The 54,574-nt window shown below is 56.8% G+C and carries 63 protein-coding genes, 1 tRNA gene and 1 pseudogene (1 of these 65 only partly in view); 26 read left to right on the top strand and 39 right to left on the bottom strand.

What is annotated here, in order from left to right:
• A protein-coding gene (locus tag ASE80_RS01365; protein ID WP_056857324.1) for a helix-turn-helix domain-containing protein crosses the window boundary here: on the top strand, window positions 1–74 show its end. Its footprint begins 802 nt before the window's first position; only the last 74 of its 876 coding nucleotides appear in the window; the start codon falls outside the window, past its left edge; it ends in the stop codon at window positions 72–74.
• A gap of 78 nt (window positions 75–152) precedes the next feature.
• Here the strand turns inward: ASE80_RS01365 and ASE80_RS31060 are convergent, their stop codons facing one another.
• Together ASE80_RS31060 and ASE80_RS01370 are read right to left on the bottom strand one after the other, a co-directional pair.
• Window positions 153–329, bottom strand: a complete 177-nt coding sequence (locus ASE80_RS31060) for a hypothetical protein (RefSeq protein ID WP_017137373.1) — start codon at window positions 327–329, stop codon at window positions 153–155.
• Between the two features lie 99 nt (window positions 330–428).
• Window positions 429–1,334, bottom strand: a complete 906-nt coding sequence (locus tag ASE80_RS01370; RefSeq protein WP_056857325.1) for a LysR family transcriptional regulator — start codon at window positions 1,332–1,334, stop codon at window positions 429–431.
• 104 nt (window positions 1,335–1,438) lie between these two features.
• Between ASE80_RS01370 and ASE80_RS01375 the strand changes: the two genes are divergently transcribed.
• Together ASE80_RS01375 and ASE80_RS01380 are read left to right on the top strand one after the other, a co-directional pair.
• Window positions 1,439–2,305 carry an MBL fold metallo-hydrolase gene (locus tag ASE80_RS01375; protein WP_056857326.1) on the top strand — a complete coding sequence of 289 codons (867 nt, stop codon included), beginning with the start codon at window positions 1,439–1,441 and terminating at the stop codon, window positions 2,303–2,305.
• A 34-nt stretch (window positions 2,306–2,339) separates the two neighbouring features.
• Window positions 2,340–2,954 (top strand): NAD(P)-dependent oxidoreductase, encoded by a 615-nt coding sequence (locus ASE80_RS01380; RefSeq protein WP_056857327.1) that lies wholly within the window; start codon window positions 2,340–2,342, stop codon window positions 2,952–2,954.
• A 114-nt stretch (window positions 2,955–3,068) separates the two neighbouring features.
• Here the strand turns inward: ASE80_RS01380 and ASE80_RS01385 are convergent, their stop codons facing one another.
• Window positions 3,069–3,938, bottom strand: a complete 870-nt coding sequence (locus ASE80_RS01385; protein WP_056857328.1) for a LysR substrate-binding domain-containing protein — start codon at window positions 3,936–3,938, stop codon at window positions 3,069–3,071.
• 110 nt (window positions 3,939–4,048) lie between these two features.
• Here ASE80_RS01385 and ASE80_RS01390 point away from each other — a divergent pair, with 110 nt between their 5' ends.
• From ASE80_RS01390 to ASE80_RS01400, 3 genes are all read left to right on the top strand, one after another.
• Window positions 4,049–5,674 (top strand): 5-guanidino-2-oxopentanoate decarboxylase, encoded by a 1,626-nt coding sequence (locus ASE80_RS01390; protein ID WP_056857329.1) that lies wholly within the window; start codon window positions 4,049–4,051, stop codon window positions 5,672–5,674.
• Window positions 5,671–7,113, top strand: a complete 1,443-nt coding sequence (locus ASE80_RS01395; RefSeq protein ID WP_056857330.1) for an aldehyde dehydrogenase family protein — start codon at window positions 5,671–5,673, stop codon at window positions 7,111–7,113. The genes ASE80_RS01390 and ASE80_RS01395 overlap by 4 nt, the downstream gene beginning before the upstream one ends.
• A gap of 373 nt (window positions 7,114–7,486) precedes the next feature.
• Entirely contained in the window at window positions 7,487–8,422 is a 936-nt protein-coding gene (locus tag ASE80_RS01400; protein WP_056857331.1) for a LysR family transcriptional regulator, read from the top strand.
• 3 nt (window positions 8,423–8,425) lie between these two features.
• On the opposite strand, the gene ASE80_RS01405 is transcribed toward ASE80_RS01400, so the two are convergent.
• Both ASE80_RS01405 and ASE80_RS01410 read right to left on the bottom strand, forming a co-directional pair.
• On the bottom strand, window positions 8,426–8,788 hold the full coding sequence (locus ASE80_RS01405; protein ID WP_056857332.1) for a 5-carboxymethyl-2-hydroxymuconate Delta-isomerase: 363 nt from the start codon (window positions 8,786–8,788) through the stop codon (window positions 8,426–8,428).
• A gap of 163 nt (window positions 8,789–8,951) precedes the next feature.
• Complete coding sequence (locus ASE80_RS01410; RefSeq protein WP_056857333.1) at window positions 8,952–9,887, bottom strand: LysR substrate-binding domain-containing protein; 936 nt, start codon at window positions 9,885–9,887, stop codon at window positions 8,952–8,954.
• 129 nt (window positions 9,888–10,016) lie between these two features.
• Between ASE80_RS01410 and ASE80_RS31065 the strand changes: the two genes are divergently transcribed.
• Window positions 10,017–10,193, top strand: coding sequence for a hypothetical protein (locus tag ASE80_RS31065; RefSeq protein ID WP_164488390.1), 177 nt, complete (start codon window positions 10,017–10,019; stop codon window positions 10,191–10,193).
• A gap of 34 nt (window positions 10,194–10,227) precedes the next feature.
• Entirely contained in the window at window positions 10,228–10,620 is a 393-nt protein-coding gene (locus ASE80_RS01415; RefSeq protein ID WP_056857334.1) for a VOC family protein, read from the top strand.
• Window positions 10,621–10,745: 125 nt separating this feature from the next.
• Here ASE80_RS01415 and ASE80_RS31070 read toward each other — a convergent pair whose 3' ends face one another.
• On the bottom strand, window positions 10,746–10,892 hold the full coding sequence (locus tag ASE80_RS31070) for a hypothetical protein (RefSeq protein ID WP_017137360.1): 147 nt from the start codon (window positions 10,890–10,892) through the stop codon (window positions 10,746–10,748).
• Between the two features lie 197 nt (window positions 10,893–11,089).
• Here ASE80_RS31070 and ASE80_RS01420 point away from each other — a divergent pair, with 197 nt between their 5' ends.
• Window positions 11,090–12,394 carry an MFS transporter gene (locus ASE80_RS01420; protein ID WP_056857335.1) on the top strand — a complete coding sequence of 435 codons (1,305 nt, stop codon included), beginning with the start codon at window positions 11,090–11,092 and terminating at the stop codon, window positions 12,392–12,394.
• Window positions 12,394–13,152, top strand: coding sequence for a substrate-binding domain-containing protein (locus ASE80_RS01425; RefSeq protein WP_056857336.1), 759 nt, complete (start codon window positions 12,394–12,396; stop codon window positions 13,150–13,152). The genes ASE80_RS01420 and ASE80_RS01425 overlap by 1 nt, the downstream gene beginning before the upstream one ends.
• Here the strand turns inward: ASE80_RS01425 and ASE80_RS01430 are convergent.
• Complete coding sequence (locus tag ASE80_RS01430) at window positions 13,144–14,046, bottom strand: LysR family transcriptional regulator (protein WP_056857645.1); 903 nt, start codon at window positions 14,044–14,046, stop codon at window positions 13,144–13,146. The genes ASE80_RS01425 and ASE80_RS01430 overlap by 9 nt on opposite strands.
• A 203-nt stretch (window positions 14,047–14,249) precedes the next feature.
• Here ASE80_RS01430 and ASE80_RS01435 point away from each other — a divergent pair, with 203 nt between their 5' ends.
• The 5 genes from ASE80_RS01435 to ASE80_RS01455 all read left to right on the top strand — a co-directional run bounded on the left by ASE80_RS01435 (window position 14,250) and on the right by ASE80_RS01455 (window position 16,568).
• Complete coding sequence (locus ASE80_RS01435; RefSeq protein ID WP_235593052.1) at window positions 14,250–14,672, top strand: ribbon-helix-helix domain-containing protein; 423 nt, start codon at window positions 14,250–14,252, stop codon at window positions 14,670–14,672.
• Window positions 14,669–14,995 (top strand): type II toxin-antitoxin system RelE/ParE family toxin, encoded by a 327-nt coding sequence (locus ASE80_RS01440; RefSeq protein WP_056857337.1) that lies wholly within the window; start codon window positions 14,669–14,671, stop codon window positions 14,993–14,995. The genes ASE80_RS01435 and ASE80_RS01440 overlap by 4 nt, the downstream gene beginning before the upstream one ends.
• Before the next feature lie 18 nt (window positions 14,996–15,013).
• The gene (locus tag ASE80_RS01445; protein WP_056857338.1) at window positions 15,014–15,886 is read left to right on the top strand and encodes a hypothetical protein; all 873 of its coding nucleotides are present in this window, start codon (window positions 15,014–15,016) and stop codon (window positions 15,884–15,886) included.
• A 175-nt stretch (window positions 15,887–16,061) separates the two neighbouring features.
• Window positions 16,062–16,274: a cold-shock protein gene (locus ASE80_RS01450; protein ID WP_056857339.1), complete on the top strand. Its 213-nt coding sequence runs from the start codon at window positions 16,062–16,064 to the stop codon at window positions 16,272–16,274.
• A 69-nt stretch (window positions 16,275–16,343) separates the two neighbouring features.
• Window positions 16,344–16,568, top strand: coding sequence for a cold-shock protein (locus ASE80_RS01455; RefSeq protein ID WP_056857340.1), 225 nt, complete (start codon window positions 16,344–16,346; stop codon window positions 16,566–16,568).
• A 24-nt stretch (window positions 16,569–16,592) separates the two neighbouring features.
• Here the strand turns inward: ASE80_RS01455 and ASE80_RS31275 are convergent.
• The 6 genes and pseudogenes from ASE80_RS31275 to ASE80_RS01480 form a co-directional block, all read right to left on the bottom strand.
• Window positions 16,593–16,888: pseudogene (locus ASE80_RS31275) on the bottom strand (histone deacetylase family protein); the annotation flags it as partial.
• Window positions 16,870–17,637: an anti-sigma factor family protein gene (locus ASE80_RS01460; RefSeq protein ID WP_056857341.1), complete on the bottom strand. Its 768-nt coding sequence runs from the start codon at window positions 17,635–17,637 to the stop codon at window positions 16,870–16,872. The pseudogene ASE80_RS31275 and the gene ASE80_RS01460, both read right to left, overlap by 19 nt.
• Window positions 17,634–18,131, bottom strand: coding sequence for an RNA polymerase sigma factor (locus ASE80_RS01465; RefSeq protein ID WP_056857342.1), 498 nt, complete (start codon window positions 18,129–18,131; stop codon window positions 17,634–17,636). Before ASE80_RS01465 ends, ASE80_RS01460 begins: the two co-directional genes overlap by 4 nt.
• A 60-nt stretch (window positions 18,132–18,191) precedes the next feature.
• Complete coding sequence (locus ASE80_RS01470; protein ID WP_056857343.1) at window positions 18,192–18,743, bottom strand: tetratricopeptide repeat protein; 552 nt, start codon at window positions 18,741–18,743, stop codon at window positions 18,192–18,194.
• Window positions 18,744–18,783: 40 nt separating this feature from the next.
• Entirely contained in the window at window positions 18,784–19,335 is a 552-nt protein-coding gene (locus ASE80_RS01475; RefSeq protein WP_056857344.1) for a cytochrome b, read from the bottom strand.
• Window positions 19,336–19,478: 143 nt separating this feature from the next.
• Window positions 19,479–19,733, bottom strand: coding sequence for a hypothetical protein (locus ASE80_RS01480; RefSeq protein WP_056857345.1), 255 nt, complete (start codon window positions 19,731–19,733; stop codon window positions 19,479–19,481).
• Window positions 19,734–20,007: 274 nt separating this feature from the next.
• Here ASE80_RS01480 and ASE80_RS01485 point away from each other — a divergent pair, with 274 nt between their 5' ends.
• Window positions 20,008–20,880, top strand: coding sequence for a DUF6216 family protein (locus tag ASE80_RS01485; RefSeq protein WP_056857346.1), 873 nt, complete (start codon window positions 20,008–20,010; stop codon window positions 20,878–20,880).
• Window positions 20,881–21,264: 384 nt separating this feature from the next.
• The gene (locus ASE80_RS01490) at window positions 21,265–22,491 is read left to right on the top strand and encodes an MFS transporter (protein WP_056857347.1); all 1,227 of its coding nucleotides are present in this window, start codon (window positions 21,265–21,267) and stop codon (window positions 22,489–22,491) included.
• 74 nt (window positions 22,492–22,565) lie between these two features.
• On the opposite strand, the gene ASE80_RS01495 is transcribed toward ASE80_RS01490, so the two are convergent.
• Window positions 22,566–22,832 carry a DUF6124 family protein gene (locus tag ASE80_RS01495; protein WP_056857348.1) on the bottom strand — a complete coding sequence of 89 codons (267 nt, stop codon included), beginning with the start codon at window positions 22,830–22,832 and terminating at the stop codon, window positions 22,566–22,568.
• Between the two features lie 528 nt (window positions 22,833–23,360).
• Here ASE80_RS01495 and ASE80_RS01500 point away from each other — a divergent pair.
• Both ASE80_RS01500 and ASE80_RS01505 read left to right on the top strand, forming a co-directional pair.
• The gene (locus tag ASE80_RS01500) at window positions 23,361–23,600 is read left to right on the top strand and encodes a type II toxin-antitoxin system RelB/DinJ family antitoxin (RefSeq protein ID WP_026013721.1); all 240 of its coding nucleotides are present in this window, start codon (window positions 23,361–23,363) and stop codon (window positions 23,598–23,600) included.
• Window positions 23,590–23,877, top strand: a complete 288-nt coding sequence (locus ASE80_RS01505; protein ID WP_056857349.1) for a type II toxin-antitoxin system RelE family toxin — start codon at window positions 23,590–23,592, stop codon at window positions 23,875–23,877. Before ASE80_RS01500 ends, ASE80_RS01505 begins: the two co-directional genes overlap by 11 nt.
• A 69-nt stretch (window positions 23,878–23,946) precedes the next feature.
• On the opposite strand, the gene hepT is transcribed toward ASE80_RS01505, so the two are convergent.
• Both hepT and mntA read right to left on the bottom strand, forming a co-directional pair.
• On the bottom strand, window positions 23,947–24,396 hold the full coding sequence (hepT, locus tag ASE80_RS01510) for a type VII toxin-antitoxin system HepT family RNase toxin (RefSeq protein ID WP_056857350.1): 450 nt from the start codon (window positions 24,394–24,396) through the stop codon (window positions 23,947–23,949).
• Window positions 24,386–24,781: a type VII toxin-antitoxin system MntA family adenylyltransferase antitoxin gene (gene mntA, locus ASE80_RS01515; protein ID WP_056857351.1), complete on the bottom strand. Its 396-nt coding sequence runs from the start codon at window positions 24,779–24,781 to the stop codon at window positions 24,386–24,388. The genes hepT and mntA overlap by 11 nt, the downstream gene beginning before the upstream one ends.
• Before the next feature lie 239 nt (window positions 24,782–25,020).
• Between mntA and ASE80_RS01520 the strand changes: the two genes are divergently transcribed.
• Entirely contained in the window at window positions 25,021–26,484 is a 1,464-nt protein-coding gene (locus ASE80_RS01520; protein ID WP_056857352.1) for a site-specific integrase, read from the top strand.
• A gap of 83 nt (window positions 26,485–26,567) precedes the next feature.
• On the opposite strand, the gene ASE80_RS01525 is transcribed toward ASE80_RS01520, so the two are convergent.
• The 4 genes from ASE80_RS01525 to ASE80_RS01540 form a co-directional block, all read right to left on the bottom strand.
• A complete protein-coding gene (locus ASE80_RS01525) occupies window positions 26,568–27,278 on the bottom strand; it encodes a hypothetical protein (protein ID WP_056857353.1) in 711 nt (236 codons plus the stop codon).
• A 759-nt stretch (window positions 27,279–28,037) separates the two neighbouring features.
• Window positions 28,038–28,661 carry a recombinase family protein gene (locus tag ASE80_RS01530; RefSeq protein ID WP_056857354.1) on the bottom strand — a complete coding sequence of 208 codons (624 nt, stop codon included), beginning with the start codon at window positions 28,659–28,661 and terminating at the stop codon, window positions 28,038–28,040.
• 144 nt (window positions 28,662–28,805) lie between these two features.
• Window positions 28,806–29,021, bottom strand: a complete 216-nt coding sequence (locus ASE80_RS01535; protein WP_056857355.1) for a hypothetical protein — start codon at window positions 29,019–29,021, stop codon at window positions 28,806–28,808.
• 293 nt (window positions 29,022–29,314) lie between these two features.
• Complete coding sequence (locus tag ASE80_RS01540; protein WP_056857356.1) at window positions 29,315–29,638, bottom strand: hypothetical protein; 324 nt, start codon at window positions 29,636–29,638, stop codon at window positions 29,315–29,317.
• Between the two features lie 314 nt (window positions 29,639–29,952).
• On the opposite strand from ASE80_RS01540, the gene ASE80_RS01545 reads away from it, so the two are divergent.
• Entirely contained in the window at window positions 29,953–30,363 is a 411-nt protein-coding gene (locus ASE80_RS01545) for a hypothetical protein (protein WP_056857357.1), read from the top strand.
• A gap of 1,242 nt (window positions 30,364–31,605) precedes the next feature.
• Here ASE80_RS01545 and ASE80_RS01560 read toward each other — a convergent pair.
• Complete coding sequence (locus tag ASE80_RS01560; RefSeq protein ID WP_056857360.1) at window positions 31,606–32,274, bottom strand: hypothetical protein; 669 nt, start codon at window positions 32,272–32,274, stop codon at window positions 31,606–31,608.
• Window positions 32,275–32,598: 324 nt separating this feature from the next.
• Window positions 32,599–32,904, bottom strand: coding sequence for a hypothetical protein (locus tag ASE80_RS01565; RefSeq protein WP_056857361.1), 306 nt, complete (start codon window positions 32,902–32,904; stop codon window positions 32,599–32,601).
• A gap of 108 nt (window positions 32,905–33,012) precedes the next feature.
• Here ASE80_RS01565 and ASE80_RS29685 point away from each other — a divergent pair, with 108 nt between their 5' ends.
• Entirely contained in the window at window positions 33,013–33,279 is a 267-nt protein-coding gene (locus ASE80_RS29685) for a helix-turn-helix domain-containing protein (protein ID WP_082463545.1), read from the top strand.
• 182 nt (window positions 33,280–33,461) lie between these two features.
• Here the strand turns inward: ASE80_RS29685 and ASE80_RS01570 are convergent, their stop codons facing one another.
• The 6 genes from ASE80_RS01570 to dapA form a co-directional block, all read right to left on the bottom strand.
• Complete coding sequence (locus tag ASE80_RS01570; RefSeq protein ID WP_056857362.1) at window positions 33,462–36,020, bottom strand: SIR2 family protein; 2,559 nt, start codon at window positions 36,018–36,020, stop codon at window positions 33,462–33,464.
• A 386-nt stretch (window positions 36,021–36,406) separates the two neighbouring features.
• A tRNA-Ser gene (locus ASE80_RS01575) sits at window positions 36,407–36,496 on the bottom strand.
• 83 nt (window positions 36,497–36,579) lie between these two features.
• Complete coding sequence (gene purC / locus ASE80_RS01580; RefSeq protein WP_017137340.1) at window positions 36,580–37,293, bottom strand: phosphoribosylaminoimidazolesuccinocarboxamide synthase; 714 nt, start codon at window positions 37,291–37,293, stop codon at window positions 36,580–36,582.
• A 27-nt stretch (window positions 37,294–37,320) separates the two neighbouring features.
• Window positions 37,321–38,079, bottom strand: a complete 759-nt coding sequence (locus ASE80_RS01585; protein WP_056857363.1) for an MBL fold metallo-hydrolase — start codon at window positions 38,077–38,079, stop codon at window positions 37,321–37,323.
• Window positions 38,080–38,083: 4 nt separating this feature from the next.
• The gene (gene bamC, locus ASE80_RS01590; protein WP_056857364.1) at window positions 38,084–39,199 is read right to left on the bottom strand and encodes an outer membrane protein assembly factor BamC; all 1,116 of its coding nucleotides are present in this window, start codon (window positions 39,197–39,199) and stop codon (window positions 38,084–38,086) included.
• A 17-nt stretch (window positions 39,200–39,216) separates the two neighbouring features.
• Window positions 39,217–40,095: a 4-hydroxy-tetrahydrodipicolinate synthase gene (gene dapA, locus ASE80_RS01595; RefSeq protein ID WP_056857365.1), complete on the bottom strand. Its 879-nt coding sequence runs from the start codon at window positions 40,093–40,095 to the stop codon at window positions 39,217–39,219.
• 273 nt (window positions 40,096–40,368) lie between these two features.
• On the opposite strand from dapA, the gene ASE80_RS01600 reads away from it, so the two are divergent.
• Both ASE80_RS01600 and ASE80_RS01605 read left to right on the top strand, forming a co-directional pair.
• On the top strand, window positions 40,369–40,929 hold the full coding sequence (locus tag ASE80_RS01600; protein WP_017137336.1) for a glycine cleavage system protein R: 561 nt from the start codon (window positions 40,369–40,371) through the stop codon (window positions 40,927–40,929).
• 9 nt (window positions 40,930–40,938) lie between these two features.
• Window positions 40,939–41,412 (top strand): peroxiredoxin, encoded by a 474-nt coding sequence (locus tag ASE80_RS01605; RefSeq protein ID WP_056857366.1) that lies wholly within the window; start codon window positions 40,939–40,941, stop codon window positions 41,410–41,412.
• Between the two features lie 38 nt (window positions 41,413–41,450).
• Here ASE80_RS01605 and ASE80_RS01610 read toward each other — a convergent pair whose 3' ends face one another.
• Together ASE80_RS01610 and ASE80_RS01615 are read right to left on the bottom strand one after the other, a co-directional pair.
• A complete protein-coding gene (locus tag ASE80_RS01610) occupies window positions 41,451–42,521 on the bottom strand; it encodes an AI-2E family transporter (RefSeq protein ID WP_017137334.1) in 1,071 nt (356 codons plus the stop codon).
• Window positions 42,522–42,551: 30 nt separating this feature from the next.
• Window positions 42,552–42,791: a sulfurtransferase TusA family protein gene (locus ASE80_RS01615; protein WP_056857367.1), complete on the bottom strand. Its 240-nt coding sequence runs from the start codon at window positions 42,789–42,791 to the stop codon at window positions 42,552–42,554.
• 95 nt (window positions 42,792–42,886) lie between these two features.
• Between ASE80_RS01615 and ASE80_RS01620 the strand changes: the two genes are divergently transcribed.
• Entirely contained in the window at window positions 42,887–44,320 is a 1,434-nt protein-coding gene (locus ASE80_RS01620) for a M48 family metalloprotease (RefSeq protein WP_056857368.1), read from the top strand.
• 67 nt (window positions 44,321–44,387) lie between these two features.
• On the opposite strand, the gene ASE80_RS01625 is transcribed toward ASE80_RS01620, so the two are convergent.
• The 4 genes from ASE80_RS01625 to rpoE form a co-directional block, all read right to left on the bottom strand.
• Window positions 44,388–45,827: a DegQ family serine endoprotease gene (locus ASE80_RS01625; protein ID WP_056857369.1), complete on the bottom strand. Its 1,440-nt coding sequence runs from the start codon at window positions 45,825–45,827 to the stop codon at window positions 44,388–44,390.
• A gap of 234 nt (window positions 45,828–46,061) precedes the next feature.
• Entirely contained in the window at window positions 46,062–47,021 is a 960-nt protein-coding gene (locus ASE80_RS01630; RefSeq protein WP_056857370.1) for a MucB/RseB C-terminal domain-containing protein, read from the bottom strand.
• Between the two features lie 16 nt (window positions 47,022–47,037).
• Window positions 47,038–47,625 (bottom strand): sigma-E factor negative regulatory protein, encoded by a 588-nt coding sequence (locus tag ASE80_RS01635; RefSeq protein WP_034096393.1) that lies wholly within the window; start codon window positions 47,623–47,625, stop codon window positions 47,038–47,040.
• A 32-nt stretch (window positions 47,626–47,657) separates the two neighbouring features.
• Window positions 47,658–48,239 carry an RNA polymerase sigma factor RpoE gene (rpoE, locus tag ASE80_RS01640; protein WP_003172477.1) on the bottom strand — a complete coding sequence of 194 codons (582 nt, stop codon included), beginning with the start codon at window positions 48,237–48,239 and terminating at the stop codon, window positions 47,658–47,660.
• 463 nt (window positions 48,240–48,702) lie between these two features.
• Here rpoE and nadB point away from each other — a divergent pair, with 463 nt between their 5' ends.
• Window positions 48,703–50,307: an L-aspartate oxidase gene (gene nadB, locus ASE80_RS01645; RefSeq protein ID WP_056857371.1), complete on the top strand. Its 1,605-nt coding sequence runs from the start codon at window positions 48,703–48,705 to the stop codon at window positions 50,305–50,307.
• A 210-nt stretch (window positions 50,308–50,517) separates the two neighbouring features.
• On the opposite strand, the gene ASE80_RS30585 is transcribed toward nadB, so the two are convergent.
• From ASE80_RS30585 to ASE80_RS01670, 5 genes are all read right to left on the bottom strand, one after another.
• Window positions 50,518–50,682 carry a hypothetical protein gene (locus tag ASE80_RS30585; protein WP_156376405.1) on the bottom strand — a complete coding sequence of 55 codons (165 nt, stop codon included), beginning with the start codon at window positions 50,680–50,682 and terminating at the stop codon, window positions 50,518–50,520.
• A 161-nt stretch (window positions 50,683–50,843) separates the two neighbouring features.
• The gene (locus ASE80_RS01650; RefSeq protein WP_056857372.1) at window positions 50,844–51,887 is read right to left on the bottom strand and encodes a hypothetical protein; all 1,044 of its coding nucleotides are present in this window, start codon (window positions 51,885–51,887) and stop codon (window positions 50,844–50,846) included.
• A gap of 59 nt (window positions 51,888–51,946) precedes the next feature.
• Window positions 51,947–52,375 carry a hypothetical protein gene (locus ASE80_RS01655; protein ID WP_056857373.1) on the bottom strand — a complete coding sequence of 143 codons (429 nt, stop codon included), beginning with the start codon at window positions 52,373–52,375 and terminating at the stop codon, window positions 51,947–51,949.
• 161 nt (window positions 52,376–52,536) lie between these two features.
• Complete coding sequence (locus ASE80_RS01660) at window positions 52,537–52,827, bottom strand: hypothetical protein (RefSeq protein ID WP_056857374.1); 291 nt, start codon at window positions 52,825–52,827, stop codon at window positions 52,537–52,539.
• 190 nt (window positions 52,828–53,017) lie between these two features.
• On the bottom strand, window positions 53,018–53,737 hold the full coding sequence (locus ASE80_RS01670) for a hypothetical protein (RefSeq protein ID WP_056857376.1): 720 nt from the start codon (window positions 53,735–53,737) through the stop codon (window positions 53,018–53,020).
• Between the last annotated feature and the right edge of the window lie 837 nt (window positions 53,738–54,574).

Consider the following 54,574-nt stretch of genomic DNA (forward strand, 5'->3'; position numbering starts at 1 on the left):
ATTTCTCCCGGCTGTTCCGTCGCCGGGTGGGGTTTTCGCCCAAGGCGTTTCGCGAGCAGCTGAAGGCGGATTGATGCGGGACGCGGAGCGTCCTGCGTTGCATTACCACGCGGAGCGTGGGAACGATCATCCCACGGGGAGCGTGGGAACGATCATCTGAGCGCGCTGAAACTGCCGGTACGCGGCACACACAGATCCTGATGGCAGCTGATCGCGAAGGTCGGCTGCATGCGGGTCTGTTCAACCCGGTAGGCGGCCGTGCCGTACAGCGCGGTGGCCAACGCGCACAGGATGAAAATCATCAGGTACTTTCTAATTTTTAGGGTCATGGCACACCTCTGAATAGATCGACTCGGTGCTGTTTAAAGCATAGGTCAATCAGGGCGAGTTGCCATTATTGGGCGTCATTCAACATCTTTATGTCGGCTCTAGAGACCGATATCCCACACCGGTTCTTCCGGGAACCGCAGCACCAGAAAATCCAGCAGGCTGCGCAGCGCCAACGGCATGTGTTTACGCGAGGCATACACGGCGTAGACGTTCATTTGCTGCGGCTCGGCTTCGGGCAACAGCCGGGTCAATTCGCCACTGCGGATGTAGTCCCCCGCCTGATAACTGGGCAAACGCGCCACACCCGCGCCCGCCAGCGTCACACGCAGCAAAGTCGTGGCCTCGTTAGCGGTGATATTGCCCTGCACCGCCACCGACACCGGCTCGCCGTTCTCGGTGAAGTGCCACAGGCTTTTGCCGAAATAGGAGTGGGTCAGGCAGTTGTGTTCGGCCAAGTCGTGGACTTGCCGAGGCTGCGGGTGTTCCAGCAGGTATGCCGGTGACGCGCAGATCACCGAACGGCACAGCGTGAGCTTGCGCGCGATCAGGTTGGGGTCCAGCTCAAAGCTGGTGCGGATGGCCAGGTCGATGCGCTCATCCACCAGGTTCACTGTACGGTCGAGCATCTGCAGGTCGATGCTGACCAACGGGAAGCGCTTGACGAACTCAGCCACGGCCTCCGCCAACTGCGCCTGGCCGAATGAGCTGCTGACACTCAGGCGCAACTGGCCGCGCGGCGCTTCATCCGGCTCACTGACGGCCGCCTGCATGTCATTGCACAGTTCGAGCATTTGCCGGCAGCGCGGCAGCGTTTCACTGCCGGCGGCGGTGAGGCTGAGCTTGCGCGTGGTGCGGTGCATCAGGCGCGCTCCGACCCAATCCTCAAGTTCAGCCAGATAGCGCGACACCACCGGCCGCGACAGGTCCAGCTGATCGGCGGCGGCGGACTGGCTGCCCAGGTCAACTACCGTGACAAACACCCGCATTGCTTGAAGACGATCCATGATTTGCACGCTTTTAGAAACAAACTATGTCCAAGCATCGCATTTTTTGTTGTGTTTGGCGCAACTAAGCTCTGTGCATCACTTACCTGCTGCTGGAGCTGCACATGATCTCGGTACTCAAACGATTTGCCCTGGCTTCGGCCGCTCTGGCGTTCGCTGCCCATGCTGCGGCTGCCGACCTGAAGCTGGACGCCTACAACCCAGGCACCTCGGCCATGATGCCGGTCAGTTCGGTGCTGGTCAGCGGTGAAAAAGACCTCATTCTGGTCAACGCCCAGTTCGGCAAGACCCAAGCCGAGCAACTGGTGCAGAAAATCCGCAGCAGCGGCAAACACCTCACTACCATCTACGTCAGCGACGGCGACCCGGACTTCTACTTCGGCCTCGACACCCTGACCGCCGCGTTCCCCGACGCCAAAGTGCTGGCGACCCAGCCGGTGGTGGACCATATCAAGGCCACCGTCGAGCAAAAAATCGCGTTCTGGAGCCCGAAACTCGGCGCCGACAAACCAAGTAAAGCCGTGATCCCGCAGGTGCTGCAGGGCCATACCCTGACGCTGGAAGGCAAAAGCCTGGAAGTGATCGGCCTGGACGGTCCGCAGCCGGAGCGCACCTTTGTGTGGATCCCCTCGATCAAGGCGGTCGTCGGTGGCGTCGTGGTGTTTGAAAACACCCACGTGTGGATGGCCGACACGCAAACCGCCAAATCCCACACCGACTGGCTGGCCACCTTGCAACGTATCCAGGACCTGAAGCCGGCCACCGTGATCCCGGGCCACTACCTGGGCACACCGACCGTACAGTCCGTGGCCTTTACCGCCGACTACATCAAGGCTTTCGATATCGAGACCGCCAAGGCCAAGGACTCCGCTGCACTGATCGCGGCGATGAAAAAGCGTTACCCCAACCTTGAAGACGAAAGCAGCCTGGAACTGGGTGCCAAAGTTGCCAAGGGCGAAATGAAATGGTGAATGGTTTTTTAACCCTAACGTACTGGAGAACGTCATGAGCAAGATTGCAATCATTGGTGCCACCGGCCGTGCCGGTAGCCAACTGCTGGAAGAAGCGCTGCGTCGCGGGCATACCGTTACGGCCATTGCGCGTAACACCGACACGCTGGCTGCACGCCCAGGCCTTAGCGTTAAAAAAGTCGACGCCCTTGATGCGGCTGCCTTGCAGCAAGCGGTCAGCGGCCACGACGTGGTGATCAGTGCGGCGCACTTCGCCACCCTGCCCGCCAGCGCCGTGATCGGACCGGTAAAAAAAGCCGGTGTGAAACGCCTGCTGGTGGTGGGCGGTGCGGGTTCGTTGTTGTTGCCAGGTGGCAGCCGCGTGATCGACAGCGAGGGTTTCCCGGCTGAATACAAAGCCGAAGCCAGCGCCGGTGCCGAGTTTCTCGAGGTGCTGCGTCAGGAAAAAGAACTGGATTGGACCTTCCTGTCACCGTCGGCAGAGTTTGTTGAAACCGAGCGCACCGGCAAATTCCGTCTGGGCCAGGATGACCTGCTGGTGAGCGCCGAGGGCCGTAGCTGGATCAGTTTTGCTGACTTTGCCATCGCCCTGATCGACGAAGTGGAAACACCGAAGCACTCGCGCCAACGCTTCACCGTCGGTTACTGACCCTGTAATGATCGTTCCCACGCTCTGCGTGGGCATGCAGCCCCGGACGCTCCGCGTCCCGAAGCGTGACGCAGAGCGTCACCAGAGGCATTCCCACGCAGAGCGTGGGAATGATCATCGGTGGGCCTCGCTCACCAGCCACGCCATCAAGGCTTGCAGCCCAGCCGAAGGCTCAGTCCCCGGCGGGTACACCAGGTAATAGCCCATTCCCGTCGGCACCCGCAGTTCAAACGGCGTCGCCAATCGCCCGGCTTTCACATCCTCGCCCATCAACGCACTGTCGCCTATCGCCACGCCCGAGCCCTGGGACGCTACCGTCATGGCCAGGTCCAGCGTTTCGAAATGATGCCCCGTAGCCAGGTTGCTCAGCCGCGTATTCGCCGCCTTTAACCACAATGCCCAATCCCGCTCGTCCCGCGTGGGGTGCAGCAGCACCTGTTGTTGCAGGTCTGCCGGGGTGTGCAGACCGCCGAGCAACGCCGGTGCACAGACGGGCGTGAGTTGCTCATCAAACAGGTGCCGTGCCTCGGCCGACTGCTCGGCGATGGGCGCATAGATCACCGCCGCGTCAAATTGCTCACGGCGAAAGTCCACGGTGTAGGCCACGGTGGTAGTCAGCTCCACTGGCACATCCGGGCGCTCCTTTTGCCACTGCAGCAGGCGCGGCAGCAGCCAGCGCATCACACAGGTGGAAGCCTTGAGTTGCAGGGTGGCACGGCGGCTGCCGATCTGCTCCACCGCGTCACCGATCAGGCCGAATACCTGCTGCGCACGCAGCGACCATTCGCGACCTTCTTCGGTCAGGCTCAAGCCGCGCGCCTGGCGCTGAAACAGGGCGTAACCCAGATGGCTTTCCAGCCCGGCAATCTGACGGCTCACCGCGCCTTGGGTGATGTGCAGTTGCTCGGCGGCGCGGGTGAAGTTGCAGCACTGGGCGGTGACCCAAAACGTGTGCAGCGCGGGCAGGGGTGGAAGGCGTTTCATCGGGGTGAGCCATGACGTGGGAACATGGCTAGTATGACTTTTTATCGATTGTTGCCGCTACGGGCCAGCCGCTCCAATAGCGCCTCGAATCCATAACAAGAGCGACATGTATGGCGACCTGCGGCGAAGTATTGGTCAACCTCCTGGAAAGCTACGGCGTGGACCAGGTGTTCGGTATTCCCGGCGTACACACCGTTGAACTGTATCGCGGCCTGGCGCGTTCCAGTATCCGCCACGTCACCCCGCGCCACGAACAGGGCGCCGGGTTCATGGCCGACGGGTATGCGCGCACCCGCGGCAAACCTGGCGTGTGCTTCATCATCACCGGCCCGGGCATGACCAATATCACCACCGCCATGGGCCAGGCCTATGCCGACTCGATCCCGATGCTGGTGATTTCCAGCGTGCAGTCGCGCAGCCAATTGGGCGGCGGGCGCGGCAAATTGCATGAGCTGCCGAACCAGAGCGCGATGATCGCCGGCGTGGCGGCGTTCTCCCATACCTTGATGTCGGCGGCCGAGTTGCCTGGCGTGTTGGCGCGGGCGTTTGCGTTATTCCAGGCGGGGCGACCGCGCCCGGTGCATATCGAAATCCCGCTGGATGTGCTGGTGGAGAATGCCGATGCGTTGCTTGGCTGCGCGCCGGTCAGCGTCGCCCGCGCAGGCGCAGCGCCGTCGGCGGTCAAGCAGATGAGCCAGTTGCTCGCAGCAGCCAAACGCCCGCTGATCCTGGCCGGTGGCGGTGCCATCGATGCCGCGCCAGAGCTGACGCGCCTGGCTGAAACCCTCGGCGCGCCGGTGGCACTGACCATCAATGCCAAAGGCCTGTTGCCATCGACGCACCCGCTGCTGATCGGCTCGACGCAATCCCTGGTCGCCACCCGTGCGCTGGTCGCTGAAGCCGACGTGGTGCTGGCCATCGGCACAGAACTGGCGGAAACCGACTACGACGTGACCTTCGCCGGTGGCTTCGAGATCCCCGGCGCACTGCTGCGGGTCGACATCGACGCCGACCAGACCGTACGCAACTACCCACCGCACGTGGCACTGGTGGCCGATGCGCAGATGGCCGCCGAAGCCTTGCTCGCCGAATTGAATAAAACGCCGCTGCCTGCACGCGCCAGCAATTGGGGCAGCCAACGTGCAGCCCGCTTGTGGGCCGAACTGACGCCCACCTGGGACGCGGCCACCCGCGCACAAACCCTGTTCCTCAACACCGTGCTGCAAGCGCTGCCCGACGCCGTGCTGGTGGGCGACTCCACCCAGCCGGTGTACAGCGGCAACCTGACCCTGAACCTTGACCACCCACGCCGCTGGTTCAATTCGTCCACCGGCTACGGCACCTTGGGTTACGCCCTGCCCGCCGCCATCGGTGCCTGGCTGGGCCGAGGTGACGGCCAGCCGGTGGTGTGCCTGATCGGCGACGGCGGCCTGCAATTTTCCTTGCCGGAACTGGCCAGTGCGGTGGAAGCGCAGGTGCCGGTCATCGTGCTGCTGTGGAATAACCAGGGCTATGAAGAGATCAAGAAATACATGCTCAACCGCGCCATCGAGCCGGTCGGTGTGGACATCTACACCCCGGACTTTATCGGCGTCGCCAAGGCCTTGGGTTGCGCCGCGGAAAGTGTCCAGGGCCTCGAGCCTTTGCGCAGCGCGTTGCGCGCCGCCGCAGATCGCCAGGGGCCGACACTGATTGAAATCAACCAAGGGCTTTGGATGCAAGAGGTGGCGGTATGAGCGCAGTCTTGAACGGTGTGTTTATCAATGGCCAATGGCAGGCGGGCCACGCGGTGCTGGAGGTGATCAATCCGGCTACCGAAGCGACCTTGGCCCATGTCAGCATGGGCGACGCCTCGGCAGTGCAACGGGCGGTCGACGCGGCCAGCGCGGCGTTTGTCGACTGGTCGAACAGCAGTGGCCGTGATCGCGGCGCCCTGTTGCGCAAGGTCGCTCAAGGTGTGGGCAAGCAGCGTGAACAGCTGATGCAGTTGCAGTCGAGCAACAACGGCAAGCCGCTGTTTGAAGCGGGTATCGATGTGGATGACGTGATCGCCACCTTCGAGTACTACGCGGGTATCTGCGATGCGATGGACGCAGGACAAGACAGCCCGGTGGCCTTGCCCAGCGACGATTTCAGCGCACGCCTGCGCCGCGAACCCTGCGGCGTCGTGGGCTTGATCGTGCCGTGGAACTTCCCGATGGTGACCACCGCCTGGAAGCTTGCCCCCGCGTTGGCGGCCGGTTGCTGCGTGGTGCTCAAGCCGTCGGAAGTCACGCCCCTGGCGGAGTTGCAATTGGCGCGGATTATTGCCGAGGCCGGCTTCCCGATAGGGGTGTTTAACCTGGTGTGTGGCACGGGGCTGGCGGTCGGTGCGCCACTGGCTGCGGACCGTCGCGTGGCGAAAATTTCCTTCACCGGCAGCAATGCGGTGGGCGTGCAGGTGATGCAGCGCGCCGCCGAAACCATCAAGGGTGTGAGCCTGGAACTGGGCGGCAAATCCTCGTTGCTGGTGCTGGCCGATGCCGACCTCGACCTGGCGGTGGAACTGGCCTGTGGCGGTGGCTTTTTCAACGCGGGGCAGATCTGTTCGGCCACCAGTCGCGTGTTGGTGGCCGACAACCTGGCGGATGAATTCCTGCAGCGTTTGCAGGCACGGGCTGAAGGCATTCGCGTGGCGGACCCGTTTGCCGAGGATGTGGAGATGGGCGCGCTGATCAACCGTGCGCAGTATCAGCGGGTGCTGGGGCATATCCGGCGCGGCATCGATGCGGGTGCGCGGTTGTTGTGTGGCGGCGCTCGCCCGGTGGGCCTGGAAAAAGGCTTTTTCATTCGCCCGACGGTGTTTACCGACGTGCCGCTGGGCAGCGCCTTGTGGAACGAAGAGATCTTTGGCCCGGTGCTGTGCGTACGACGTTTTGCTACGGAGGCCGAGGCCATCGCCCTGGCCAACGACAGCGACTTCGGCCTGGTCGCCAGCGTCGTGAGCGCCAACATCGACACCGCCGAACGCGTGGCCAATGCCTTGCAGGCGGGCCTGGTGTGGATCAACGCACCGCAGGTGATCTTCCCGCAAACGGCATGGGGCGGCTACAAGCAGAGCAGTATCGGCCGCGAACTGGGGCCGTGGGGGTTGGCGGCGTTTCAGGAGATCAAGCATGTGATTCGCGCGAGCTGACAACACCGTCCCCTGTGGGAGCTGATGATCGTTCCCACGCTCCGCGTGGGAATGCCTCAATGGACGCTCCGCGTCCGCTCTTGGGACGCGGAGCGTCCTGGGCTGCGTTCCCACGCGGAGCGTGGGAACGATCAGTCATCTTCAGCCCGCACCCCCTCGACCTGCTATGGCCTGGTGGTCACTGTGCTGATCGTCACACGCTTGAACCCAAAGCATTACAGCCGACATATCCACTGACGTCGTGTTGCCAACATTTTATGTCCCACACCCAACATAGAAACGCCCTACAGCGCTTTCTATTGGTACGGCCGTTCCGTTAAGCTTTTGCCAGTCTTGTACTGAGTTCGGTACAAAGGGTTTACGGACGAAACCGATGCTAAACAGTAACTTGCTCAGAAAGCTTGATATGCAGGACTTGATGGTGTTTATCGCCGTCTATGACCAGAGCAGCGTTACCGAGGTGTCCGAGACACTGTTCGTCAGTCAGTCAACCGTGAGCTACAGCCTGAAGAAGCTGCGCACCAGTTTTGAGGATGAGCTGTTTATCAACACGCGGGCCGGCATGCGCCCGACGTACAAGGCCACCACTATGTACGGGCACGTGCAGAAGATCCTGGAAAGCATCAACCTGTGCCACGCAGGCAGCCAGGCCTTCGACCCGACGCAGCAGGCGGTGACCTTCAATGTCTGTGCCCCGGAATATTTCGAACAGTTGATTTTGCCGCGCCTGTTGAAGCACTTCAACCGCGCCGACTTGCCGGTGAGCGTCAATGTGCAAAAGCTTGAAACCGAGATGCCCGCCAATGACCTGCGTGAAGGCCGCCTCGACCTGGTGATTTGTTTCGGCCCGCACTTTCACCGCGCCCACAAAGACTTCAAGACCCAGATGCTGTTGGAAGACGATTTGGTGTGCGTGTTCGATAAACGTTCGAGCCCGCGCGAGCCGGCCTTCAGCTTGCAATCGTTTGTCGAACGGCGCCACGTGTACCCCACGCCCTGGACCTGCGACACCAACCTGATTGACGGCTGGCTGGCACGCCAGGCTCACAAGCGCCAGGTGATTGCCCGCGCCAACAGCTACAGCGCCGCCTTGAAGATGATCAGCGGCACCGACTTTATCGTCACCCTGCCCCGTCGCGTGCAAAAGCTGCTGGCACCGGCCACCGTGTTCGGCCATTGCGAAGCGCCGAACGGGTTGCCGGGGTTTACCCTGGACATGCAGTGGAATGAAACCAGTGGCCAGGGCAGCGCCAATACCTGGTTTCGTGAGCAAATCGTCAAGGTGTGCGCCGATCAGGGCTTGTTGTAACCCTTAGCCGATTGCGACTTTGCTGTAGGAATCACGATCCATGTCCAGCAACTGGACACTGAGTTGAACCTGCAAATCGGCCGGCCACTCAGCGGCGTCCTGCAGGGCCGCCAACAAGCTTTCCGACAACTGCTGCTTGACCTGGGGTGAGCGCCCGCTGAGCAGCGAGAGCTTTACCGCAATAAAACCGCGCGGGCTGAGGGAGGTGCCCACCTGGAAACTCTCGACCTTGATTGCACGGCTCTTGATATCGAACTCGGAACCGAACTGCCCGGACGCCATCAGCACGTTGTTCAGGCGCAGCAGGGTTTTCTCGACGGCAAGGCCGGTCAGGTTGGCGGTGTATTCCAGGTGCAGGTGCGGCATGTAAAGCTCCGAGTGGGCTTGAAAAGAAACCTACATATAGCATGCAGTTGAACGAAGTCAGACCGATTTCAATGTGAAATGTCGATCAGACCCCGCAGCGAAGGATTTTCCCGGAACGCCACGATCACCAGCACCCCGGAACACAGCGCCTTGAAGGTTTATCTCAAGCTTTTTCCGCGAGTACCGGCAACCTGTCGCGCTCACTCATGAACGCCTCCAGCCGTGAACGCATCCAGCGTTCGGCAGGGTCGGTGTCGACGTGGCTGAGCCAGACCATCGACAAGTCCAGGGTCGGGGTTTCGAACGGGAACGGCTCACAGAATAGATTGCCGCCGGCGGCCATGGCATGGGCGGTGTAATCCGGCAGGCTGGCGATCATGTCGGTGCCGGCGAGCAATGCCGGCAATGCACTGTATTGCGGCACCGACAGCACCACGTGGCGCTTGCGACCAATCTCGGCCAGCCACTCATCGGCAAACCCGGACACGTTGGCGGTGTGAGACACCAGCACATGGGGACGGGCGCAATATTCGTCGAGGGTCAGCGGTGTATCCGAGGCATCGGCACGCAACAGGCAGGGGCGGATATGCCGCAACAACTTGCGCTTGGCATTGGCCGGCAGGCCGCGGGTCTGGGTGATGCCCACGGTGATATCGCCGGAAGCCAGCAGGTCGGGGATGCGCCAGTAATCGACGTGCTGCACCACGAACACCACCAACGGCGCTTCCTGGCGCAAGGCCCGCAACAGCGGCGGCAGCAGGCCGAACTCGACGTCATCGGACAGGCCGATGCGGAAGGTCATGGTGCTTTGGGTCGGGTCGAAATCGTGGGTCAGGCTCAAGGCCGACGACAATGAGTCCAGGGCCGGCGACAGGTGCTGGATGATCTCTTCGGCCCGCGCGGTGGGCTCCATGCGGTGACCGACGCGAATAAACAGCGGGTCGTTGAACAAGGTGCGCAAGCGGTTGAGGGCCGAACTGATGGTTGGCTGGCCGAGAAACAGCTTCTCTGCCACCCGCGTCACATTGCGCTCGAGCATCAGTGCTTCGAAGACCACCATCAGGTTGATGTCGGCCTTGCGTAATTCATTGCGATTCATCGGCGCCTGCCCCTTTCCCCAAGACAAGCCGCAGTTTAGAAAGCCCGGGGGGCTGCGTCTATGTGAACACTGTTCATCCGGCGCCTTTGGGACTATAAATCAGCGCTTGAAGGTCAAAGGATCACCATCGTGCTGGTCATTATTGCCTTGGCCATGGTCGTGGCCGCGCTCTGCCTCTGGGTCGTCCGGTTCATTGCCAACCCTACCGTGAGGACCCTGACGCGGGTGTTTATTGGCTTGTGCCTGGCGGCGGCAGTGGCTTATCTGGTGCTGGCGTGGGGTTTGCCTATCTCAGTGCTGGCTTGAAGACCTGTAACTTTTTCTGCAAGGACTGCCTATCTTGAAATTCGCCTACACCATTATCTATGTGCCCGACGTTGCGGCGTCATTGGCATTCTTTGAAACAGCCTTCGGCCTGCGTCGCCGTTTTTTGCATGAATCCGGCACTTATGGCGAGTTGGAAACCGGTGACACCACGCTGTCGTTCGCTGCGCATGAACTGGGCGAAATGAACTTCGACGGCGGGCACGTCGAGGCGCACACCTCTAGACAGCCGCTGGGGATGGAAGTGGGATTTGTCACCGGGGATGTATTCGTCGCGCATGCCAAGGCACTGCTGCACGGCGCGAAGGAGCTGTCGCCACCGAGCACCAAGCCCTGGGGGCAAGTGGTGTCGTATGTGCGCTGCCCGGATGGCACGTTGGTGGAGTTGTGTACGCCAATCGTGGGCTGAGCACAGAAACATTGTGGGAGCTGGCTTGCCTGCGATAGCGGTGTGTCAGGCACAGATGTAGAGACTGACCCGCCGCCATCGCAGGCAAGCCAGCTCCCACAGTTTGATCCTAATTGGCTGGAGATTCAGGGCTTGAGCGGGCGCTCCTGATCGCGCTCGGACAGCTCGGTGCCGTCGTCCGGGTGTTTCCAGGTCTGCGGCTTGTCTTCTTCGCGCTGCCGCCGGGCCTGCTCGTGCTCCGGCTCGTCCTGACGTTTGTGCTCGTCACCCATACGCACCTCCCTTCCATAAGAAATTGATCACTTCTGAAGCATAGAACAGCAGTGAGATTTTGGCGGACTTGCCGATTGATAGCCAATACGCATCAATCCATCCAAATTACTCACTTATCATTTCTAAATGTGTCAGCCACTATCCGCGGTCTTAAGCGAAACAAGCACTTTAAAAAGAACGCTGGAGACACAAAACCATGACTAGCCCTTCCCGGCCCGACTCTGCCCGCTCGAAAGTTGGTGCGGTATTCCGCGTTACTTCGGGCAACTTCCTCGAACAGTTCGACTTCTTTCTGTTCGGCTTCTACGCCACCTACATCGCTGCCGCGTTCTTCCCCGCCGCTAATGAGTTTGCGTCATTAATGATGACCTTCGCCGTGTTCGGTGCAGGCTTCCTGATGCGGCCTCTGGGCGCAATTATTCTGGGTGCCTATATCGATGACGTCGGTCGTCGCAAAGGCCTGATCGTGACCCTGTCGATCATGGCCAGCGGTACGCTGCTGATCGTGCTCGTGCCGGGCTATCAGACCATTGGCCTGTGGGCACCGTTGCTGGTGCTGCTGGGCCGCCTGTTGCAAGGCTTCTCGGCTGGCGCAGAACTGGGCGGCGTGTCGGTTTACCTGTCTGAAATGGCCACGCCGGGCCGTAAAGGCTTCTACACCAGCTGGCAGTCGGGCAGCCAACAGATTTCCATCGTGGTAGCCGCCGCACTGGGCTACGGCCTGAATGTGTGGATGGAACCGTCGGTGGTTGCCGATTGGGGCTGGCGCATTCCGTTCGCCCTCGGCTGCGTGATCATCCCGTTCATCTTCGTGCTGCGTCGCAACTTGCAGGAAACCGAAGAGTTCGCCAACCGCAAGCATCGCCCGACCATGCGCGAAGTGCTGGCGACCCTGGTGAAAAACTGGAGCGTGGTGATCGGCGGCATGCTGATGGTGGCCATGACCACCACCGCGTTCTACCTGATCACGGTGTACGCGCCGACCTTCGGCAAGACCGTGCTGCACCTGAGCACCTCCGACGCCCTGCTGGTGACCTTGCTGGTGGCCGTGTCGAACTTTGTCTGGCTGCCGATCGGCGGCACCCTGAGTGACCGCTTTGGCCGCAAGCCGGTGCTGGTCGCAATGACCGCCCTGACCGTGATCACCGCCTACCCGGCGCTGTCGTTCGTGGTCAACGCGCCGAGTTTTGCGCATATGCTCGAAACCCTGCTGTGGTTCTCGTTCCTGTACGGCATGTACAACGGCGCGATGATCCCGGCGCTGACCGAAATCATGCCGGTGGAAGTGCGCGTGGCGGGCTTCTCCCTGGCCTATAGCCTGGCAACGGCGATCTTCGGTGGCTTCACGCCGGCGATCTCCACGTGGTTCATTCACATCACCGAAGACAAAGCCTCGCCGGCCTATTGGATGATGTTTGCCGCGGCGTGCGCGCTGTGCTCGACCCTGGCGCTGTACCGTCGTGCCAACACGCGCGGCCAGGTCATGCAGGGGGCGGTGTAATGAAGACGCTATTGAAAACCCTGACGGCCCTGACCCTCGGTGCCCTGGCGCTGACGGCCCAGGCCGAACAGCTCAAGGTGATGACCTCCGGCGGTTTCACCGCTGCCTATAAACTGCTCGGCCCGCAATATGCCCAGCACAGCGGCGACACCCTGGACACCATCCTCGGCCCGTCGATGGGCAAGGCGCCGGAAGCGATCCCCAACCGCCTGGCCCGTGGCGAACACGCCGACGTGGTGATCATGGTCGGCTATGCCCTGGATGACTTGATCAAACAAGGCAAGGTCGACCCTGCGTCCCGCGTGGAACTGGCGGATTCGCGCATCGGCCTGGTCGTCAAAGAAGGTGCAGCCAAACCTGCGATCGGCACCGATGCCGAGTTGAAGGCAGTGCTGAGCAAGGCCAAGTCCGTGGCGTATTCGGACAGCGCCAGCGGTGTGTATGTCGAGAAGGAGCTGTTCAAGAAGCTCGGCATGCCCGCCAAGGGCACGATGGTCGAGCGCACCCCGGTGGCCGAAAAGGTCGCCAAGGGTGATTACGAGGTGGGCCTGCAACAGGTGGCCGAATTGTTGCCGGTGCCGGGCGTGACGTACGTGGGCAAGATCCCCGAGGACGTGCAATCGGTGACGCGTTTTGCGGCGGGCATTCCGGTCAACGCCGAACACCCGGCGCAGGCCAAGGCATTCTTGCAATTCCTGGCCTCGCCCGAAGCGCAACCGGTGGTGCAATCCACCGGCCTGGACTCGGTGTCACACTGACCGAAACGGCATCTCGCGCACCAACCGCTCCAACTCCAGCGCCGCTGGCGGCAATGTCCGCCCGCGGCGTTTTATCAAGCCCACATGGCGCATCACCTGCGGTTCGATCAGCGGCACACTCACCAGAATCGGGTGTTCGCACGCCGGCATCGCAATCGACGGCACCATCGCCACGCCCAGCCCCGCCTCCACCAACCCGATCATGGTGGTCACGTGATGGGTCTCGCAGATACTCGGTTTTTTCACCCGCACGCCCCGCAACGCCTGGTCCAGCAGGAAGCGGTTGCCCGAGGTTTTGTCCACGGTGATGTAGTCGTGCTCGTAGGCCTCGACCCAGGTCACGCTGTCGCGTTCGGCCAATGAATGGTCACGACGGCACGCCAGCACATAGCGCTCCTGGAACAACAACTCGAACTCCACCTCATCGGCCAGGCTGCCGCTGAAACTCACGCCGAAATCCGCCTCGCCGCTTTCCACCGCATTGCACACCTCACCGGCGCTGGCATCCAGCACGCGCAGGCGAATCTTCGGGTACAGCTTGTGGAATTCGGAGATCACGTGGGGCATGAAGTAGTACGCGGTGGACGGCACACAGGCGATGGTGACGTTGCCCATGCGCGTGGAGGCGACGTTGCTGATCCCCATCAAGGCGATGTCGAGGTCGTCGAGAATGCGCTCCACCTGAGGCAGGAACGCGCGCCCGACCATGGTCAGGCTGACCCGCCGCGTGGTGCGCTCGAACAGCTTGACGTCGAGGGCGGACTCGAGCTTTTCGATACGTCGGCTGAGGGCCGGCTGCGAGATGCGGATGGCCTCGGCGGCGCCGCGAAAACTGCCCTTGTCTACCACGGCGCGGAAGGCTTGGAGGTCGTTGAGGTCGAAGTTGATGATCACGGGGGATGGGCCAGTGTGGTCGATTTGGGAGGCATTATCGTACGGCCGGTGGTAAGGCGCCATGCGTGCAGGGGGCGGGTTGCGTTAATAACCCTGCTACAAATATGAAGTCATACATATCAGTGCGTTATTGGCCGAGTGGCGCCACGCAGTCGCGAAAAAGCGTCAATACTTGCGTCCTGAGTTACTCAACGGAGAGAGAAATGCCCATGGAAACCTGCCAGAACCCCTACCTGTTTTGGATTGACGATGAGACGCCGGACACCGACATCGGTCAGTTGCTCCTTGCAACACGCCAATGGTCGAGTAGGATTGAATCCTACTCAACACTTGCGAGCTTCGACATGCGCTCAACTCAGCAAATGAGCATTACCTTGCCACTCGAAATGGCCGCCCTGGTCAAAGCCAAGGTCACTTCCGGTGAATACGCGAGCGAAAGTGAAGTGATACGCGACGGCCTCAGGGCGCTGATGGCCCGTGATCGCGCCATGGAAGACTGGTTGCGCGACCAGGTGATCCCCGCCGCCGCCGCTCTCGAGGCTGCCCCTGGCCGAGCGCTCTCCACCGAGCAGGTTCGCGAACACATGGCAGCCAAGCGCCAGCGAACCGGTACTGAACAACCGTGAGTTATTCGGTCGCCTTTGCACCAGAGGCATTAGCCCAACTCGAAGCCCTCGAAGACTACATCAGCCATACCGAATCCCCCGTTGTTGCAGCACGTTTTATCGACAACATCATCAACCACTGCGAAAGCCTTGGCGTGTTTCCGTTGCGCGGCACATGCCGTAACGACCTGCTACCCGCCTTGCGCATCACCCATTACCGGCACACCACCGCCATCGCCTTCAGCGTGGCCGCCGAGACTGAAACCGTGTCGATCCTGGGCGTGTTTTACGGCGGCCAGGATTACGCCGCGCGATTCCAGAATGAAGACCTGCTACACGACTAATCAATAAGGACGATAAAAATGACTGATACCGGATCCCCGCATCGGCTTCTACGATGGGGGTTAAGCCTGGCCGGCTTGCTGGTCGTTGCCACCCTGGGATTCTTCGCCTGGCAAAGCTTCTACCCCGTCAGCGCCGCGACCGGCTGGAGCGTGCAAACCGTGCACCGTGACGTGCCCAAAGCCGCTTCATTGATGCCCATGCCGGATGGCTCGCTGATGATCAGCCAGGAGCTCAATGACGCCAAAGGCAGCATCGTGCGTATCCATCCCGATGGGCAACGCGATGTGGTGGTGGGCAACCTGTCCAAACCCGACGGCATGTTCGCCACCCACGGCGGCTGGGTCTTCAGCCAGGAAACCGGCAACGCCCCGGTCAGCTTTCTCAAGGATGGCGTGGTTAGCGAGTTGTTTCGCGGCGAAAACGTGCAAGGCCTGTGGGTTGAGGGCGACGACCTCTACGCCATCGAAGACCGCAAGGACAACGGGCGTCTATTGCGTTATCGCTGGAGTGACCAGTCGCTGACCGTCATACGCGACAAACTTCACGAAGGCGAATCCATCACCCGTTGCACCGATGGCAGAATGCTCTACACCGAAAAAAAAAAAGGCGTGGTGCGCGAGCTGACCGATGACGGCAGCGATCCGGTGGTGCTGTCGGGGTTGAACAAACCGACGTTTTTGATGTGCGATGAGCGCGGGTTGTGGGTGAATGAGGATTCGACGCACCGCGCGAGGTTGTTGCTGATTGATAAGCAGGGGCAGCAACAGACGATTTTGTCGTTTCTCAAGGCGCCGCAGTCGATTGTGCCGACGGATCGAGGCACTTATCTGCTGGCGGAAGGCGGGAGGAATCGGGTGTTGGAACTGACGCCTGCGACTCGTACACCTTAGCCATAAAACTTCGCATTATGTGCCCATTCCAGCGCCTTGGAACCTGTCATAACTCACAGTACCGTTTGTCCTGCCGAGCATTGACGCTGTGTCGTTTCAGGCCTTTGCTTATGGGTACCGCCGTCGGCATACCACCGGCTTTATGCGGATAATTTCGGCTTCGAGGATGAACACGATGAGCAACAGACAAACCGGCACAGTGAAGTGGTTCAACGACGAAAAAGGCTTCGGTTTCATCACGCCGCAGGGTGGCGGAGACGACCTTTTCGTTCATTTCAAAGCAATTGAAGTGGAAGGCTACAAAAAACTGATAGAGGGTCAGAGAGTTTCTTTCGTTGCCGAAAGGGGGCAGAAAGGCATGCAGGCAGCCCAGGTTCGTCTGGAGTAAGCCTTAGTTTTATCACCACTGCACCGGCCCCGAAACGGGCGACGCACTGCGCTGAAAAGGAGAACGGCCATGCCAAAAAAAACTCCACAAGCTGCACAATCCAACCGCAGTGCAACTCGTCAACAAACGACTGCCTACGATGAACAGGACATCTTCTTTCGCAACACCCCCTCTCGCCAGAGTGGGTTGGTGTTGCGAGAGGGGCAGGTCGTCACCTATGACCTGGTAAGAGGGCCTGGCGGAGAGTGGATGGCAGCCAATATCGAGATTGTCGAGGAGCCCCCGCTGAATTAGCGCTCCCACACCTGCGGGCTGCCAAAAAAACACCTGCGCATTACTGTCGAGCGTCTCCAGGTGATACCCGCCTTCCTGCACGATCACACACGGTAGCTCCCACGCTCTAATGCGCTCGCCCAGCCGTGCAAACCTTTTGCGCGTCCCAGCAAAGCCTGCGACACCAGGGTAAAAGTTGCTGGGGGCGCCGTGGATCGGCACATTCAGCACGTCGTCACGCGGGTAGAAAATCTCCTGGAGACCTAACCGTGGTGCATCTCGGTGTCGAGCACGGCGACGCGCTGCAGACGACTCACTGAGGTCAGGCCGGCAAGCGCCGCTCGACGCCACTGGCCATGTGCTGCAAATCCTCAACCGGGTTTCGCCCAATCAGCATGAAAGCATGGGCAGGATTGGCCCAATACACCACGTTCAGGCCTCGGCGCTGCTCGCTGGCCAGCGGCTGCACGCCCTTTTTACTGGCGGTGATGCACAATGCCAAAGGCCCGTGGCGTGGGTCGAGGTAGGTGAGCTGGCCAATCAACACGCCGTCATAGTCGAGGATCTGCGCCCGTCGGAATTCGGCGCCAGGCAGGCTCACGGACTCAGGCGATAACGACACGCCCAGTTGTGCGCCCACGGCGGTCAACTGGGCCGTGTGGGAGGCCGGGTCGAGGCTGAGGTTTTCCAGAGTCTGGGGCGTGTACAAGGCCATGTATTCGGCCACCGAGGCCCGCCAGCCTTGGCCGGGTTCAGCACGTTGCCACCCCATGAACAGGCGATCGGCGGCCACGCCGGCCACCGCGAAGCTCGCGGCCACGGCAAGGAAACCCCGACGGCTCCAGGCTTGGGGCGGTGCCGGTGGCAAGGCGTTGAGCATTGCGTGCAGGCGTTCAGTCGGGGCGTGTTCCAGCACCGTGTCGAAGGCAGCCTTGAACGGCAAGTCGGCGCAGCGCAATGTGTCCAGGCGTGCGGCAAGCGCCGGGTCAACGCTGGCCTGGTCGGCGATCCGTTGATGGTGGTCGGTGCTCAGTTCGCCGTCCAGATAAGCCACTAGCTGCTCATCGGACGGTGTGTCGGTGTGGCTCATCGCCGTTCTCCGTTGGCTGTATCCTGCTGGGCTGTTGGGGAGGCGACTTCGGCAAGCTTCACGCGGGCGGCCGCCAACCGGCTCATCACCGTGCCCATAGGTATCTGCAGGATTTCGGCAATTTCCTTGTATGAAAGCCCTTCGACATACGCCAAAAACACCGTTTCACGCTGCGCTTCGGGCAAGCCATTAACCCGCTTGATCACCTGCGCAGTGAGTATTTGCTGCTGTGCCTGGCTTTCACCATCAAACGACAATGCCTGTTCGGCATCGACAAACCCCTGCCCTTGGCGCACCCGTTGCGAGCGCAGTTCGTTGAGCCAGATCGAATGCATGATCGCCAGCAACCAGCGATCCAGGCGCGTGCCGGCCACGAATTGCCCGGCACGCTCCAACGCCCTTACGCAGGTGGCTTGCACCAGATCTTCGGCCAGGTGCTTTTGTCGCGACAACACCCACCCGTACCGCCATAACCGTGGCAACAACTGGCCCAACTCGCGGCGAAACTCAGCGTCCCGAACGATGGCTGCCTCCTGCGGACAGGTTCACGGCGTTCAAGCCTGTGGCGCAGCGGCGATGGCTGCGGCCAGGTCTTCGTATTCTTCGCAGGTGGTACTGCACAAGGCTTTGATTTTCACCAGTTGCTCTTGCGCCAGGTCGACCCGGCCCTTGATCACATAGGCCTCACCCAGGTACTCGCGAACCTGTGCGTAGTTGGGGTCGAGTGCAACCGACTTGAGGTAATAACCGATGCCCTCATCGGTGCGCCCCAGCTTGCGCGTGGCGTAGCCACGATAGTTGAGGGCCTTGGCGGTGTCGGGATTTTGCAGGGTGTCGAGCAAGGCCAGCGCCTCATCGAAGCGCCCGTCCTTGGCCAGGCGGTAGGCGCAATCGGTACGATCGGCATCGGAGGTGGCCTTGCTGGTTTGCAGCACGCACTTGCCGGTCTTGGTGTCCCAGACCTGGCCTTTGGGGCAGTTGGGCTTGGGCGGGGCCGACTCATCCCCGGACGCGTGGACCTGGCCTGCGAGCAAAGCGGCGGCCAGGCAAGCACCGAAGAACAGCGCGGTGCGGTAGGTAACGGGGTGTTGGTGGAGAGCTTTCATGGTTGTCTTACTCCGTAACAATAGGGAGGAAACATCACTGTTAAAGCGCATTGCGTGCACCCGGCAACATGCGGCGCAAGGTGCTGTCGCCCAGTACATAGTGATGCCAGAGCGCAGCAATGGCATGCACGCCCGCCAGCAGGATGATCGCCCAGGCCACATTGTTATGCAGGCCGCCCAAGGTGCCCCGCCAGGCATGATCGATCACAAAAGGCGCGGGCACGGCAAACAGTCCGAAAAAATTGAAGGGCTCGCCTTGAGCCCAGCGAAACAAAAAGCCCAACACCATCTGCGACACCAGCAACAGGTACAAGCAACCATGCGCCAATTTCGCCAGCAGGTTAAGCGCCGGGTGACTGTCGGGCCTGGGCCGATTGCCACCGAACATACGCCATGCAATCCGCGCGGCAATCAGCAGCGCCATGGCGATACCTAACGAGATATGCACCGATTGCAGGCCCTTGCGCAGCGGCGTGCCCTTCTCCAGATTTTCCCAGATATGCGCACTGGCAAACATGAAGATCACCACGGCGGCGGTCAGCCAGTGGAAGCTGCGGGTGAGGCGGTCATAGCGATCGGATGCTGTGTTCATGGACGTTTCCTGGGTGGTCTGTGGAGTGAACACCGCAGTGGCGAAAGTTATTCGGTGAGGGACGAATAATTTTTGCTGATAGTGAAACGAAGAAGCCCCGCCGCTGATTCAGCGACGGGGCGTTTTTATGCGGTTTTTATGACTCAGTTGCCACGCTCTTTGTTGGCTTGAGAGAGGACCGATGCCGCCAGGGACTTGGTCTCCTCACTGTATTTATCACTTTGAAGGGCTTTGCCGGCTTTTTCCTCCATGTGCGCGCTCGTCTGCTTATCCGTACCGGTCTGGGACAGCGCTGACGCGGCCAGGCTTTTGGCGATGGCCGAGGCGTTTGGATTATTCAGGGTTTCGGCGGCCAACGTCGCCATCGTGCTGGAGGTCTTTTTGGTGTTTTTGCTCATGGTGCATTTCCTTTGCGTTTGAGGGAAAACCTGCGAGTGAACGACTCGTAGTCAGAAGATAGTGAGTTAAATATCCGTTCGCAACGAACTGCCTGTAGCCTTTGTTTTTAAAATATGTAAGAAAGATTCCTGCGCTATGTAGTACCCGCCCAGTTCGATGCTCACACAATGATAATGTTTGAAAAGTCGCCTTGTTTTTATTAGATTTCCGCCCGGCCAGCCACGGCAACTTCGCCAGCGCGCCGCTCTAATAACCCTTCAAGGATGACCCTGCATGTCCCAACCTGCACTCAACGACAATATCGTCACCTGGACATTCCAAAACTACGCCGCCATCGTCGGGCTGCTCAGTGGCCTGGCAATATGTGCGCTGGTTTTATATATCTACTCACGCTCGGGCTCATTGATATTTCTGCGTGACTTGATGTGGCGGTTCTTCGGTGGCTCGACCACGTTTGAAAACCCAAAATATGAAGCCACCCGCAAAGACCTGCGCGAAGTTGAATACTATCGGTTCGAATTCAATATCCCCGCACAAAACCTGGAACACGCGCGGCAGGCGGATAAATGGATCACTGATAACCACTTCAGTTACAACGATGTGTCCAGAATCAGAAAGTACATTGACTGGAAAGACTTCACTCAGTTATCGCTTAAAGAGGCAATGATCACACCCTTTAAACGTAATTTGTATTTGGGGTTGGGCATCTTCTTCCTGGCGATTATCAGCATCACGCCGCCATTGGCTGACTCCAGCTACCTGATGGTGTCGTTGAAAAAAGCCGCGGACGTGCCGTCTTTCTATCTGTCGGAAAACAACGCCAAATTCCACTTCTGGCCCAGTGATACGCTGTCTGTGGACGAGTGCAAATCACCGACGGCACTGGAAAAATTCTATAACGAGGACTTCTCTGAAGGCACCATCAATACTATTTGCACGCTATTTCTTTCGCCCACCTACGTTGAAAACGTAAAGACCGGATTGAAAGAGCAAAAAGGCTTTTTGCTGTTCATCGCCTGTCTGTCGATATTTGCGGTTTTTTGTATATTGACCAAGCTCTCACGTTTGGGTGTAGCCAGGAAACTCCATGACCAGATGACCGCGCAGAGCACCCATACGCCCGCAGAGACCGCCGTTCAACCGTAAACACTGTCACTGTGGCAAGCAGGTTTGGTGTGGCAAACAGGCTCGTTGTGGCGAGCAGGCTTGCCCTGCGTTGGGCGGCGAAGCCGCCCCATCCCAGGCGCCCAGTGCCTGGAGGAAGATCGCGGTGGCAGGTTTCAGGGCCGCTACGCAGCCCAACGCAGGGCAAGCCTGCTCGCCACAACAAGCGTGCTCACCTCAAGACTATTCGCCACAGCAAGCCGGCTCACCGGCCATAAAGGCCGCCCCAGAGCGTCGAATCGATTGCACTGATGGTTATTATCGAAACGAGCGCCTGTGTGATTGCCAGCACCGGTTCCTATAATCGCCTCCACTTTCCCTCCCCTTCGCCTGGCTTCAGGCGACATTCCTTCTGGAACCGACACTATGCCAAGCCCCAGCCAGGCCCACAGCGGCCGTCCCGAACATAATCAACAAAGTGTCAAACAGCAGTGGCTGGCGATTCTCTCGGTCGCCGTAGGCGCTTTCGCCCTGGTCACCAGTGAGTTTCTGCCAGTGGGCGTGCTCAACGACGTCGCCAGCGACCTGGGCATCAGTGCCGGTCACGCCGGCCTGATGGTCACCCTGCCCGGCATCATGGCCGCCCTCGCCGCGCCGTTGCTGTCGGTGATCATTGGCAGCATGGACCGTCGTTACCTGCTGATCGGCTTGACGCTGATCATGATCATCGCCAACACCGTAGTGGCCTACGCCAGCGACTTCAGCCTGCTGCTGTTCGGCCGTGTCCTGCTCGGCATCAGCATCGGCGGCTTCTGGGCCACGGCCATTGCTCTAAGCGGCCGTTTGGCACCCAAGGGCGTGGGCGTAGCGAAGGCCACCTCGATCATCATGATGGGCGTGACCCTGGCCACCGTGCTGGGCGTGCCCGTCGGCACCTGGCTCAGCGGCCTGATGGGCTGGCGCATGACCTTCCTGGTGACCGCGATTGTGGGCGTGCCAGTGTTGCTGGCGCAGGTGTTCCTGCTGCCGCGACTCACTCCGGAAAAAGCCATCCAGATCCGTGACCTGCCGGCCTTGTTTATCAACCCACAAGCGCGGGTCGGCTTGATCGCCGTGCTGTTGATCGGCCTGGCGCACTTTGCTGCCTACACCTATGTCGCGCCGTTCTTCAAAAACAGTTCAGGCTTCGACGGCCCGACCATCGGCTCACTGTTGCTGCTGTATGGCGTGGCCGGCGTGATGGGCAACGTCTTTGCCGGTTTCGCCGCCAACCGCAGCGTGCGCCACACCCTGCTGCTGGTCGCGCTGATGATCGGCACCAGCACCGCGCTATTCCCTCACTTCGCCACCGGCATGACCGGCGCCGCAATGCTGATCGCACTCTGGGGCTTCGCCTTCGGCGCCTTCCCGGCCTGCGCGAGTATCTGGATGTTTGTGGTCGCACCTAAAGACGTCGAACGCGGCATGCCGCTGTTCGTTGCCCTGTTCCAGGTGATCATCGCCCTGGGTTCGTTCTTTGGCGGCCGGATCGTGGACCAGATGGGCAGCGCAATGCTCTTGAGCCTGGCCACGGCGCTGGTGGGGCTTGGGTTTGTGACCGTGCTGGTGTTGGGGCGTAATGTGAGTAATAGCTTGGCCGCGCAGCCTGGTTGATACGACTCGGTAACCACTAAAAAGCCTGCTGAGCATTGAGCTCGGCAGGCTTTTTTTTGTTTTAGGGTAGAGGGTTAGTCGCCTGGTTTATCCGCTGGGAAATGACGCTCAAGTGCAGCGTCCACCAATGCCTGAGCATTCTCGATCAATTGCGCCAGGCCCATGATCACGGGTGACTGCGTGCTGTCCGGGTCTTCGGCGCATTGGTAGGCGGTTTGAAGGGCGGATGCGAGGATTTCGGAGGCGTTGGCCAGGGCCTCTTCGGTGCCGACGTCGGCGCCTACGTGGAAGATTTTGCGAGGGGAAAACTCGGAATCAGAATCAGGGTTGGTCATGTTCATTTTGTAGCTCCTGTATGCAATGGGAGCTGTCACATTCTGCTGTCAAACAGAATCAGGTGGCAGCTATGCGCGGGTTGACAGACCGGTATACAGGACCCGGCGCACCCGAAGATGCCCCACGCACAGCCGCCATAAAACGACGTCACAGCAGAAAAGGGCCGTAATCGTATGGAGGTCGTACACCTGTAAATCGGTCTGTCAAAACCGGTCGCCATGAGGGCGACGGCGGAAGGTTATCGTCCTGCTTTGGCCAGTGCAAGCCCGTGCGGGAGCAGCAGAGCCAATGCCACCGGTAATCACGCTTATGGAAATGCCCAGTAATGAGTGTTCCCACAATGAAGCTTGTGTACCCGAGCCTCTGGGCTAGCCTAAAAAAGATCGCTGGTGTGCTGAGGAGCTTCTATGACACATGGACATTGTGATGCGCTAACAAGGGAGTATGCGAACGCCATACGTCCCCACAGGCTTGCCAATAAGCCCCTCTTGATCCAATGTAATGACCAATGTCATTACACGAGGATCTTTCCCATGGCGACTATAAGCATCCGTATCGATGACGACCTGAAAGCGCGTGCCTATCTCGAACTGGAAAAGCTCGGCGTTACGCCTTCCGAACTGATGCGCCAGGCCCTGCAATATGTGGCGGACCGCGGCCAGCTGCCTTTCAAGCCTGTTCTGATGACTGAGGAAGATGAAGCGTTGATGGCCACCGTCCGGGAACGATTGGCATCGCCTCAACGGGTAAAGGTTTCTATAGATGACCTATAGCCTTGATTTCGATGCGCGTGCATTGAAGGAGTGGCAAAAGCTCGGCGACACCCTTCGTCAGCAGCTCAAAAAGAAGCTGGTGGCCATCCTGGACAACCCACGTATTGAAGCCAATCGCCTGCATGACCTGCCCGACTGCTACAAAATCAAGCTACGCAGCAGCGGTTACAGGCTGGTTTATCAGGTGATCGATCAGGAAATCACAGTGGTGGTGGTGGCCATTGATAAACGGGAGCGTGATCAGGATTATCGTAAAGCGGGCGAGCGTTTGAGCTAGCAGTAGATCTGACATCCTTCGCAAGATAGCGCTCGGACAGAAAGCACACCGGGGCCAAGTCAAGCTCGCTCAAATGAGCCCAGTATCTGCGACAACCGCTGACTGCACTGCATCCTTAGTCAGGATAAAGGCGCTAAACGCCAGAAAATCACCTAAATGCTGAGTGATGATTGCAACAGTGATCGGCAACTGAAGCGTTTGATACTCATGCACTGCGATATTGCGGAAACCGACCATGTTTTTCAGGTTGGTCAGCAGAGACGATTGGACCCAACCGCCTCGTGACAGCAACTCAAACACGTCTCGAGCGCCCTGAGGAACACCCAGTCGTTCACGTCGAATTAGATGCTGCCCCATATCCAGAGCGGCTTCACACGCACGCTGAATATTAAGAATCGCCGCATCCTGACGGGTGAAGTCAGTAGCGAAACTGGCGGGGTCCTTGTCGTATTCCTCGCGAGCGCGAGCGACACAACGCTCAATGCTCGACGCTTTGTTAATGAGCACATCATCGACCATGCACTTTTCCTTCCTTCTGGATATCGGCCAGCAACCCTGCCCTTGCAGTGTCCAGCTCGGTTTTTTCGCTGAGGATGTAACTCTCGAAAATACCTGCCTGGCTGTCCTTGTTCCAGAGCCTGCGCCCTGTGGTTATGACTTGATATTGCATGACGGTGGACGCCGCCCGCAGGTCGAGTAAATCAACGGGCACCGCCACAATGTCAGCAAGCTCTCCAGCTAACCGCCACAACAGCAGCGGATCCACAGAGCCTGCAGCAAGCACTGCCAAGTCCAGATCGCTGTCAGCATGTGCCTCGCCTGTCGCCTGACTGCCAAAGATATAAACCGCCATCAGATCAGGAATACCGGCCAATAAGTGAGCCAACACTTGCTCAACGTTCATGTTGCGCCCCACGTGTCATCTGATGAATGACCGTAGCAGAAATCGCCTCGACATTTCTGCCCCAAACAAAAAACCCCCAACAACAATTAAGTTATCGGGGGTTTTTCGTTATTCAATAATGGCGGAGAGATAGGGACTCACCACACGCCACGGAAAAACCCAGAAACCATTGTACCACAAGGCTTTCCATGTGAATCTACGTAGAATCTTTACGTAGAATTGGCCGCTGGTAGGTGATCATGGCAAAGGCAAACAACCTAGAACTCCAAGGCGGCACGTACCACGTAAGGCTGGACGTTCCCAAGGACGTGCGGGAAGCATTTGGCGGTCGCCGGGTGCTATCCCAATCGTTGAAAACGGGATCGAGAGAAGAGGCCCTATACCGTCGCCTACCTATCCTTCACGCTTGGAAAAGTCAGATAAAAATCGCACGGCAAGGCAAACAGTTGCCGGATGGCTGGCAAGACAACGTAGCCATGATGGTTGAGCAACTTGACCAAATGGCGACTAGCGCCAAACGGGAAAGAATCGGCGAGAAAATCCCACTTCTGCCAGAGCCTGATCCCGAAGCGGTGAAGCAGGCGATGGAAAACCCGGAGGTAGTAGCAGCTCTTAAAGCGATGATTGAGCGCCGCAGTGGTGAGCCAATGGGGATGATCAGGCTTGAGGATGACCTAGCCGACATGTTCAAGGAGTTTGTGGGAAGACGACTTACCGAAAGTCACAACTTAACCCCTGACCAGAAGGACGAACTGGCAGTCCTGATCAAAGACCCTTCCAGTTACAAAGCTCGCTCCCCAATCACCAAGACACGTCTGGCAGCATTCCGCACATACCGCCTTGAACATCACGTGGCACTCAAGACGGTGAACCAGCAGGAAGCGAAGCTGTTGAGCCTATCGGACCATCTTCAACAATCCGGTAGTCCTCTCGACTTCGATGCAGTTAGCACTTGGTTGCAAGGTATGACGCTTAGTAGCAAAACCAAGCAGCAATACCTGCTCGCTGGTAGTCAGTTCTGGCAATGGGCTTGCACGCATGAACCGCAGTGGCGAAAGAACTATAAAGGCCAAGTTAACCCGTTCGAAAAACACACGCTACCCACCATCAAAGGCAAGGCAAAGAAGGAAGCAGCAAGGAAAGCTTTCACCATTGAAGAGATTGGCACCCTTCATGCGGCGGCAAAGGAGCAGGGCCTAAGCTCACTTGCAGACTTGATCCTGTTGGGAACCTACAGCGGTGGACGAATCGAGGAGTTATGCCAGCTTCGCACGGAGAACGTGATCACTGTCGAAGGCGTGACAATGTTCGATATCACGGACTCAAAGACTGTCGCTGGAATCAGACAGGTTCCGATTCATCCCAAGCTAAAGAGGCTCGTTGCTCGCCTTGCCGCCGCGTCTGCCGATGGGTTCTTAATACCATCCGAAAGCAAGAACAAATACGGCATTCGGTCAGATGCACTCTCCAAGGCGTTTGGCAGATTGAAAACGGCCAAAGGGTTTGGCAGTACGCACGTATTCCACTCGATCCGTGCGACGGTCATCACCCTGCTAGTGCGTGCAGATGTACCAGACAGATTGATCAGGGAGATTGCTGGTCATGAGTCGGGAACGGTGACGTTCGATGTATACAGCAAGGGCTCATCACCCAGACAGAAGCTTGATGCCATCAGGAAGCTACCCACGATGCCAAGCCACTAGCTGTCGCCTATATAAAATAGATATTGATGACAGATAGTGGCGAACAAACCATTTACGCGAAAGCATTGCCGCAAAGTTCTCGACTAGTCGAGCAGGTTTGAGACGCTATCGTCACCAAGCAGTTGCGGTGTTGTACTAGATGGGAGCCCCTCTGTGTGGGCATGGGTCCGATAAGATATACCGAAAAGAGCTTTGGCGACTTTTACAAGAGGCTCTGCGTTCTTGCCAATCGTGCCCGCTACTACGCTAACCTCGATAGCAAGGCAGTAAAGTTTATCTAGCTTGGAGAGCTTCTTGTGAAGCTCTTGCTGAACCTCTTCCAAACGCTTTAGCAAACGCTCCTTGTGATTATCAGTTAGCTCTTCACTTTTTGTGACTAGGTCACGGAGACGGTTCAACAAATCTTGCACTTCATTGAGGTCACCTTCAGTGAGCTCATAACCGAAGCTACCAGTAATCAGACGGTCAAAGCGCTGTTCCATTTCTGACTGACGCTGGACGGCCTTTTCACGCGCCAGAATACCCTCGATCTCCCGCTGGATGTGCATAACATACGTGTAGCCATCTGCCGCCCTACGTAGGCGGCCGTTAACAATCGAGGGCGGTACAGCAGTCGTTTGCAACAATCCACTTTTTACCATCGTGCCCAAGAGCAACGAAGTCTCTAGGAGGAGCGCACTGTGCGCATCAGCAGTCGCAGGCTTACTCCTTCCAGTCGCAGTACGACAAACTGCCAACCCGACGCCTATAGGATCCTCATTGATCCTCATCAGATACTCGTCCGAAAATTCCACGCCCTGCTCCTTAGACTGTTCGAAGTGCCATCATGACATACAGTTTCAACTGGGTTAACAACTTGAATGCCATCCACAAGTGTGCCCATACGATCAGCCTTTTTGGGATCAGCTTAAGCCTATTAAATCTCTAACTTTGATAGCGCTTCGCTATCGAGCACTTCATTCACGACGGAACGTCGAAGGGGTATTAACTTGAGAGCTACCGCTCTGGGGCAAATCAAGATCCAAAGCGGAGCTTTGATTTGTAGGGACACGTATGTAGGTATCTGTGGGCTGATCCAAGCCTTGCAGTGGTGTTACCGGCGTAGAAGGTCAAGGGTATTATACCAAAATGCCACTATCGTGTCGAGCAATATTTGTTGCAAGTCTTATCTGGACGTGGTAGCGATTCTTCTTTGTATAATACAACGTTATCTCTTGAGTTATATAAACCGCTCTAAATCAATACTTACAGCGCTGCTGTAGATGGATTTACCTAAGGGCTTTTTTCTGGGAAGTACCCTTCTCCGCCGAAAAATTCGGACCACCTTGACTGGTGTTTGGATTCGCCAGCCTGAAAACGATCATTGCACCCAGATAGTTGCCCTTGGTTTCAAGCAAGCGACCCTCAGGGGCTACCTGAACGCGAGCAAATGTAAAATAAACGCTGGACTAGGGGACACTGGGCTCGCTTCTGGCAGGCGCTGAGCTGTGTGCTGTCACTTGGTATCAAATGCAACGAAGCCCGCTCAAGGCGGGCTCTGTGGGGCGTTACAGTCAGGCTTTCAGTTCACGTTTGATCCGGTACACCGTTGCAACGCCACAATCTGCCAGCTTGGCTAAATCATTAGCCGATAAGGTTGGGTTCTTCACGATCAGTGCCTCTACCTTATTCCACAATTCGGCATTCTTGCCCTTACCGGCTGGCTTCCAGTCTGGTTCTCGCACTCTCTTGATGTGTAGACCTTGCCTGATACGTGCTACACGAGCGTCTTGATCAATCCTCGCCATTGCCGCCATTAAATCCACAAGCATGTTGTTGATCACCGTCATTACAGCACCTTCAACTCCACCAACTTGGATCAAGGCGTGGGTAGTGGGCAATGTCATTACAACGAGGCGCAGCCCCTTGGCCTCAATAGCAGCCTTGAGCGTGCCCCACTCCGCCTGTGTGAGCCTGCTAAGCCTATCCACTGACTCGCACAGAAGAACGTCACCCGATTGCGCCGCTTCCAGAAGCTTCATCAACGCAGGGCGATTGAGCTTGGTCCCACTGATGTTCTCGGAGTAAATGCCTGCAATGGCGAGGCCCTTCTCAGCAGCGAATGCCTCAAGGGATTCCTTGGCACGATTGGCGTCCTGATCCTTGGTGCTGGCCCTCAAGTACAAATGTGCATTCATGGCTGGCTATCCTTTAGTCTATTGAGATGATAGATCAATGATAAACTATCTGATAGCCAATAGTGGATAGGTATTTGATAGTGGAATCACCTATCGGACGGGTGGTTATCCGACTACTAGAGAAGTATACATCTTTGATAGCCGCTAACCACGCAAGGCCATGATCCCCCCGGCAATGCCACTGGCATTCCTGTCTAGCGCTTCAAGGGCCTCCACTGCTTGGGAATGTGCGTCACCCCCACCTTGAGATTTGACCCAGACGGCCAGCTCCTCAATAGACGCAGCAGTTGCCAACTGATTTTCCCAAAGCAGCGTCAACAGGTCGGCAACGAGGATAACGAGGTCTGATTTGGTAGGCATGGCGGGTCGTCCTTGAGCAGTCGTGCCAAGAGACTAGCCCACTGGCGAGCTTGCCGGGGCTGGATGTTGCCATTCTGTGGAAAACCGTGATTCGGTGCCAGAGTGGCGAATTCTGTGCAAGAAACCAGTTTTGATACTTAGCACAAGGTCGAACTTAGCCACTCTCCCCCACAAGCCACGGAAACACTGAGCTACAGACGTGCTACAACTCTCAAACTTGCATGGAACGCTTACAGCGGCCACAGGAATTGGGTGGGTTTAGCCCAGGTTGTTTGATAGTTTCGTTGAGGGTTTTACGAAAACCGAGCAAGGCTGTTAATTAACGCGTCGTAGGGGTCAGAATAAAAATACGTCTTACTAACCGGCTCCAAGTTGCCACACTGAATAACAAAAGAAGTCTCCTTGATCTTAGCGCGGTATATAGCCTCGTAAACTTCCTTTACAGCAGTGATCTGGGCACCTTCTGCGTCGCCACCCTTGAAAGCCTTTGTCTTGGCGCTACTGACATCAGGGCAGTCCTTCCAGCCGTGCCCTTCCAAATATTCGTCGAAGAGGTCGCGGTGTTCTGTAGTTGTGTTCTGTTTCAGGTCAAACGAAAGCAGTACGTTAGTGTTCATGGCATTACTCGGCAAGTGGTTGAGACACGAACATATACCTACTCAAAACACCTGTGCAAGTTTATTTTTTAGTGGTGCCACCCACGATAATCGTTATTAACGATCTTCTTGCGATTATTAACGGCAGCAAGACCGTTAGTTACGGTGAATATATACGCATAATAATTATCTCATAGACATTCTCTTGCTAAATTTCAATCCCATGGCAAGGGGTCCGCTTCATACGTCGCCGTATGCACCTGTAGCGCTGGCGGGGGTATGACACCACGGCGCAAGCATGGATAATCATGCCCACTACCAAGGAGAGCAAGCGAATGGAACGATTGAACGGGTGGCAAAGGCTGTGGGTGATGGTGAGCTTCCTGCTAGGCGTGGGAACCGTGATTGTCGTCTTCAACACGATAGAGACCGAAAGCCATCTGACGACTTGGTACAAGGCTGATCAGGTTATTCAGGAGATGGAGATGGAAAACGTCAAGAACAGAGACGCAGGTATCAAGCCTCGAAGCACCTACCAACAATCTAGCCAAACTTTGGCCCAAGTAGAGAAACGGATAAAAGACATAGACCAGAGGCATATACAGGATCTAAAAGATCTACCAGCGAAGCAGTTTATGCACGTCGCCATCTGGGCCGGGGTCTGGCTGGGAACGTGCATCAGCCTGTATGTGATGGGCTGGCTTATTGGCTGGGTGATTCGGGGCTTCCGCCCCAAGGCTGCATGACTGCCTACAGCTCGCGCTGTGCAGGCTCTCCAAGATGGATGAGAGGGCTATCACCAATCTGCACCACGTAAGCGATGGTGGGCAGGCGAGCATGGTGAGCGGCCTGCCTCAAGGCTTGGTCTACTTTCTTGGCAATGGGTGCCCGGTTCAATTCATCTTGGTAGGAGGTAGTCCAGACTGAGTAACCAGTTACTCGCTGCCAGCCTTGTTTGCGGAGTAACATTTCAAACCTCAAGCGCTGGAGGGCCGTAGCTTCCTTTAGCTGGGATATCGCCGTGCAATGCACCATTGAAATCTTCTCTGTGATGGACGCTTGCCCTAAGGGTATAGGACTACCCACAGCGCCGCTGTAAAGTCCAACTGCATTCATTGAACCCCCTACACTGTGGAAGGACCCATCATGAAATTCATCTGCACATTCACATTTCTACTGCTCGCCCAAGCAGCATATGCGGCTGACTCGGCTCCTGTCCCTGATCCCTACGGTGGCCCTGATAAGCGTCCAGAGAAAAGTGAGAATGTCACTGCCTACTTGAACGAAGACGGTACCTCTACCACCACGGCAGTGATCATTTACGCCGATGGTCATAAGGAATTCTGTATTACCCAAATGGTACGGCCTACAGCGGACCCACGGCGGTGGAAAGTCACCGGCAAGAACTGCACACGAATTCTCTCGTACCTCAAATAACAGACTGCTGGGTAGACGACTTCGCCAGTAGGGGCAGATAACCTCATAGCTTCCGCTATCGGATAATGTCAGTCTCTGTGCACCGATCAGCCAAGAGCTGATACACGGTCAAGGCGGATCAGCATCACAGCGGCGCTGTATAGTCATTCACCTTAACGCTTGTCTCCACCCCCGGTGGACGTATCGCCACAGGACTTCCTGTCCAACCGAAGCCATACATAAAGAAATCACCACAGAACCGCTCTTGCTCTTAGATTTTTCGTGCATAAACGAATGCGTTCGCATTCAGTAGTTCACCGTCATCGCTCGCTGACAACTGTTACTCATCACCTTCGGTGCAACAGATCAAGAGCAACGGCATTTTGGGTTATGGTGATGCTGGATATATTTACTGGTGGACTGATCCGAAATCGGGACGATACGAAGAACTTCACTCCCCAAGTGCGATTACACTTTAGTGCTCCGCACTGACGCTTTCTATATCCGACCGTATTTAATGTTCATACCTTTCGGTATGGGATCGTTCGCTTCTCTCTATATCCTACTGTATTTCAAGCACTCATTTCATCTTCATCAGGCCCATAGTACGCATCGATGAAATCTACCTCGTACTTTAGCCTTTCCATGACTTTTACGTTCCGGGATAGATAGAGGTCGATTCCACCTACGGCAAACTTCGCTGCTTTGGCGATACGACGAGCCTGCCTTTCCGATACGGGTTCAAAGCTACGTGTGCGAATCACGGACCTGACGGTTTCTGTACTGATCAGGGGTAACATGCACACCCTCCGTACATCCGAAGGTGAGACATTGAGGGTTCCATTGCTAGTCTCGCCAGAGGTGTAGCAGGCGCCGTAAACAAAGTCGTCCAACCACTGCATTTCCTCGGCGTGAGCCACTTGAATGAAAGGCGCAAGGGCATTCAAGAAAACCTTAGGCTTCGGTCCGCGTTTGGCCCTCACTGCATCCAAATCAATTACGTCATCTACAGGCAACGCGCTCGGTGCAAAATCTCCGACTACAACATAAGCAGCGGGATCAATCTGGAATCGTGTTTGTATAGAGCTTGCAGCGGGCTGTGGGATTTCATATACATCCGTCGTCGGAACGTATTCGTTCTTGGTGTATTCACCGAGAATTTCGCCAGTACTTTTGTTGATGACAGTTGCATCAACTACGATTGTAGTCACTTCAGCAACCGAGGGGCGCAGATCGTGCATGTATAGGTTCTCCTGTGGTCAGTTCAATTCATAGGCGAGTGCCTCGGGTAGTTTGCTGGGTCAAAATCCAGACGGCCGAAAACCGACGCCTGACATTGCACTGGGCAGTCGAGTTCGTTCGGTACTGGTTTTCTGGAAAGTGGCTAATATGCATTTTAAGACCATATCTGTCAAGCGACTTTACACCTTCAAGCTCCTGTAGTGCGATATGAGAGCCTTACTCTTGCTAGGCAGCCCAAACTTCGCCGTACAGCATACACGACGACCAAGAGGCCAGCAGAGGCTTACAAATCCAACTTCGCCCCCTTTCTTAGCCAACGTCACTCAGTGACGAGAGTTCAGATAGACGATAAAAACGATCACGACAATGATGATCAACAATACTTTGTTCTTGTATTGATCCTCGTTGCGAATAGCCTGGTACGCTTCCACGTCGGACTGGCCATCTTCTTTATGTTCTAGTATCCGACTGATTTTGTTATCAATTCTTCTGTTGTGCCTACTATTCTGCATGGCGACAAGAAACCAAAACACTAGCCACAACCCAGCTGTAGGTATGCATAGGAGTAGATGCAAAATGTGATTGGTGGTCTTCTTCTGGCCGTTCAGCACGTAGATTCGTTCATTCATGACTGCTTTCACCTGATAAACAAGGAAGGTTGAGCAGACAAAATATCTGAAATTCAGATATCTGAAAAGCAGATATAGCTTGGACAGCTACCCCCATAGCTGACGACCATGCCCAAAACGATCTACAGACACGAACACGCTGTGCTTATGTCATTGCTGAAAAAGCATCGGAAAGAAGCAGGCCTAACTCAGGTCCAGTGTTCGAAGGCGCTAAGGCGCCCACAGTCCTTCATGAGTGACGTTGAAAGCGGAATGCGCCGCATGGATGTTGTGCAGCTTCGAGATCTGTGCAGAGTCCTTGGGATCACGCTTACAGGGCTCGTAGTTGAGCTTGAAAGCGTTTTGCAAGAGGCCGATTCTGCTCCTTTGCCATAGGGCTTCTGCGTGTGCGGGGCGAATCCTCCATGGAGACCATGTGGTAACGAAGTTTTAGCCAACACAGTAGATATCAATTTGGTGGACAACCAATGTGAAAATTTATTATCGCGGACAATCGAAAATTCGATTGCCCTTCTAACAATAGTCATTCTAAAAAATATTATTTGAATTGTTTTTTCTCACGCCAATTCACGCTTCTGCAACCTATCGACTGCCAAGTGCATATTTTTGAGATAATTCTCTTCCAGCCCACCTAATGTTTTAAAAGCTTTTACGCGAAGTTTTGGATCAGAAGAATCCAAGTCGGAATCAGTTCGTTCAAGTTCTTTGGCCGCAACAGCACTAAAGCTTTCAATCATGGCAGGCATTGACAAAGCGATACTATCATTATATTCAGCCAACCCAAGGGCGACCAAATGTGAACGTACGGCCTGGGCCTTATTGGAGATTCGCGCACTCCATAAAAGCTCTGTAAATCCAGCCCCTTCGGAAATACCACCCAAAACAAGCTCAATCAACTGCACTAACCCAACATGACTAATCATCATCTCTGAAATGGAGCTATTCTTAAAGCCCAGAGCAATCTGCTGGAGCCTTCTATCTCCAGTCACGAATAATGTTTTCTCACCCTTACTTATATCCGAATCAAGAATGGACAACTGTATAGCATCATGCTCCATCAAAATTGGAGTTTTGCCATTGGTAAGTGAGCCAGCATATGCTTTTTCTAGACTGGAATAATACTCAGGGTATTTTGAGTTTTTATAAGAGTTTGTAATTTTAAACCCTTTAGCTATCAACCACGTACGCAACTGCCCTTCTGTATTATATGGAGCAAATCTTAACAAAAAATCCTTAAAGCTGATCTCTTCGTTATTCTCAACCCAGTTAGCATAGGCACCCACAAACACATTGAGATTCGTAACACCATTGTATAAAGCATCGCTACGAGCAATTTTTGCAAACTCATCACCAGCTTCTTCACAATATGCCAAAGCATTTTTTCGATGGCTTATAATTTCATTAAGGTATACTTGACAAACATTAAGATCCAATTTAAGCGCAGCAGACTGAGACGCTGACTTCAAACGTGATATAACTTCTTGATATACCTGATTGAAAGGATGCCCAACCACCAAGGCGGGCAAAAGAACGTTTGCATCAAAATAAATTGAACGCGGTAACACCGCATTATGCAATAGCGTTTTTTGTGGAGAATGAAAAGCCATCTCCATAGCAAAACTTATCCGCCCTAACTCTCCCAACAATTGAGACTCATCAGCAGAAGGATGGATAAGCATATTAGTAAACACACGAAGCAATCTTTCTCTATCATAAGCCGCTAGACTAAGAGAACACTCGTTAAAAACAGAATCAATCGCAATTATCTCCGGGGGCCTACCTGAGGCAAAAGACGCTCCCAAGTCCCACCCTCTACGCTTAATCAAATGATTAAAAACTATAACCACTTTATCCTTAATAATTGAATCAATTTTCCACCCTTCCTCCAAAAATGCACGACTAGCAATACTTTCACTCAAAGTATTTATTGCCGAATCCAAGGAACTTCCACCTATCTCCCCACCCCTCCACGAGTACTTAGCTCCCTTCTCCTTTGTTCCGCGAATTTTTACACACAACCCCTCATCTATGAGTGAAACCGTTGCTTTATTTAAAATATTTTCCGCATCACGCCCCTTTAAACCTAGTGCCAGTCTTATTTTCTCAAGTATATCTGCACGAGAAATAGCAGCAGGTGCAGCTTCCTGCAATAATGCAGAGACAATCCCCTCAAGCACAGCCTCTCTAAGGGCCATAGATGAGTCTTGAGTTTTCGCTCGTGCGTAGCATGCGGCCAGATAACGTTTAGTGGACTCAAAGGGAGTACGCACTGATTCAAAAGGTAGTTCCTCAACAACAGTTGAAAACCCATTAAATTCTTCTATGGAAGCCCATAGGGCAGAGTGATAATTTTCCGAATCGTATTTTATAACTTCAATATTTAATCTAGCAGCCTTCTGAAGAAACTCCGAACTTATGTCCTGAGGAAGAAGAGCCATGTGCCGCCCAGGAGAAGCCGCACCAAAACGTCGATCTAGATCTTCAAATATATGTCTAACTGCCGGATCATAGAACGAAAAACCTACAAACAATACATTTCGATTTACAAAGCAAGCCCTAAGTAAATCCTTGTAGCTATCATCCTCAAGCAATACCTTAAACTGACTTTCAGACAATATTATTGACTCTGCAACTTCCGCAGCACCGTGTATACGAGCAACAAAAAGGTCCTCTTCCCACTGAGCTTGCCTGAATGACATATCTCCATATTTAAAATCCAGTGCAGATAAATGCCTCTCAGCCGCGATAACCTCCAACATACTCCTGTCGAAATTTGTAGTCAAACAAGCACGAAATGGTAATCGAGCAATTGGACGAATAGTATCTATATTAAAAGTTTTAAGCTGTTGCCGAATCAACTTTCTTTTTTCGCCTTCTAGCATTTTTCTACTGATGTTAAAGTAGTCAACCGCCAATGTATATTCGCCTTCTCTAACACACTCTAACATTTGCTGAGTAGTTAGAGGATCAGATTGTCTCAACCCTTCTGCCATACTAGTGACTAGCTGCTTCCATGTCGGGAGGCCCGCACGTACTGAAACACCAGCTCCAATGAATATCACCGGATAGGTGGCTTCATTAAAAAATCTTTTTAGCGCCTCGGCAACTTCAGACATTCACATCATTCCTTGAATAAATTTTTATCGTGCAAAAGTAGCATTACTACCGGCATAACGCCATCAAACCCCGCGCAGGCAGGTTCAGACGCGCTAAAGACATTGACTGCGAGCTTTTCTACATTTGCTTGTCGAGAGGTTCACTAGGAACTTGGATGAAAACGCTGACACCGTGCGTGGCGGTGCTTTGGAGTCGTAGGCGTAGCACCCCCTGTAGCCCTACAGAGCGCTAGCAAATGATGAGAACACACGAGGAAGCCCTACTGGCAAAAACGTTTTAGGGGAAACGGAGGGAGGCGGGGCGATGATTTTTACGTAGAATCTTTACGTAGAAACCTGAAATGCAAAAAGCCCCGAGACCTTGATCTACGGGGCTTTTGTAAGTATGGCGGAGAGATAGGGATTCGAACCCTAGGTACCGGTGAAGGTACAACGGATTTCGAATCCGTCCCATTCGGCCACTCTGGCATCTCTCCAACGGCGCGCATCATAACAGTGTGTTTCGCGAAAGCAAACCAAAAAATCGATTTTTTTCCGTGCTATCAGATGCTTGCGTCGATTACAGCGGTACGCCGAGACGGTTGGCGACTTCTTCGTAGGCTTCGATGACGTCACCGAGGCCCTGGCGGAAGCGGTCTTTGTCCATCTTCTTCTTGGTGGCTTTGTCCCACAGGCGGCAGCCGTCCGGGCTGAATTCGTCGCCCAGGACGATAGTGCCGTCGTGGAACACGCCGAATTCGAGTTTGAAGTCGACCAGCAGCAGGCCTGCGTCGTCGAACAGCTTGCTCAGCACGTCGTTGACCTTGAGGGACAACTCTTTCATGCGTACCAGTTGCTCAGCGGTGCCCCAGCCGAATGCCACGACGTGGGATTCGTTGATGAACGGGTCGCCCTTGGCGTCGTCCTTCAGGAACAGTTCGAACGTGTAAGGGTTGAGCTTGAGGCCCTCTTCCACGCCCAGGCGCTTGACCAGGCTGCCGGCGGCGTAGTTACGCACGACGCATTCGACCGGGATCATGTCGAGCTTCTTGACCAGGCACTCGTTGTCGCCCAACAGTTTGTCGAATTGGGTCGGAATGCCGGCCGCTTCGAGCTTTTGCATGATGAAGGCGTTGAACTTGTTGTTCACCATGCCTTTGCGATCAAGCTGTTCGATGCGCTTGCCGTCGAACGCCGAGGTGTCGTTGCGAAACAGCAGGATCAGGCGGTTGGCGTCGTCGGTCTTGTATACCGACTTGGCTTTGCCGCGGTAGAGTTCTTCACGTTTTTCCATGATGGGCTCCGCTTGCTAAATGGTGGGCTAGGCGATGTGTCGCCAATCGAGCCCTGAATCTTGATCGGCCAGTTGCAGCCAGTCCGGGTCGCACCCGAGGGTGTCGACAAAACATTGCCGCGCAAGCGCAGGCAGGTTGTTCTTGCTGCTCAGGTGGGCCAGGACCAGGTGTTGCAAGTCTTGCCAGCCCAACTCATACACCAGGTACGCCGCCTGGTGGTTGTTCAAATGTCCCAGTTCGCCGCCTACCCGCTGCTTGAGAAAGTAGGGGTAATGACCACGTGCCAGCAGGTCGCGGCAGTGGTTGGACTCGATCATCAAGGCATCGAGGTCACGGTAACCGTCCAGTACCCTGGAGCAGTAGGAGCCCAGGTCGGTGAGTACGCCGAAACGCCGCTGACCGCCACTGAATACATACTGCGTCGGTTCCTGGGCGTCGTGCGCTACGGCAACTACGTCGATGCTCAACGCACCGACCTGCAGCGTCTCGCCACCGGCCAGGAAACCTGCGGGTTCTATGGGTTTGCGCATCCCGCGCAAGGTGCCGCGACTCAGGTACACCGGAAGATTGTAGCGCCGAGACAGCAAACCCACGCCATGCACGTGGTCGGCATGTTCGTGGGTCACCACAATTGCGCTCAGCTGCGAGGGGTGAACCCCCAGGCGCAGCAGGCGCCGCTCGGTTTCTTTTAACGAGAAACCACAATCCACCAGCACATACGTGTCGTCATGTGCGACCAGCGTGCCGTTCCCTTGGCTACCGCTGCCGAGAACGGCAAAACGCATCGGATCAGCCCAGGTTGTCCTGAATCACGCCCAACACTTTGCGGGCTGTTTCAGCCGGCGCAACGGTGTTGATGTTCTTCTCGACGGTCACTTGCACGCTCTCGCCCACTTTGCTCAGGCGAACCTGGTAGCGCTCGGCACGGGTTTCAACCTCTTCCTTGGTCGGCTTGCTGCCGAACAATTTGCCGAAGAACCCTGGCTCGTCGTCTTTCTTCTCGGCTTTTTCCGCTACGTTGATGTAGTACAGGCCCAGGCTGCGGTTGATGTCTTCAACGCGCCAAGGGCCCTGTTCCAACGCACGGCCAACACTGGCCCAGGCACGGTCGAGGTCTTCACCCAGGGTGAGCACCACGTTGCCGCTGCCGTCTTCGGTGAGGCTGACGCGGTTAGGCGTGTCGAAGTTGCCGGCGGCGAGCAGGGAAACCGAACCGCCCTTCTCGGAGATACGGCTCATGCTGGCCAGCATCTCGTCGACCAACGCGGCGTCAACGCCCATGTTGACCGAGCGCGGGGTGAAATCGACGTTGGCAGTGCTGCCGGCAGGACGCTCGGCGCTGACCACATAGACTTCACTGGTATTACGCTGCACGCCTGGTTCGATGCGCACACGCACACGGGCTTCGCTGTCGGGCGCTACGCCGCTCGCCTGCAGGCGCTTGGCCATGCTGGCGGACAGTTCGCTGCCGTGCTGCCAGGCCGTGGTGAACTCACCGGTCTGCGGGCGTTGTTGATCAATGCTGAAACCGTTGTCCTGGAAGAACTGCACCGCCACTGGCCAGACTTCAGCCGGAGGGCGCTGAGCCATGATCCAGCGGTTGTCGCCGCTCTTTTGCAGGCTGTAGTCGCTGGCGTCCGCCACGGCCGAGATCGGCTGCGGGCGTGGCACCACGTACTCACCCTTGGTGGTGTCGTCGGCGACGTTGCGCGGAATCGGCAGCAACGGGTCAAGGCGCTTGGCGACGTTGACGTCCGGCGGCAGTTGCATCGGTTTGGTTGCTTGTGCTTCCAGGTAATCGCTGCCGCGGTCACGGAAGTAGCCTTCCGGGCCCCATACCCAACCGCAGCCACTGGTGCTGGAGATAATCAAGGCAAGTGCGGAAAGTCCGGCCAATCGCTTCATGCGTAGTGCTTCCTCAATTAAACCAGGACGCCGGACTGGCGCAGGGCCTGTCGCAGCGGTTCGTGACAGGCTTCGCTGAGCCGGGTGAGCGGCAGACGGATACCGTCCGGCATCAAGCCCATCTCAAACAGCGCCCATTTCACGGGAATAGGGTTGGATTCGATAAACAATGTTTTGTTGAGCGGCATCAGTTGCTCGTGGATCGCACGGGCTTTTACGGCGTCACCGGCGATGGCGGCAGCACACATGTCGCTCATGGCGCGCGGCGCGACGTTGGCCGTCACCGAGATGTTGCCTTTGCCGCCCAGCAGGATCAGCTCGACCGCTGTGGCGTCGTCACCGGAATACACCAGGAAGTCGCTGCTCACGCCGGCCAGGATGTCCTTGGCGCGCTGCAGGTCACCGGTGGCTTCCTTGATGCCGATGATGTTCGGCACGGTGGACAGCCGGATAACGGTCTCGGCCTTCATGTCGCAGGCCGTGCGGCCAGGGACGTTGTAGAGGATCTGCGGGATGTCGACGGCTTCGGCAATAGCCTTGAAATGCTGGTACAAGCCTTCCTGGGTCGGCTTGTTGTAGTACGGGGTTACCAGCAGGCAGGCATCGGCGCCGGCTTTTTTGGCGTTCCTGGTCAGCTCGATCGCTTCACGCGTCGAGTTGGCGCCTGTGCCGGCGATTACGGCAATGCGGCCCGCCACGCGCTTGACCACGAATTCGATGACCTGGATGTGTTCTTCCACATCAAGGGTGGCCGATTCACCTGTGGTGCCGACCGCCACGATGGCGTTGGTGCCTTCTTGCAGGTGGAAGTCCACCAGTTTGCCAAGGCTGTCCCAGTCGAGATGACCTTGTGCATCCATGGGTGTGACCAGTGCCACCATACTGCCCGCAATCATGCAACCGCTCCTGCCGGAAAAAGAGAGCCGTAATGGTACTGGCGCCAAGATGCTTGTACAAGCGAAGTACCGCCTGAGGATGCGTTCTGGGGCAACTAAACGACGGGCAATGCCATCATTGGGCCAAAGCGCGGCTTGAAGCACGCTGAAATCAGACCGATCGCGTAATGAAAACGCCACCTCCTAGCCCTTGGCGATGGTTTTCGCTACCCTTCATCCTTTGATCGATACGGCCCACACGGTATCGACCGCTCATCGCTTTAGGAAGGCTGCATGTCCACCCCCACAGTTCGCGAACAATTCCTTGTTATCAGTGCCCTCGGCGCCAACCCCATGGAGCTGACCAACGTCCTGTGCCGCGCCAGCCATGAGAACCGCTGCGCCGTCGTGACCTCACGCCTCACCCGCCACGGCGAGTGCAGCGCGTTGGTGCTGCAGATCTCCGGCAGTTGGGACGCCCTGGCGCGCCTCGAAACCGGCCTGCCGGGCCTGGCCAAGAAGCACAACTTCACCGTCAACGTCGTGCGCAGCGCCGCCCTGGAAAACCGCCCGCAGGCCCTGCCTTACGTGGCCTATGTCAGCTCGGCCTACCGCTCGGACATCGTCAATGAGCTGTGCCAGTTTTTCATCGACCACAACGTCGAGCTGGAAAACCTGACCTGCGACACCTACCAGGCCCCGCAAACCGGCGGCACCATGCTCAACGCCACGTTCACCGTGACCTTGCCGGCCGGCGTGCAGATCAGTTGGCTGCGTGACCAGTTCCTGGATTTCGCCGATGCCCTGAACCTCGACGCGCTGATTGAGCCATGGCGCCCACAGAACCCAATGTAAGGAAGTACCATGCCGGTAGCCATCGACAAACCCGTGGCCGATTTCGAAGCCCAGGCCACCAGCGGCCAGACGTTCAGCCTGGCAGCCCTCAAGGGCAAACAAGTGGTGATCTACTTCTACCCGAAGGACAGCACCCCGGGTTGCACCACCGAAGGCCAGGGTTTTCGTGACCAGTACGCCGCGTTCAAGGCCGCCAACACCGAAGTGTTTGGCCTGTCGCGAGACAGCGTGAAGTCCCACGAGAACTTCAAGGCCAAGCAGGAATTCCCCTTCGAGCTGATCAGCGACAAGGACGAAGTGGTTTGCCAGCTGTTTGATGTGATCAAGCTGAAGAAGCTGTACGGCAAGGAATACCTGGGCGTGGACCGCAGCACCTTTCTAATAGACAAGGATGGCGTGCTGCGTCAGGAATGGCGTGGTGTGAAAGTGCCGGGACATGTGGATGCGGTGCTGGCGGCGGCGCAGGCATTGAATAAGGCTTGAATCATAATGGGGGCGAACCTTTAGTTCGCCCCAAGTGTTTACAACAAAGGCGCCACCACCGGCTCTTGCCGCGGCCAAGCATCCAGCACGGCCTTGAACAGTGTCGCCAGCGGGATCGCAAAAAACACACCCCAAAACCCCCACAGCCCTCCAAACAACAGCACCGCGCAGATAATCGCCACCGGGTGCAGGTTGACGGCCTCTGAGAACAGCAGCGGCACCAGCACGTTGCCATCCAGGGTCTGGATAATCCCGTACACCGCCATCAGGTAGATGAACTGATCGCTCCAGCCCCACTGGAACAACGCGATCAACATCACCGGCACGGTCACCACCACCGCGCCCACATACGGCACCACCACCGACACGCCCACCAGCAAGGCCAGCAGCGCCGCGTAGTTCAGCCCGAGCGCGACAAACGCGATGTAGGTGACGCCGCCACAAATCACAATCTCAATGACTTTGCCGCGAATATAATTGGCAATCTGCCGGTTCATTTCTTCGGCCACTCGGGTGATCAGCGCCCGTTCACGCGGCAGATAGCCGCTGACCCAGCGGCCGATCATTGCGCGGTCCTTGAGGAAGAAAAACACCAGAATCGGCACCAGCACCAGGTAGATCATGATATTGACCAGGAGCGGCAGGCTGGACAGGGAAAAAGTCAGCGCCCATTGCCCGAATTTTCCGATTTCGCCGCGCGCCACTTCAATGGCCTGCAACACTTGCTCATCCGACACCAGGTGCGGATAGCGCTCCGGCAACAGCAGCAACAGCGATTGCCACTTGGCGAGCATGCCCGGCAACTCGTTGAACAAGGTGATCAACTGATGCCACAGCAATGGCAGCACCACGACAATAAACACCACCAACAGCCCCATGAACAGGGCAAACACCAGCCCTACCGCCACACCGCCGGGCAAACGCAGACGCTCCAGGGTAGTGACCAACCCTTGCATCAGGTAGGCCAGCACCATACCCGCCAGTACCGGCGCCAGCATGCCGCCCAAGGTGAGCACGGCAGTAAAGGCCAGGAACAGCAGGACGGCCAGCACCACCGCTTCTTCATCGGAAAAATAGCGCTGAATCCAGTCTCGTAACACTTTGAACATCAATCAACCTCGGGTGGTGGGGCGAACAGTTCAGGCCTTGCGCAACCAGTAACGGTACACACCGGCGGCATCTTCTTCGAGCAGCAGGGTGTGCCCGGCCAGTTTGGCAAAGGTGCGGAAATCGCGCTGGGAGCCCGCGTCCGTGGCGATCACCTTGAGCACGGCACCGCTGGCCAATCGGTTGAGTTCCAGCTTGGCCTTGAGCAGGGGCAGCGGGCAATTGAGGCCACTGGCATCGAGTTCGGCGTCAAAGGCTACAGCGTCGGTCATCGGTTTGCTCCAGGCATGCGTTTGGGGTGCTTAGAATATCTGGTCCGAAGCTCAGTGTCCGGCTACAGTAAGCTCTTTGTCGAAAGGCTTTGTGCATGACTTTTTTGCGCCCTACCCTGCTGACGCTGGCTTGCCTGCTGGCCTCCCCGGCCTTCGCTGACGACCTGCCGTCACTCGGCGACGCCAGTTCTGCCATTGTCTCGCCGCAACAGGAATTCCAACTGGGCCGCGCATGGCTGGCCTACCTGCGTGGCCAGGTCTCGCAGCTCAATGACCCGCAGCTTAAGGATTACGTCGAAACCAGCGTGTACAAGCTGGTGGAGACCAGCCAGGTGAATGACCGGCGCCTGGAATTCATCCTCATCGACAGCCCGCAACTCAACGCCTTTGCCGCACCCGGCGGGATTGTCGGGGTTAACGGTGGCCTGTTTCTGAATGCCCAGACCGAAGGCGAATATGCCTCGGTGCTCGCTCACGAATTGGCTCACTTGTCCCAACGCCACTTTGCGCGAGGTGTGGAAGCGCAGTCACGCATGCAGATCCCGATGATGGCCGCCCTGCTCGGCGGCATTATCGCGGCGGCAGCGGGTGCGGGCGATGCCGGCATTGCCGCAATTGCGGGCAGCCAGGCGGCAGCTATCCAGGAGCAGCGCAGGTTTTCACGCCAGAACGAACAAGAGGCTGACCGCATCGGCATTCTTAATCTGGAAAAAGCCGGTTACGACCCACGCTCCATGCCGACCATGTTCGAACGCCTGATGCGCCAATACCGTTTCGACGCCAAGCCACCGGAATTTTTGCTGACTCACCCGGTGACCGAGTCGCGGATCGCCGACACCCGTAACCGTGCCGAGCAAGCCAAGCAGGGCGGCAAGGAAGACAGCTTGCGCTATCAGTTGATTCGCGCACGGGTGCAGTTGCAATACGAAGACACGCCGGGGCTGGCCGCCAAGCGCTTCCAGGCGCAATTGGACGAGAACCCGAAAAACGATATAGCCCGTTATGGCCTGGCCATCGCGCAGATCAAGGGCACCCAGTACAAAGAGGCACGGGAAAGCTTGCAGCCGCTGCTGGCCAAGGCGCCCAACGACATTACTTACAACCTGGCGCAGATCGAGCTGGATATCGACAGCAACCACCTGCCGGATGCCCAGCAACGTACTGATCGGATGCTGGCCCAGTACCCCGGCAGCTATCCGCTGAATCAGATACGCATTGATGTGCTACTCAAGCAGAGCCGTAATGCCGAAGCTGAAAAGGCATTGGACGGGTTGCTCAAGTCGCGTCCCGACGATCCGGATGTGTGGTACCAGGTGGCAGAGACTCGCGGCCTGTCCGGCAACATCATTGGTCTGCATCAGGCGCGTGCCGAGTACTTTGCACTGGTGGGCGACTTCAAGCAGGCCATTCAGCAACTGGACTTTGCGAAGCGCCGGGCCGGCAACAACTTCCCACTGTCCTCGCGCATCGACGCGCGCCAGCGTGAGCTGATCGAACAGGAACGCCTGGTGAAAGGGATGATGAGCTAAAACCATCGCCCACAAAAAAGCCCCGCTTTCGTTAACCGAAAGCGGGGCTTTTTATTGAGCTAGCGGATTACTCGGCCAGCTTGAAGGTGATGAAGCTTGCACGGCCCTGACGCAGCACGCGCATCGACACCGAGCGATTCTTCGGCAACGCTTTGGCGATGTCGGTGAATTCCTTGGTGGAGTTGATCGCCTGGTTGTTCAGGTGGGTGATCACGTCGCCCGGCTGTAGGCCGATCAGGGCAGCTGGGCCGTCCTGGACTTCTTTGATCACAACACCGCTCTTGAGGTCGAAGCTCTTCTTCTGCTCGTCGGTCAGCTCAACCACGGCAATGCCCAAGCGATTGCTGCTGCGTTCAGCGCCTGGTTTGGCGTTGCCCAGCGCATCCAGGGTTGCACCCTCTTCCGGGATCGCGCCGACGGTCAGCTCAACGTTCTGGCGCTTGCCGTCACGAATCACTTCCAGCTTGGCTTTGCTGCCGGCTTTCAAGGCACCGACCAGATGCGGCAGGTCGGCGGACATGATGATCGGTTGGCCATTCATGCTCAGGATCACATCGCCCACTTGCAGGCCACCTTTGGCAGCAGGCCCGTCGTCCTGGATTTGCGCGACCAGGGCGCCAGCTGGCTTGTCGAGGCCAAACGATTCAGCCAGGTCTTTGTTCACTTCCTGGATAACCACACCCAACCAACCACGGCTGACTTTGCCACCACTTTTGAGCTGGTTGGAAACGTCCATGGCCACGTCGATCGGGATGGCAAAGGACACGCCCATGAAGCCACCGGAACGGGTGTAGATCTGCGAGTTGATCCCCACCACTTCGCCCGCCAGGTTGAACAGCGGACCGCCGGAGTTACCCGGGTTGATCGGCACGTCGGTCTGGATGAACGGCACGTAGTTTTCGTTTGGCAGGCTGCGGCCGATGGCGCTGACGATGCCCTGGGTCACGGTGTGGTCGAAGCCGAACGGCGAACCGATCGCGACCACCCACTGCCCGGCTTTCAGGTCCTGTGATTTACCCAGCTTCAGCACAGGCAGGTCTTTACCTTCGATTTTCAGCAAAGCCACGTCGGAACGCGGGTCGGTGCCCACCAGCTTGGCTTTCAACTCACTGCGGTCGGCCAGGCGCACGAGAATTTCGTCAGCGTCGGCAATCACATGATTGTTAGTGAGGATGTAACCGTCAGGCGAAATGATGAAGCCCGAGCCCAGGGACTGCGCTTCGCGCTGACCGCCACCGCCGCCACGCGGGGAGCGTTGTTGCGGCATACCGCGCTCGAAGAACTCGCGCAGCATGGGCGGCAGGCCTTCCAGGTCAGGCATCTGCTGGTTCGAGACTTTGCGATCCGGCAGCTTCTGCGTGGTACTGATGTTCACCACGGCAGGCGAGGCCTGCTCCACCAGTTGGGTGAAGTCAGGCAGCTCGACCGCTTGCGCGGACACTGCCTGACCCAGCACCAATACCGTGGCGACTATGGTTAGGTAAGACTTCAAACGTGGTATCGACATACAGCTCCCGTTACGACGAGCAGGGTTGAGCGACAGGGTTCAAGAAACGCCGAAAACTTCGACCGGCATTTTTGTTCCGCGAACAAAATAAGGTCAGAGCCGACAAGCCCTGACCTATAAAAAACATGGGGATTTTTTGCAAGTGAAAATACTGATCCAGAAATTTCATGCTCTCAGCCCCCAACCACGCAAAGGCTCACATTGAGAGGTCAGGATGAACATAGGATTAACGACTCATGGCTTGGCGGCGGTCTTTTCGCCGCGTACCGACAGCGCAATGCGTTCGGCAGTGCCGATGGGAATTTCGCCGACAACCGTCACCATGACTTCGCCATCGACCGTGTTCAGACGGCGCGACACGGCCACAGTTGGGCCAAGCTGCGTGCGTGTTTCGCTCACACTCGCACCGTCGGTGGACTCAAGAAACACTGAGAAACGTGCAAGCCCGTCGTCGTACATCAGACTGTCGACAGTGGCGTGGGTCTGAGTATCTTTTCGCGAGACGCTGTTGGTGAGCTGAAAACCTGGAGGCAACCAGTCCAGATGCCATGCGTGGGTGGCGGGCACCTCGGGTGCTTTGGTGCTGGAAACAGCCACAGGTGAGCATTCGCTGCTGGGCTGTAAGTCACGATCTGATGGCGCAGCCGAGGTGTTCAGTCGAGTGAATTGGAAGCGCTCCAACAACTGGCCCTGCTCATTGAGTAACAGGGATTTCAGCGGCAGCGCGGTTTCACGATCCAGGTGCAACTCAAAGCCATATCGGTATTGATCACGGGGAGCAATCGACACAATCACCGCATTTCGACCGGCCACGCGAGATTTGCCAATGACGGCCAATTCGTAGAATTCAGTTAGTTTTTGCGGATCCAGAGCGCGCGAAGGCGCATCAGGCGAGTTGCCAAGGCCGGCAACCAAGGTGCCACTGACACATTGTGTACGACCATCTACCCGCACCAGTTCCTGGGCAGAGCCATCGAGCTGCAACAGCCGCTCACGAACGTGACCGTCCTGGACGCGATGCCAGATGTCATGGGTAGAAAAATTGCCGTTACGCTCGTAGACGAACGTACCTGCAAAGCTTTGCTGCTGCTCTGCACGCCCAAGTCGAGTCAGCCAGTCTTGGGCTTCGTCGGCATGGGCGGATAGTGCAAAACAACCACTGAGCAAAAGCGTAAGGAGCGGTATGGCGCGCATAGGGCCCCTTAGCGGTTTAGCGGTTTTCCAGGCTGGCTGCACGAGCGTATGGCAGAGCGCTTTCAGTGCCTTTCAAAGCAGATTCCTGTGCGTGTTGGCGCAGGTAGCCTGGAAGACGCTGATCCTGCCAGCCGGATTGCCCTTGAAGTACGCCGTTGGCCATAGGGCCGGTGGCATCAGAGCTTTCCTTGTAGCCGGCCAGTACCGCTGGGCCTTTGACTTGCGGACCGGCCATGACCGGTTGCTGAGTCTGCTGGGCCAGTTCGGCACCGGCGATTTCGTCCTGGTTGTACAGGCGAACACCGGCCAACACGGCAACAGTCACCGAGGCAGCTACTGCCAGGCGACCCAGGCTACGCCATGGACCACGAGCAGCTTTTGCCGGAACGGCTTCATCGGCCAACGCGGCAGAAACGGCCGCAGCAATATCCAGACGAGGGATTAAAAGATCCTTGTGCATCACCGCCCGAGCGACTTGGTAACGAGACCAGGTATCACGGGTTTCGGCATCATCAAATGCATTGAGCACCCGACGAAGTTCCAGTTCATCCGCTTCGTTATCCATCACTGCGGACAGCGATTCCTGCAGGGCATCACGACTCATGGCGGTTCCTCTCTTGGCTGTCGCCGCTGTCTTTAGTTTTCCTGCAACAACGGTTGCAAGGCTTTGTCGATGGCTTCCCGGGCCCGGAAAATCCGTGACCTTACAGTCCCCACCGGACATTGCATGACGCTCGCAATGTCTTCGTAACTCAGACCATCGAATTCACGTAAAGTTAACGCCGTACGCAAATCTTCTGGCAGTTGCTGAATAGTGCGATGAACGGTGCCCTCGATCTCGTCGCGCAGCAAAGCACGTTCCGGCGACTCGAGATCTTTGAGGCCGTGATCACCATCGTAAAATTCTGCATCTTCTGAACTTACATCACTGTCCGGTGGGCGGCGGCCGCGAGACACCAGATAGTTCTTCGCCGTGTTAATGGCGATGCGGTAGAGCCACGTGTAAAACGCACTATCACCGCGAAAATTGCCAAGTGCACGGTACGCCTTGATAAAGGCTTCCTGTGCAACGTCCTGCGCTTCATGGGTGTCGTGCACAAACCGCACGATCAACCCGAGAATTTTGTGCTGGTATTTCAGCACTAGCAGATCAAATGCTCGCTTGTCGCCACGCTGAACGCGCTCGACCAGCTGCTGATCCTCTTCCTGGGTTAGCATGAACACTCCTCGTTGTACTCGAAGGAGGCTTGCATAACTAAACGATCAGGCTTGCAAACATAGACTAGGACTTCTCGCAAAAGTTCTCCCCCTCCAAGCAAGTTTCCGGCATGCACTGATTTGGCACACACGAAAAACGCAGCACGGGCTAGGCCGGCTGCGCGAATAATCTTGTCGCCGGTTTTCTGACGCGTCCAATGCTCCCGACGGGCCAATAAACTCAACGTTTTCCCAGCTTTCGGGCAACCTGCTATTGAGTAGGGGCTCATGCAAAAAGTTCCCATCTCAATAGCCGGCCCATATGACCCCAGCTGTGCACCGTAATTTCACATTGCCACGAATGCCCGGCTATTGTGCCGCTCCCCCCCTCTATATACTAGTGGCCCGTGTGACCCTTTGATTCGCCGATCCAGGCGTCCTGTTTGCGCCAGCCCTTTGGATCGCTTTTTGCGGAATCCTTCAAATGAGCCAACAGTTTCAACACGATGTCCTGGTGATCGGTAGCGGTGCGGCCGGCTTGAGCCTGGCACTCACCCTCCCCAGCCACCTGCGCATTGCGGTCCTGAGCAAGGGCGACCTGGCCAATGGCTCGACATTCTGGGCCCAAGGCGGTGTCGCGGCGGTACTGGACGACACCGATACCGTGCAATCCCACGTCGAAGACACTCTTAACGCCGGCGGCGGCCTGTGCAACGAAGACGCGGTGCGCTTCACCGTAGAGCATAGCCGCGAAGCCATCCAATGGCTGATCGACCAGGGCGTGCCGTTCACCCGCGACGAACACGCCGGCAGCGATGACGGCGGATTCGAATTCCACCTGACCCGAGAGGGCGGCCACAGCCATCGCCGCATCATCCACGCCGCCGACGCCACCGGCGCCGCCATATTCAAGACGTTGCTCGAGCAAGCCCGCCTACGCCCCAATATCGAACTGCTGGAGCAACGCGTCGCCGTCGACCTGATCACTGAAAAGCGCCTGGGCCTGGACGGCGAACGCTGCCTCGGCGCCTATGTGCTCAATCGCGCCAGTGGCGAAGTCGACACCTACGGCGCACGTTTCACCATTCTGGCCTCAGGCGGTGCCGCCAAGGTCTACCTCTATACCAGCAATCCCGACGGCGCCTGCGGTGACGGCATCGCCATGGCATGGCGTTCGGGCTGCCGGGTCGCCAACCTGGAATTCAACCAGTTCCACCCCACCTGCCTGTATCACCCGCAAGCCAAGAGTTTCCTCATCACCGAAGCCCTGCGCGGTGAAGGTGCGCACCTGAAACTGCCCAACGGCGAGCGCTTCATGCAGCGCTTCGACCCGCGTGCCGAGCTGGCGCCACGGGATATCGTGGCCCGCGCCATCGACCACGAAATGAAGCGCCTGGGCATCGACTGCGTGTACCTGGACATCAGCCACAAACCCGAAGCCTTCATCAAGACCCACTTTCCCACCGTCTACGAACGTTGCCTGGCATTCAACATCGACATCACCAAAGGCCCGATCCCGGTAGTGCCGGCTGCGCACTACACCTGTGGCGGCGTGATGGTCGACCAAAACGGTCGCACTGACGTGCCCGGCCTGTATGCGATCGGCGAAACCAGCTTCACCGGCCTGCATGGCGCCAACCGCATGGCCAGCAACTCGCTGCTCGAATGTTTCGTTTACGCGCGCTCGGCGGCTGCCGACATCCTTGAGCAACTACCGCGCATCCCGGTGCCCGCCGCCCTGCCCCGCTGGGACGCCAGCCAAGTAACCGATTCCGACGAAGACGTGATCATCGCGCACAACTGGGACGAGCTGCGGCGCTTCATGTGGGACTACGTAGGCATTGTGCGCACCAATAAGCGCCTGGCGCGGGCTCAGCATCGCGTGCGCTTGCTGCTGGACGAGATCGACGAGTTCTACAGCAACTACCGAGTAAGCAGAGACCTGATTGAATTGAGGAACCTTGCTCAAGTAGCGGAACTGATGATCAGGTCTGCCATGGAACGTAAGGAATCTCGGGGTCTGCACTACACGCTGGACTATCCAGGGTTACTGCCAGAGGCGAAGGATACGATCCTTACACCGACCTGATGAGGCACGTTAGGAGACCTTAGCGTAGCACCATAGGACCCCGGTTTGTAACAGCTTTGGCGCACATTTGTCCCAACGCTGGGGTCCTTATCGCCTGCCCGCAAGGGTCCCTATCGAGATCGAGCGCCTGAGCGAGCGTGCGGGGGCCTACGGGGGTAAGTGCGCAGGTTAGTAGTTACAGGTGGTCACTCAGAAATTTCTGTCAGATCCTTAAAGGGATCCCGATACGTCCGCGATGACCTCTCCAACCAGTCCAGCGATTAGCTCACCATGAGCGCAGCCATAAAGAACCGCTACGGTTCCGACCAGCTTCCATGTGGCTTTCGACATGGCGATAGCCTTGAGGACGGCCAACCATTGTTTCTTGGCGGCCATAGCGGTCTCCTACGTGAAGTCTGATAAAGAATGTGGGTCATTGCCCTGCACATTTTGCATAGCAACGCATTCCACATGGGCTCATCTGAAGGTCCACCATTTAGATAGACGCTCAGATCAACCCACGAGGCCCATTACGGACCTCATGGATACAGCGGGTGTTACGGCTTGACGACCACACGGGTGATCAACGGGAAGTCTACGGTCTCGACCTGAAGTTTCTCAGTAGGGTCTTCAGGGTTTGCCAGCTTGATCCTGACCTTGGCCTGAGCCATTACGTCAGCGATACCGCTTACCTCAAAGTCCCAACCCTGTACGCCAGCGTTGCGGCTCGCATGGATCTTCCATACGTCGCCCTCCTGATCATGGCGGAACGACAGCGAGGCAAAGCCCTTAGGCAGCATGAAGACACCACGGTCAGACCCAGAGTAGAACTGAGTGCGGCAACCCAACAGGCCCTCAATGGATTCGACACCGGCGCGCTGGGCAGCACGCTCAAGCATTGCCTGCTCGGTCATGTGCATCAGCAACACGAAGTCGCTCAGAGAGTTACCTACCGACTGGTTAATGCTCATGGTCAAAGCGTCGATCCAGTCCTCAGCACGATCACGCGGAGTGGTGCCCGCAATGGTGACCTCCTTGGCTTCGGTGCTTGGGGACTTAATGAGGATGTCCACAACGGTAGAACCACAGGCCTTCTCGAAGTCGGCCAGCATCTTGTCCATCATCTGCTCCATGCCGTTGCCAGTGAAGCCAGCAACAACGTGGGCATCCAGAAGGGTGAAGCGGTGCGAGAAGAACGCAGCGGTATTGGTCGGCTCAGTGAAGATGAAGTCACCGGCAACCGCTTCGCCCTTGGCGATGGTCGAGGTGTCGTAGATCGACTGGCGAGGATCGAACTCAAGGTTACGATTGACCATGTTGACCAATTGCACAGGGGTCGGCTCGGTCCCCTTCGGACGGAACTCACAGGGAATAGCATCGGCAGCGTTGTCGTGCCACTCGCCACCATTGAAGAATTCGTCCATGGCTTGGGTGATGACCTGGGCCAGAACACTGGAGTCAGTCGCCTGGGCGCCCATAGAGGCCTCGGTGGAGAACTGAAGGTTACCGCCATTGCCCCATACGGCAGCCTCATAGGAAGTCGGCGTGGTGTAGCGGTCGCGTTGGTCGCGGTGATCGGTAGATTTGGATGGGTTGGACATGAGATTGGTCTCCTGAAATAGAATGAAGTAGAGGTAGGTGGGCGACGTGACGGCGAGACTTAGCTGTTCTCAAGCCAATTAGCAGACGAGAAGTCGCTACGACCGTTGGCGCTACGAATGGCATTACCCATAGCTCGGTATTGGTCTTCACGGGCGTGGCGCTTAGCACGGCGACGCGCTTCGTCCAAAGGGGAGGTCTCGTAGGACCTGACGCGCTCTTCATGCTCACGAGCCTCGCGTTGGCGACTCTCAGCTTCCTGCGCTTCACGGGCCTTACGGACCTGGATGGCTCGAATGGCTTGAGGGAAGGCAGCAGCGCTCAGACCAGCGTCCAGGTACTGGCTTACGATGACTTCCTGGGCGGGCATATTGGTTCCCGCTGTGGCAATCAAGGTAGCCAGCATCACGCCCTCAGCGTAAGCACGAGCCACGACCTGACCTTGTACTTCGACAGTTTCAGGGGTTACGTTTTGGATATTCAGTTGCATGGTGTTGGGTCTCCTATTCGGAAACATTGATCAAGCCCTGCCGCATAGGCGCACGGAGACCAGAGACGAAGGAGTACGTCACTCCGGGGCCTCAGGGCTTGTCGATGTTTTCTGGATTTCAGTTAGATGGGTTTGTTGTGCCGATGGCGGACGGCGGTAAGTTAAAGCGGGGAAGTGATCGGTTGGCGAGTCAGTGGGATTCGCATAGGGGCGCGCATTACTGCATCGAGGTTCATGCTGGTTGTTGTAGTGATGGACTCAACGAATGAGACCATGACCGGATTGATCGCCTTCAGGTGTCCTATAAGTTTCTCGTAGTTCACCCCATGCTCATCGCTGGAGGTCACTTGTTCGCGGACGTGCCAGTCACGCCAAAAGGTGCGCAGGGTGATTAGCTTGGTTCGACTCGAAGGGGACGTGAAGAATGCGTTGAGCTGGGCGGCAAAGGTCATGGGCGTTGCTCCCGCTGGTGATACGGGTAGCGCTGACGCTTACGGGCCTCCCGGTAGTAGTGAAGCCTACGCTCGATGATGGCGCGGCGCTCCTCTTCAGGGACCCCGGCGAGCATGAGCTTCAGCCCCAAACAAAGTAGGTGACGCTGGCGGTTACTCAACGGCCCCAGATTTGGGGGCGTTAACGCCTTCATCGGGTCACCTCCTTAGGCCGCTTGGCTTTTGCCTTGAGGGCTTTCGTCGCGACTACCCGTAGGTTGACTTCCTCGGCGTGCTTATTCAGCCAGTCGAGACCTCGCGGCTTGACCCGCCATCCCTCCTTGTTACCGAAGTCCGTCGAGACCTTCACGAAAGCACCGACCGCAAAGCCCTGTTTCTTCGGCCTTGGGGACCCTTCAGGGCTACCAAAGCTGTCCACTGGATAGACGAACCACTTCATCTTGACCAATTCAGCAAGGGCCAAACGGGGCTGCTGTACGCCCGCCACACGGCAAGCCTCAGTCCATGTGAGACCAGCGCCACGGGCCTTCAGGTCGAGGGTCGTAGCCTTGGGCATATTAGCGTCCAAGAGGGCATCCTTCTGGCGCAGTTCACGGACGGCACTGTTACGCATGGCAACGAATGCATCTACGACCATCACATAAAAGTCCAGTGAACAGGACATCGCGTAAGCAATGGTCGCTCGCTCAGTCGCGTAGGTTCCTCGGTCAGAGCCGCCATTTTCACTATGCAGATTTGCACAGTGGTCAAAGTAGTCGCGGTCACGACCACGCCATTGAGCTGGTGGCTTTGTCAGGCCAGGAAGTGCCCTGTTGATTTCAGTTAGACTCCACAGGCCCTCGGCGTTCGGCTTGAAGGTGCGACCCTCGATAACGATGGGCAGCAGGTCGGTTGGGTTGTTGGTTAGCATAGTTGTCGGTCCTTTTTGTTTGCTATCTGAGTTCGCTCCCACGGGCAGCCGAAAGTCCCCGACAAGGGTCCACCGATGGCACAGAGAGCAAACAGAAAGTCTTTCGTGATTGTTGGCCCAGCGACGGGCGTGTGTTTGACCAGGGAATGGCTGCTGATATTTATTTCAGAATAAACCGAGCTGCCCCTGTTATTGTGAGGGTTTTTAAATCCGATTGACGGGCGACTTAGAAGCCTGTACGACTCATGAGGTCCTTACAGGAACGACTCTTGCCCAGTATGTAGCTCGATTCGGTGGCCCCAGACTTGGGGGCTCCTACTTGTGCCACTACCCGGTCACGCTTTCGACTTTCACGGAGGCGATGGTAGACCAAGTCTTAACGATCAACTTTAAGGTAACTCTTAGAGTATTCTCTTTAAGTATTATTTCTTATTAGTTTAATCTATAAAGAATACCAACTCTAAGTCCTCTTTAAGCTCTTAGAGGTCTTTAAGTTAAAAGGCCCCTGTACTGTGCGATCAGAGATAGGAGGCCCAAACCTATCAAGGGTCTACTCACACGAAGTGAACAGACAGAATCGCTACAGTGGACCTGATGCTGGTCCCGCAGATCCCGTTAAGGCTGCGCTTGGTGGTCGTGGCGTCTTGGATATTGGGCTACCTGAAAGAGGTAGCGTTGGTCACTGGACGTACACGCCTTGCCCGCAGAGGGCCACCTTGGAGGTGACCTTACGGCATCTTGGATGGGAAAGCACAATGGTGCGGTCTCTCCCTGTTATTGTGAGGGTTTTTAAATTTTCGTCGGAAATATTGCTAACGTACGCCACGTCAGCGGAGT

Source organism: Pseudomonas sp. Leaf15 (genome assembly GCF_001421425.1).
Lineage (GTDB): Bacteria > Pseudomonadota > Gammaproteobacteria > Pseudomonadales > Pseudomonadaceae > Aquipseudomonas > Aquipseudomonas salomonii.

Coding starts and splice junctions, on each gene's coding strand:
- purC (WP_017137340.1), bottom strand. CDS start 37,293: ATGGAAAAACGTGAAGAACTCTACCGCGGCAAAGCCAAGTCGGTATAC.
- ASE80_RS01660 (WP_056857374.1), bottom strand. CDS start 52,827: ATGACCTTTGCCGCCCAGCTCAACGCATTCTTCACGTCCCCTTCGAGT.
- ASE80_RS01485 (WP_056857346.1), top strand. CDS start 20,008: ATGTCCCAACCTGCACTCAACGACAATATCGTCACCTGGACATTCCAA.
- ASE80_RS01530 (WP_056857354.1), bottom strand. CDS start 28,661: ATGAATGCACATTTGTACTTGAGGGCCAGCACCAAGGATCAGGACGCC.
- ASE80_RS01435 (WP_235593052.1), top strand. CDS start 14,250: ATGCCCATGGAAACCTGCCAGAACCCCTACCTGTTTTGGATTGACGAT.
- ASE80_RS01475 (WP_056857344.1), bottom strand. CDS start 19,335: ATGAACACAGCATCCGATCGCTATGACCGCCTCACCCGCAGCTTCCAC.
- ASE80_RS01505 (WP_056857349.1), top strand. CDS start 23,590: ATGACCTATAGCCTTGATTTCGATGCGCGTGCATTGAAGGAGTGGCAA.
- ASE80_RS01420 (WP_056857335.1), top strand. CDS start 11,090: ATGACTAGCCCTTCCCGGCCCGACTCTGCCCGCTCGAAAGTTGGTGCG.
- ASE80_RS01615 (WP_056857367.1), bottom strand. CDS start 42,791: ATGACCGACGCTGTAGCCTTTGACGCCGAACTCGATGCCAGTGGCCTC.
- ASE80_RS01495 (WP_056857348.1), bottom strand. CDS start 22,832: ATGAACATGACCAACCCTGATTCTGATTCCGAGTTTTCCCCTCGCAAA.
- ASE80_RS01490 (WP_056857347.1), top strand. CDS start 21,265: ATGCCAAGCCCCAGCCAGGCCCACAGCGGCCGTCCCGAACATAATCAA.
- ASE80_RS01625 (WP_056857369.1), bottom strand. CDS start 45,827: ATGTCGATACCACGTTTGAAGTCTTACCTAACCATAGTCGCCACGGTA.
- ASE80_RS01610 (WP_017137334.1), bottom strand. CDS start 42,521: ATGTTCAAAGTGTTACGAGACTGGATTCAGCGCTATTTTTCCGATGAA.
- bamC (WP_056857364.1), bottom strand. CDS start 39,199: ATGAAGCGATTGGCCGGACTTTCCGCACTTGCCTTGATTATCTCCAGC.
- ASE80_RS01450 (WP_056857339.1), top strand. CDS start 16,062: ATGAGCAACAGACAAACCGGCACAGTGAAGTGGTTCAACGACGAAAAA.
- ASE80_RS01460 (WP_056857341.1), bottom strand. CDS start 17,637: ATGAGCCACACCGACACACCGTCCGATGAGCAGCTAGTGGCTTATCTG.
- ASE80_RS31060 (WP_017137373.1), bottom strand. CDS start 329: ATGACCCTAAAAATTAGAAAGTACCTGATGATTTTCATCCTGTGCGCG.
- ASE80_RS01375 (WP_056857326.1), top strand. CDS start 1,439: ATGATCTCGGTACTCAAACGATTTGCCCTGGCTTCGGCCGCTCTGGCG.
- ASE80_RS01635 (WP_034096393.1), bottom strand. CDS start 47,625: ATGAGTCGTGATGCCCTGCAGGAATCGCTGTCCGCAGTGATGGATAAC.
- ASE80_RS31070 (WP_017137360.1), bottom strand. CDS start 10,892: ATGGGTGACGAGCACAAACGTCAGGACGAGCCGGAGCACGAGCAGGCC.
- ASE80_RS01500 (WP_026013721.1), top strand. CDS start 23,361: ATGGCGACTATAAGCATCCGTATCGATGACGACCTGAAAGCGCGTGCC.
- rpoE (WP_003172477.1), bottom strand. CDS start 48,239: ATGCTAACCCAGGAAGAGGATCAGCAGCTGGTCGAGCGCGTTCAGCGT.
- ASE80_RS01520 (WP_056857352.1), top strand. CDS start 25,021: ATGGCAAAGGCAAACAACCTAGAACTCCAAGGCGGCACGTACCACGTA.
- ASE80_RS01370 (WP_056857325.1), bottom strand. CDS start 1,334: ATGGATCGTCTTCAAGCAATGCGGGTGTTTGTCACGGTAGTTGACCTG.
- ASE80_RS01585 (WP_056857363.1), bottom strand. CDS start 38,079: ATGCGTTTTGCCGTTCTCGGCAGCGGTAGCCAAGGGAACGGCACGCTG.
- ASE80_RS01395 (WP_056857330.1), top strand. CDS start 5,671: ATGAGCGCAGTCTTGAACGGTGTGTTTATCAATGGCCAATGGCAGGCG.
- ASE80_RS01425 (WP_056857336.1), top strand. CDS start 12,394: ATGAAGACGCTATTGAAAACCCTGACGGCCCTGACCCTCGGTGCCCTG.
- ASE80_RS01540 (WP_056857356.1), bottom strand. CDS start 29,638: ATGAACACTAACGTACTGCTTTCGTTTGACCTGAAACAGAACACAACT.
- nadB (WP_056857371.1), top strand. CDS start 48,703: ATGAGCCAACAGTTTCAACACGATGTCCTGGTGATCGGTAGCGGTGCG.
- ASE80_RS01605 (WP_056857366.1), top strand. CDS start 40,939: ATGCCGGTAGCCATCGACAAACCCGTGGCCGATTTCGAAGCCCAGGCC.
- ASE80_RS01480 (WP_056857345.1), bottom strand. CDS start 19,733: ATGAGCAAAAACACCAAAAAGACCTCCAGCACGATGGCGACGTTGGCC.
- dapA (WP_056857365.1), bottom strand. CDS start 40,095: ATGATTGCGGGCAGTATGGTGGCACTGGTCACACCCATGGATGCACAA.
- ASE80_RS30585 (WP_156376405.1), bottom strand. CDS start 50,682: ATGGCCGCCAAGAAACAATGGTTGGCCGTCCTCAAGGCTATCGCCATG.
- ASE80_RS01470 (WP_056857343.1), bottom strand. CDS start 18,743: ATGAAAGCTCTCCACCAACACCCCGTTACCTACCGCACCGCGCTGTTC.
- hepT (WP_056857350.1), bottom strand. CDS start 24,396: ATGGTCGATGATGTGCTCATTAACAAAGCGTCGAGCATTGAGCGTTGT.
- ASE80_RS01445 (WP_056857338.1), top strand. CDS start 15,014: ATGACTGATACCGGATCCCCGCATCGGCTTCTACGATGGGGGTTAAGC.
- ASE80_RS01560 (WP_056857360.1), bottom strand. CDS start 32,274: ATGCACGATCTGCGCCCCTCGGTTGCTGAAGTGACTACAATCGTAGTT.
- ASE80_RS01545 (WP_056857357.1), top strand. CDS start 29,953: ATGGAACGATTGAACGGGTGGCAAAGGCTGTGGGTGATGGTGAGCTTC.
- ASE80_RS01400 (WP_056857331.1), top strand. CDS start 7,487: ATGCTAAACAGTAACTTGCTCAGAAAGCTTGATATGCAGGACTTGATG.
- ASE80_RS01410 (WP_056857333.1), bottom strand. CDS start 9,887: ATGAATCGCAATGAATTACGCAAGGCCGACATCAACCTGATGGTGGTC.
- ASE80_RS01535 (WP_056857355.1), bottom strand. CDS start 29,021: ATGCCTACCAAATCAGACCTCGTTATCCTCGTTGCCGACCTGTTGACG.
- ASE80_RS29685 (WP_082463545.1), top strand. CDS start 33,013: ATGCCCAAAACGATCTACAGACACGAACACGCTGTGCTTATGTCATTG.
- ASE80_RS01650 (WP_056857372.1), bottom strand. CDS start 51,887: ATGTCCAACCCATCCAAATCTACCGATCACCGCGACCAACGCGACCGC.
- ASE80_RS01655 (WP_056857373.1), bottom strand. CDS start 52,375: ATGCAACTGAATATCCAAAACGTAACCCCTGAAACTGTCGAAGTACAA.
- ASE80_RS01670 (WP_056857376.1), bottom strand. CDS start 53,737: ATGCTAACCAACAACCCAACCGACCTGCTGCCCATCGTTATCGAGGGT.
- ASE80_RS01390 (WP_056857329.1), top strand. CDS start 4,049: ATGGCGACCTGCGGCGAAGTATTGGTCAACCTCCTGGAAAGCTACGGC.
- ASE80_RS01455 (WP_056857340.1), top strand. CDS start 16,344: ATGCCAAAAAAAACTCCACAAGCTGCACAATCCAACCGCAGTGCAACT.
- ASE80_RS01630 (WP_056857370.1), bottom strand. CDS start 47,021: ATGCGCGCCATACCGCTCCTTACGCTTTTGCTCAGTGGTTGTTTTGCA.
- ASE80_RS01405 (WP_056857332.1), bottom strand. CDS start 8,788: ATGCCGCACCTGCACCTGGAATACACCGCCAACCTGACCGGCCTTGCC.
- ASE80_RS01385 (WP_056857328.1), bottom strand. CDS start 3,938: ATGAAACGCCTTCCACCCCTGCCCGCGCTGCACACGTTTTGGGTCACC.
- ASE80_RS01570 (WP_056857362.1), bottom strand. CDS start 36,020: ATGTCTGAAGTTGCCGAGGCGCTAAAAAGATTTTTTAATGAAGCCACC.
- ASE80_RS01600 (WP_017137336.1), top strand. CDS start 40,369: ATGTCCACCCCCACAGTTCGCGAACAATTCCTTGTTATCAGTGCCCTC.
- ASE80_RS01565 (WP_056857361.1), bottom strand. CDS start 32,904: ATGAATGAACGAATCTACGTGCTGAACGGCCAGAAGAAGACCACCAAT.
- ASE80_RS01620 (WP_056857368.1), top strand. CDS start 42,887: ATGACTTTTTTGCGCCCTACCCTGCTGACGCTGGCTTGCCTGCTGGCC.
- ASE80_RS01380 (WP_056857327.1), top strand. CDS start 2,340: ATGAGCAAGATTGCAATCATTGGTGCCACCGGCCGTGCCGGTAGCCAA.
- mntA (WP_056857351.1), bottom strand. CDS start 24,781: ATGAACGTTGAGCAAGTGTTGGCTCACTTATTGGCCGGTATTCCTGAT.